The 55,798-nt window shown below is 69.3% G+C and carries 57 protein-coding genes (1 of these 57 cut by a window edge); 22 read left to right on the top strand and 35 right to left on the bottom strand.

The annotated features are described in order from the left end of the window. Window positions 1–12 carry the 5' end (the start) of a DUF3107 domain-containing protein gene (locus J3476_RS17990; RefSeq protein ID WP_207067758.1) on the bottom strand. The gene continues 249 nt to the left of window position 1, outside the view, so only the first 12 of its 261 coding nucleotides appear in the window; its start codon is at window positions 10–12; its stop codon lies beyond the left edge, outside the window. Window positions 13–247: 235 nt separating this feature from the next. On the opposite strand from J3476_RS17990, the gene J3476_RS17985 reads away from it, so the two are divergent. Further along, on the top strand, window positions 248–1,126 hold the full coding sequence (locus J3476_RS17985; RefSeq protein ID WP_207067757.1) for a hypothetical protein: 879 nt from the start codon (window positions 248–250) through the stop codon (window positions 1,124–1,126). Between the two features lies 1 nt (window position 1,127). Here J3476_RS17985 and J3476_RS17980 read toward each other — a convergent pair whose 3' ends face one another. Then, window positions 1,128–1,844 (bottom strand): ferritin-like fold-containing protein, encoded by a 717-nt coding sequence (locus J3476_RS17980; RefSeq protein WP_207067756.1) that lies wholly within the window; start codon window positions 1,842–1,844, stop codon window positions 1,128–1,130. A 250-nt stretch (window positions 1,845–2,094) separates the two neighbouring features. On the opposite strand from J3476_RS17980, the gene J3476_RS17975 reads away from it, so the two are divergent. Together J3476_RS17975 and J3476_RS17970 are read left to right on the top strand one after the other, a co-directional pair. Next, the gene (locus tag J3476_RS17975; protein ID WP_207067755.1) at window positions 2,095–3,615 is read left to right on the top strand and encodes a DEAD/DEAH box helicase; all 1,521 of its coding nucleotides are present in this window, start codon (window positions 2,095–2,097) and stop codon (window positions 3,613–3,615) included. Between the two features lie 20 nt (window positions 3,616–3,635). Further along, window positions 3,636–4,847, top strand: coding sequence for a PQQ-binding-like beta-propeller repeat protein (locus tag J3476_RS17970; protein ID WP_207067754.1), 1,212 nt, complete (start codon window positions 3,636–3,638; stop codon window positions 4,845–4,847). 73 nt (window positions 4,848–4,920) lie between these two features. Here J3476_RS17970 and J3476_RS17965 read toward each other — a convergent pair whose 3' ends face one another. Then, entirely contained in the window at window positions 4,921–5,724 is an 804-nt protein-coding gene (locus J3476_RS17965; protein WP_152516236.1) for a ParA family protein, read from the bottom strand. An 82-nt stretch (window positions 5,725–5,806) separates the two neighbouring features. Between J3476_RS17965 and J3476_RS17960 the strand changes: the two genes are divergently transcribed. From J3476_RS17960 to J3476_RS17950, 3 genes are read left to right on the top strand one after another with little or no spacing between them, the layout of a single operon-like run. Then, window positions 5,807–6,418 (top strand): acid phosphatase, encoded by a 612-nt coding sequence (locus J3476_RS17960; protein ID WP_207067753.1) that lies wholly within the window; start codon window positions 5,807–5,809, stop codon window positions 6,416–6,418. After that, complete coding sequence (locus J3476_RS17955) at window positions 6,415–7,515, top strand: isochorismate synthase MenF (RefSeq protein WP_207067752.1); 1,101 nt, start codon at window positions 6,415–6,417, stop codon at window positions 7,513–7,515. Before J3476_RS17960 ends, J3476_RS17955 begins: the two co-directional genes overlap by 4 nt. Further along, window positions 7,508–7,993, top strand: a complete 486-nt coding sequence (locus J3476_RS17950) for a GNAT family N-acetyltransferase (protein ID WP_207067751.1) — start codon at window positions 7,508–7,510, stop codon at window positions 7,991–7,993. The genes J3476_RS17955 and J3476_RS17950 overlap by 8 nt, the downstream gene beginning before the upstream one ends. Here J3476_RS17950 and J3476_RS17945 read toward each other — a convergent pair. Genes J3476_RS17945 through J3476_RS17935 form a run of 3 tightly spaced genes read right to left on the bottom strand, consistent with a single transcriptional unit; the run spans window position 7,942 to window position 9,002 of the window. Continuing rightward, entirely contained in the window at window positions 7,942–8,352 is a 411-nt protein-coding gene (locus tag J3476_RS17945; RefSeq protein ID WP_207067750.1) for a hypothetical protein, read from the bottom strand. The two genes, J3476_RS17950 and J3476_RS17945, sit on opposite strands and share 52 nt — an antisense overlap. Further along, window positions 8,352–8,795, bottom strand: coding sequence for a type II 3-dehydroquinate dehydratase (aroQ, locus tag J3476_RS17940; RefSeq protein ID WP_207067749.1), 444 nt, complete (start codon window positions 8,793–8,795; stop codon window positions 8,352–8,354). The genes J3476_RS17945 and aroQ overlap by 1 nt, the downstream gene beginning before the upstream one ends. A 57-nt stretch (window positions 8,796–8,852) precedes the next feature. Continuing rightward, complete coding sequence (locus J3476_RS17935) at window positions 8,853–9,002, bottom strand: metallothionein (RefSeq protein WP_207067748.1); 150 nt, start codon at window positions 9,000–9,002, stop codon at window positions 8,853–8,855. Window positions 9,003–9,129: 127 nt separating this feature from the next. On the opposite strand from J3476_RS17935, the gene J3476_RS17930 reads away from it, so the two are divergent. Next, on the top strand, window positions 9,130–10,086 hold the full coding sequence (locus tag J3476_RS17930; RefSeq protein ID WP_207067747.1) for a diacylglycerol kinase family protein: 957 nt from the start codon (window positions 9,130–9,132) through the stop codon (window positions 10,084–10,086). A gap of 289 nt (window positions 10,087–10,375) precedes the next feature. Further along, window positions 10,376–10,630 carry a transcriptional regulator WhiB1 gene (whiB1, locus tag J3476_RS17925; RefSeq protein ID WP_152516228.1) on the top strand — a complete coding sequence of 85 codons (255 nt, stop codon included), beginning with the start codon at window positions 10,376–10,378 and terminating at the stop codon, window positions 10,628–10,630. A gap of 121 nt (window positions 10,631–10,751) precedes the next feature. On the opposite strand, the gene J3476_RS17920 is transcribed toward whiB1, so the two are convergent. Continuing rightward, complete coding sequence (locus J3476_RS17920) at window positions 10,752–12,248, bottom strand: sensor histidine kinase (RefSeq protein WP_207067746.1); 1,497 nt, start codon at window positions 12,246–12,248, stop codon at window positions 10,752–10,754. 6 nt (window positions 12,249–12,254) lie between these two features. After that, window positions 12,255–12,470 (bottom strand): biotin/lipoyl-binding carrier protein, encoded by a 216-nt coding sequence (locus J3476_RS17915; protein ID WP_152516226.1) that lies wholly within the window; start codon window positions 12,468–12,470, stop codon window positions 12,255–12,257. A 145-nt stretch (window positions 12,471–12,615) separates the two neighbouring features. Between J3476_RS17915 and J3476_RS28190 the strand changes: the two genes are divergently transcribed. Beyond that, on the top strand, window positions 12,616–12,708 hold the full coding sequence (locus J3476_RS28190) for a 50S ribosomal protein bL37 (protein WP_003882799.1): 93 nt from the start codon (window positions 12,616–12,618) through the stop codon (window positions 12,706–12,708). 96 nt (window positions 12,709–12,804) lie between these two features. Here the strand turns inward: J3476_RS28190 and rsrA are convergent, their stop codons facing one another. Continuing rightward, window positions 12,805–13,140 (bottom strand): mycothiol system anti-sigma-R factor, encoded by a 336-nt coding sequence (gene rsrA, locus J3476_RS17910; protein WP_207067745.1) that lies wholly within the window; start codon window positions 13,138–13,140, stop codon window positions 12,805–12,807. After that, window positions 13,137–13,775: a sigma-70 family RNA polymerase sigma factor gene (locus tag J3476_RS17905; RefSeq protein ID WP_207067744.1), complete on the bottom strand. Its 639-nt coding sequence runs from the start codon at window positions 13,773–13,775 to the stop codon at window positions 13,137–13,139. Before J3476_RS17905 ends, rsrA begins: the two co-directional genes overlap by 4 nt. Before the next feature lie 273 nt (window positions 13,776–14,048). Here J3476_RS17905 and J3476_RS17900 point away from each other — a divergent pair, with 273 nt between their 5' ends. The 5 genes from J3476_RS17900 to J3476_RS17880 all read left to right on the top strand — a co-directional run bounded on the left by J3476_RS17900 (window position 14,049) and on the right by J3476_RS17880 (window position 18,276). After that, window positions 14,049–14,711 (top strand): hypothetical protein, encoded by a 663-nt coding sequence (locus J3476_RS17900; RefSeq protein WP_207067743.1) that lies wholly within the window; start codon window positions 14,049–14,051, stop codon window positions 14,709–14,711. Further along, window positions 14,708–15,652: a hypothetical protein gene (locus J3476_RS17895; protein ID WP_207067742.1), complete on the top strand. Its 945-nt coding sequence runs from the start codon at window positions 14,708–14,710 to the stop codon at window positions 15,650–15,652. The genes J3476_RS17900 and J3476_RS17895 overlap by 4 nt, the downstream gene beginning before the upstream one ends. A gap of 18 nt (window positions 15,653–15,670) precedes the next feature. Next, window positions 15,671–16,159: a YbaK/EbsC family protein gene (locus J3476_RS17890; protein ID WP_207067741.1), complete on the top strand. Its 489-nt coding sequence runs from the start codon at window positions 15,671–15,673 to the stop codon at window positions 16,157–16,159. A gap of 246 nt (window positions 16,160–16,405) precedes the next feature. Then, the gene (locus tag J3476_RS17885) at window positions 16,406–17,251 is read left to right on the top strand and encodes an NAD(P)-dependent oxidoreductase (protein ID WP_207067740.1); all 846 of its coding nucleotides are present in this window, start codon (window positions 16,406–16,408) and stop codon (window positions 17,249–17,251) included. 248 nt (window positions 17,252–17,499) lie between these two features. After that, complete coding sequence (locus J3476_RS17880) at window positions 17,500–18,276, top strand: class I SAM-dependent methyltransferase (protein ID WP_207067739.1); 777 nt, start codon at window positions 17,500–17,502, stop codon at window positions 18,274–18,276. Window positions 18,277–18,278: 2 nt separating this feature from the next. Here the strand turns inward: J3476_RS17880 and J3476_RS17875 are convergent, their stop codons facing one another. Beyond that, window positions 18,279–19,781, bottom strand: coding sequence for a methyltransferase (locus J3476_RS17875; RefSeq protein ID WP_207067738.1), 1,503 nt, complete (start codon window positions 19,779–19,781; stop codon window positions 18,279–18,281). Next, window positions 19,778–20,551: an SOS response-associated peptidase gene (locus tag J3476_RS17870; RefSeq protein WP_207067737.1), complete on the bottom strand. Its 774-nt coding sequence runs from the start codon at window positions 20,549–20,551 to the stop codon at window positions 19,778–19,780. Before J3476_RS17870 ends, J3476_RS17875 begins: the two co-directional genes overlap by 4 nt. 97 nt (window positions 20,552–20,648) lie before the next feature. Here J3476_RS17870 and aroA point away from each other — a divergent pair, with 97 nt between their 5' ends. From aroA to J3476_RS17855, 3 genes are all read left to right on the top strand, one after another. Further along, the gene (gene aroA / locus J3476_RS17865; RefSeq protein ID WP_286183287.1) at window positions 20,649–21,956 is read left to right on the top strand and encodes a 3-phosphoshikimate 1-carboxyvinyltransferase; all 1,308 of its coding nucleotides are present in this window, start codon (window positions 20,649–20,651) and stop codon (window positions 21,954–21,956) included. Next, a complete protein-coding gene (gene rsgA / locus J3476_RS17860) occupies window positions 21,953–22,933 on the top strand; it encodes a ribosome small subunit-dependent GTPase A (protein ID WP_207067736.1) in 981 nt (326 codons plus the stop codon). The genes aroA and rsgA overlap by 4 nt, the downstream gene beginning before the upstream one ends. 83 nt (window positions 22,934–23,016) lie before the next feature. Continuing rightward, the gene (locus J3476_RS17855) at window positions 23,017–23,865 is read left to right on the top strand and encodes an aldo/keto reductase (RefSeq protein WP_207067735.1); all 849 of its coding nucleotides are present in this window, start codon (window positions 23,017–23,019) and stop codon (window positions 23,863–23,865) included. A 104-nt stretch (window positions 23,866–23,969) separates the two neighbouring features. Here the strand turns inward: J3476_RS17855 and J3476_RS17850 are convergent, their stop codons facing one another. The 5 genes from J3476_RS17850 to J3476_RS17830 all read right to left on the bottom strand — a co-directional run bounded on the left by J3476_RS17850 (window position 23,970) and on the right by J3476_RS17830 (window position 29,353). Then, window positions 23,970–25,226, bottom strand: coding sequence for a fatty acid desaturase (locus tag J3476_RS17850; RefSeq protein ID WP_207067734.1), 1,257 nt, complete (start codon window positions 25,224–25,226; stop codon window positions 23,970–23,972). Window positions 25,227–25,295: 69 nt separating this feature from the next. Continuing rightward, window positions 25,296–26,450: a ferredoxin reductase gene (locus J3476_RS17845; RefSeq protein WP_207067733.1), complete on the bottom strand. Its 1,155-nt coding sequence runs from the start codon at window positions 26,448–26,450 to the stop codon at window positions 25,296–25,298. Window positions 26,451–26,518: 68 nt separating this feature from the next. Then, window positions 26,519–27,031: a hypothetical protein gene (locus J3476_RS17840; protein ID WP_207067777.1), complete on the bottom strand. Its 513-nt coding sequence runs from the start codon at window positions 27,029–27,031 to the stop codon at window positions 26,519–26,521. 47 nt (window positions 27,032–27,078) lie between these two features. Then, window positions 27,079–27,924, bottom strand: a complete 846-nt coding sequence (gene ppk2 / locus J3476_RS17835) for a polyphosphate kinase 2 (RefSeq protein WP_207067732.1) — start codon at window positions 27,922–27,924, stop codon at window positions 27,079–27,081. A 19-nt stretch (window positions 27,925–27,943) separates the two neighbouring features. Next, window positions 27,944–29,353 carry a wax ester/triacylglycerol synthase family O-acyltransferase gene (locus tag J3476_RS17830; RefSeq protein WP_207067731.1) on the bottom strand — a complete coding sequence of 470 codons (1,410 nt, stop codon included), beginning with the start codon at window positions 29,351–29,353 and terminating at the stop codon, window positions 27,944–27,946. A gap of 206 nt (window positions 29,354–29,559) precedes the next feature. On the opposite strand from J3476_RS17830, the gene J3476_RS17825 reads away from it, so the two are divergent. Beyond that, complete coding sequence (locus tag J3476_RS17825) at window positions 29,560–30,054, top strand: Rv3235 family protein (RefSeq protein WP_207067730.1); 495 nt, start codon at window positions 29,560–29,562, stop codon at window positions 30,052–30,054. A 108-nt stretch (window positions 30,055–30,162) separates the two neighbouring features. Here the strand turns inward: J3476_RS17825 and secA are convergent, their stop codons facing one another. The 8 genes from secA to J3476_RS17785 form a co-directional block, all read right to left on the bottom strand. Then, window positions 30,163–32,970: a preprotein translocase subunit SecA gene (gene secA / locus J3476_RS17820; RefSeq protein WP_207067729.1), complete on the bottom strand. Its 2,808-nt coding sequence runs from the start codon at window positions 32,968–32,970 to the stop codon at window positions 30,163–30,165. A gap of 123 nt (window positions 32,971–33,093) precedes the next feature. After that, window positions 33,094–33,741, bottom strand: a complete 648-nt coding sequence (gene hpf / locus J3476_RS17815) for a ribosome hibernation-promoting factor, HPF/YfiA family (protein ID WP_373889090.1) — start codon at window positions 33,739–33,741, stop codon at window positions 33,094–33,096. Window positions 33,742–34,060: 319 nt separating this feature from the next. Further along, window positions 34,061–34,789 carry a ComF family protein gene (locus J3476_RS17810; protein WP_207067727.1) on the bottom strand — a complete coding sequence of 243 codons (729 nt, stop codon included), beginning with the start codon at window positions 34,787–34,789 and terminating at the stop codon, window positions 34,061–34,063. A 294-nt stretch (window positions 34,790–35,083) separates the two neighbouring features. Further along, a complete protein-coding gene (locus J3476_RS17805) occupies window positions 35,084–35,923 on the bottom strand; it encodes a type IV toxin-antitoxin system AbiEi family antitoxin (protein WP_207067726.1) in 840 nt (279 codons plus the stop codon). 224 nt (window positions 35,924–36,147) lie between these two features. Continuing rightward, window positions 36,148–38,571, bottom strand: a complete 2,424-nt coding sequence (ptsP, locus tag J3476_RS17800) for a phosphoenolpyruvate--protein phosphotransferase (RefSeq protein WP_207067776.1) — start codon at window positions 38,569–38,571, stop codon at window positions 36,148–36,150. A 5-nt stretch (window positions 38,572–38,576) separates the two neighbouring features. Further along, on the bottom strand, window positions 38,577–39,197 hold the full coding sequence (gene dhaL, locus J3476_RS17795; protein ID WP_207067775.1) for a dihydroxyacetone kinase subunit DhaL: 621 nt from the start codon (window positions 39,195–39,197) through the stop codon (window positions 38,577–38,579). Window positions 39,198–39,212: 15 nt separating this feature from the next. Next, on the bottom strand, window positions 39,213–40,211 hold the full coding sequence (gene dhaK / locus J3476_RS17790) for a dihydroxyacetone kinase subunit DhaK (protein WP_207067725.1): 999 nt from the start codon (window positions 40,209–40,211) through the stop codon (window positions 39,213–39,215). A 17-nt stretch (window positions 40,212–40,228) separates the two neighbouring features. Next, window positions 40,229–40,990, bottom strand: a complete 762-nt coding sequence (locus J3476_RS17785) for an MIP/aquaporin family protein (RefSeq protein WP_207067724.1) — start codon at window positions 40,988–40,990, stop codon at window positions 40,229–40,231. Window positions 40,991–41,125: 135 nt separating this feature from the next. Between J3476_RS17785 and J3476_RS17780 the strand changes: the two genes are divergently transcribed. Beyond that, entirely contained in the window at window positions 41,126–41,866 is a 741-nt protein-coding gene (locus J3476_RS17780) for an IclR family transcriptional regulator (protein ID WP_207067723.1), read from the top strand. Between the two features lie 50 nt (window positions 41,867–41,916). Here J3476_RS17780 and J3476_RS17775 read toward each other — a convergent pair whose 3' ends face one another. The 5 genes from J3476_RS17775 to J3476_RS17755 all read right to left on the bottom strand — a co-directional run bounded on the left by J3476_RS17775 (window position 41,917) and on the right by J3476_RS17755 (window position 46,003). Beyond that, window positions 41,917–42,354 carry a ubiquinol-cytochrome c reductase iron-sulfur subunit gene (locus J3476_RS17775; protein ID WP_207067722.1) on the bottom strand — a complete coding sequence of 146 codons (438 nt, stop codon included), beginning with the start codon at window positions 42,352–42,354 and terminating at the stop codon, window positions 41,917–41,919. A 117-nt stretch (window positions 42,355–42,471) separates the two neighbouring features. Continuing rightward, entirely contained in the window at window positions 42,472–43,122 is a 651-nt protein-coding gene (locus J3476_RS17770; RefSeq protein ID WP_207067721.1) for a TetR/AcrR family transcriptional regulator, read from the bottom strand. A 120-nt stretch (window positions 43,123–43,242) separates the two neighbouring features. Then, the gene (dmpG, locus tag J3476_RS17765; protein ID WP_207067720.1) at window positions 43,243–44,256 is read right to left on the bottom strand and encodes a 4-hydroxy-2-oxovalerate aldolase; all 1,014 of its coding nucleotides are present in this window, start codon (window positions 44,254–44,256) and stop codon (window positions 43,243–43,245) included. Then, entirely contained in the window at window positions 44,253–45,206 is a 954-nt protein-coding gene (locus tag J3476_RS17760) for an acetaldehyde dehydrogenase (acetylating) (RefSeq protein WP_207067719.1), read from the bottom strand. The genes dmpG and J3476_RS17760 overlap by 4 nt, the downstream gene beginning before the upstream one ends. Before the next feature lie 17 nt (window positions 45,207–45,223). Then, window positions 45,224–46,003, bottom strand: a complete 780-nt coding sequence (locus J3476_RS17755; protein ID WP_207067718.1) for a 2-keto-4-pentenoate hydratase — start codon at window positions 46,001–46,003, stop codon at window positions 45,224–45,226. A gap of 207 nt (window positions 46,004–46,210) precedes the next feature. Between J3476_RS17755 and J3476_RS17750 the strand changes: the two genes are divergently transcribed. Genes J3476_RS17750 through J3476_RS17740 form a run of 3 tightly spaced genes read left to right on the top strand, consistent with a single transcriptional unit; the run spans window position 46,211 to window position 49,633 of the window. Beyond that, complete coding sequence (locus J3476_RS17750) at window positions 46,211–47,746, top strand: bifunctional 3-(3-hydroxy-phenyl)propionate/3-hydroxycinnamic acid hydroxylase (protein WP_207067774.1); 1,536 nt, start codon at window positions 46,211–46,213, stop codon at window positions 47,744–47,746. Between the two features lie 28 nt (window positions 47,747–47,774). After that, window positions 47,775–48,623: an alpha/beta fold hydrolase gene (locus tag J3476_RS17745; protein ID WP_207067717.1), complete on the top strand. Its 849-nt coding sequence runs from the start codon at window positions 47,775–47,777 to the stop codon at window positions 48,621–48,623. Then, a complete protein-coding gene (locus tag J3476_RS17740; RefSeq protein WP_207067716.1) occupies window positions 48,623–49,633 on the top strand; it encodes a VOC family protein in 1,011 nt (336 codons plus the stop codon). The genes J3476_RS17745 and J3476_RS17740 overlap by 1 nt, the downstream gene beginning before the upstream one ends. A gap of 56 nt (window positions 49,634–49,689) precedes the next feature. Here the strand turns inward: J3476_RS17740 and lpqB are convergent, their stop codons facing one another. From lpqB to J3476_RS17715, 5 genes are all read right to left on the bottom strand, one after another. Beyond that, complete coding sequence (gene lpqB, locus J3476_RS17735; protein ID WP_207067773.1) at window positions 49,690–51,432, bottom strand: MtrAB system accessory lipoprotein LpqB; 1,743 nt, start codon at window positions 51,430–51,432, stop codon at window positions 49,690–49,692. Window positions 51,433–51,449: 17 nt separating this feature from the next. Beyond that, a complete protein-coding gene (gene mtrB, locus J3476_RS17730) occupies window positions 51,450–53,105 on the bottom strand; it encodes an MtrAB system histidine kinase MtrB (RefSeq protein ID WP_207067715.1) in 1,656 nt (551 codons plus the stop codon). 61 nt (window positions 53,106–53,166) lie between these two features. After that, the gene (gene mtrA, locus J3476_RS17725; protein ID WP_152516202.1) at window positions 53,167–53,853 is read right to left on the bottom strand and encodes a two-component system response regulator MtrA; all 687 of its coding nucleotides are present in this window, start codon (window positions 53,851–53,853) and stop codon (window positions 53,167–53,169) included. Between the two features lie 291 nt (window positions 53,854–54,144). Beyond that, on the bottom strand, window positions 54,145–54,822 hold the full coding sequence (locus J3476_RS17720; RefSeq protein WP_207067714.1) for a hypothetical protein: 678 nt from the start codon (window positions 54,820–54,822) through the stop codon (window positions 54,145–54,147). Window positions 54,823–54,939: 117 nt separating this feature from the next. Beyond that, the gene (locus J3476_RS17715; protein WP_207067713.1) at window positions 54,940–55,569 is read right to left on the bottom strand and encodes a dTMP kinase; all 630 of its coding nucleotides are present in this window, start codon (window positions 55,567–55,569) and stop codon (window positions 54,940–54,942) included. Window positions 55,570–55,798 lie beyond the last annotated feature (229 nt).

Raw genomic sequence — 55,798 nt, 5'->3', positions numbered from 1 at the left:
CTTGACCTCCACGTGAGCACCCTTCTGTCGTCTGCTCGTGTCTCAGCAGGAAGGCTAATCGACGCCGGGCGGCGCGCGCCGCGCCGGGACCTTCGCGGTCAGCGAACACTGCTGCGACCGCCGCGACACGGGGGCTATCGAACCGAGTCCCGACCGTGACCGCGCGCGAGGCGCGTCAGCCTCATCCGTCACTTGAGCCTCGATAGCATCAGCCCCGGCACACGCACGAGACGACTGGGACAGCTGCATGAACAGGCCGTACACCGCACAATCGCCGTACTCTCTGACGCCCACGGAGCGGATCCGTTACCGCACCGGGACCGGCACACGGGACTTCGAGGACGTCGACGGGCCGTACGGCGCCGGCCCCGATGCGGACCGGGACACCGACGTGTACCCGCGCTATCTCGACGACGGATACGACCCCTACGCGCCCGAGGATTACGACCGTTACGACGACGGCTACCGGGACTACGACGACGGGGACGACGGGTACGACGGGTACGACCCAGACGACGACGAGATCGACGAGTCCCACATCGACCGCCGCTGGATGTGGATCGGCGGCGTCGCGGGCGCCGTGCTGTTCGTCGCGGTCATCGCCACCAGTCTCATCCTCAGCGGCGGCGACAGCGGGTCGGTCTCGGCGACCGTCACCTCGCAGCTGGCCACCTCGAGCGCCGCCCCGGCACCCAGCCAGGCACCGCGCGCGGCGGCACCGCCGACCCGGTCGCTGCCCGCCGAGACGATCACCACCGTGACGCCCAGCGTCGAGGCTCCCCCGGCGCCGTCGCCTGTGCCGGCCGCCCCGTCGCTGCTGCCGCCCCCGCAGGCCGCCCCGGCGCCGGCCGCTGCTCCCGGCACCATCACCTACCGGGTGACCGGCAACCGCGAGCTCATCGACCTGGTGACCGTCATCTACACCGACCAGCAGGGTGCGCTGCAAACCGAGTTGAACGTCGCGCTGCCCTGGTCGAAGACGGTGGTGCTGGACCCGGGTGTCACGTTGAGTTCGGTGACCGCCACCAGCGTGCGGGGTCAGCTCAACTGCAGCATCACCGACGCCGGCGGGAACCTGATCGCCTCGCAGAACAGCAACTCGATCATCACCAACTGCACCCGGTAGCTCAGGCCAGCCCGAGCTCGCGCATCCGGGCCTGGTGGGTGTTCTGCAGTTTGTCGAAGAAGTCCGTCATCTGTGACAGGCCACCCTCGGACATCACCAGGTCCACCAGCTCGTCGTGATCGGCCAGCACGTACTGGGCCTGCGTGATCGCCTCGCCGAGCAGGCGCCGCGACCACAACGCCAGCCGGTGCCGTTGCCGGTCGCTGGCGGTGACCGCGGCGCGGACCTCGCCGACGACGAACTGCGAGTGCCCGGTCTCCGAGAGCACCGAGCGGATCACGTCGCCGACCTCACCGGGCATCGACCCGGCGATCTCGAGGTAGAAATCAGCGGCCAACGCGTCCCCGACGTAGGTCTTGACCAGCGCCTCCAGCCACGTGCTCGGCGTGGTGAGCCGGTGGTAGTTCTCCAGCGCCGACGCGTAGCGCGTCATCGCCGGGACCACGTCGACCCCGCGGCGCTCCAGCGCGTCGCGCAGCACCTCGTAGTGGTTCATCTCGGCGGCCGCCATGCTGGCCATGTTGATGCGCCCCCGCAGGTTGGGGGCCATTCGCGCCTCGTCGGTCAGTCGGTAGAACGCCGCCACCTCCCCGTAGGCGAGCAACGCGAACAACTCGATGACACCGGGGTGCTCCGCGGTCGCCGTCGGGGCCTTCGACGCTTCCGTGGAGGCGCCCGTGGATCCGGTGGAGGCGGCCGCGGACGGGGTCGAAGTCATGGGCCAACTCTAACCGCCACGGCCCGGCTGGACCCAAGAGCGATGCGACCAGCTACCATGGGTGGCGGTGTCGGCGTGAACGTCGGCAGATCGAACCAGGTCAGGTCGGCGCATTTCGCGTAGACACCTTGGAAATGTGCGTGCACGACGGCGGCCCGCCCACTCAGTGCAGGGCCCGACGAAGTTCTCTTCTCTACTCGTGCGCGCGTGAACCGCATGAGGATTGAATCGAAAGGCTTCGTCTACCTCTATGACCCCTGTGACCACGCATCCCAACCCCTCCTTCGCCCAGCTCGGCGTCCGCGACGAGATCGTGCGCGCGCTCGCCGAGAGCGGCATCGAGCATCCCTTCGCCATCCAGGAGCTGACGTTGCCGCTGGCCCTGGCCGGCGACGACCTGATCGGCCAGGCCCGCACCGGTATGGGCAAGACCTTCGCGTTCGGCGTGCCCCTGCTGCACCGGATCTCCTCCGACGGCGACCGGCCGCTGACCGGAATCCCGCGCGCCCTGGTCGTCGTCCCGACCCGCGAGCTGTGCATCCAGGTCTACGAGGATCTCCTCGGCGCCTCGAAGTACCTGATGGCCGATGACACCCGCAAGCTGACGGTGACCGCCATCTACGGCGGGCGCCCCTACGAACCGCAGATCGAGGCGCTGCAGAAGGGCGTCGACGTCGTCGTCGGGACGCCGGGCCGGCTGCTCGACCTTGCCCAGCAGGGTCACCTGCAGCTGGGCGGGCTCTCGACCCTGGTCCTCGACGAGGCCGACGAGATGCTCGACCTGGGCTTCCTGCCCGACATCGAACGCATCCTCAAGCAGATCCCCGACAAGCGGCAGGCGATGCTGTTCTCGGCGACCATGCCGGATCCGATCATCACGCTGGCCCGCACGTTCATGAGTCAGCCGACGCACATCCGCGCCGAGGCCCCGCACTCGTCGGCCACCCACGACACCACCGAGCAGTTCGCGTACCGCGCCCACGCTCTGGACAAGGTCGAGATGGTCAGCCGCATCCTGCAGGCCGAGGGCCGCGGAGCGACAATGATCTTCACCCGCACCAAGCGGACCGCGCAGAAGGTGGCCGACGAGCTCGCCGAACGCGGGTTCAAGGTGGGGGCGGTCCACGGTGATCTGGGCCAGGGGGCCCGGGAGAAGGCGCTGAAGTCGTTCCGCACGGGCGAGGTGGACGTCCTCGTGGCCACGGACGTCGCGGCGCGCGGTATCGACATCGACGACATCACCCATGTCATCAACTTCCAGATCCCCGAGGACGAGCAGGCCTACGTGCACCGCATCGGCCGCACCGGACGAGCCGGCAAGACGGGCATCGCTGTCACGCTGGTCGACTGGGACGAGCTGCCGCGCTGGTCGATGATCGACAAGGCGCTCGGGCTGGACACCCCCGATCCGGCGGAGACCTACTCGAGCTCGCCGCATCTGTACGAGGAGCTCAACATCCCCGCCGAGGCCGGCGGCACGGTCGGCAAGGCGCGCAGCGCCAGCGGCACCCGCTCGGCGACGGGCACCCGCACCCAGTCGTCGCGGCGCAGCTCGGGCGAGAGCACCGAGGACAAGCCGGCCCGACGGAACCGCAGCCGGCGGCGCACCCGGGGCGGTAAGCCGGTGGGCAACCACCCCGAAGGCGGCGAGCAGAGCGCACCGAGTGCGGCCACCGGCGGTGACGGGGCCTCCCCCGAGCAGGGTGAGGCGCCGAGCTCGGGTCGCCGGCGCCGGCGTCGCCGCCCCAGCAAGGCTTCGGCCGCGAACTAGCCGGCACGAGACACCGCGCGATGGTCAAACCTGAGCGCCGCACGCGAGGCGACATCATCGCTGCGGTGGCGATCGCCGTCGTGATCGCCGTCGTCGCGGGCGTGGTGTGGTGGACCAGTGACGCCCGGGCGACCGAAAGCCGTCCGGCGGCCAGCCCGGTCCCGGCGCTGGAACCCGCGACCGCGGTACCGGATTCACTGACGCGACGCTGGGAGGCGCCCAGCGACGCGACCAGCCGGCCCGTCGTGGTCGGCGGGGCGGTGGTGACCGGCGACGGCCAGACGGTGCAGGGCCGTGATCCGGCCACCGGGGAGCCGCTGTGGAGCTACGCGCGTGATCTGCCGTTGTGCGGGGTCACCTGGGTCTACAACTACGCCGTCGCGGTCTATCCCGACGGGCGCGGATGCGGGCAGGTCAACACCATCGACGCCAAGACCGGCACCCGGGGCCCGGCCCGGTCGAGTTACGCCGACGATCACGTGACGCTGTCGGCCGACGGCACGACGGTGCTCTCGGCCGGCGACACCCGACTGGAGATGTGGCGGTCGGACATGGTGCGAATGCTCAGCTACGGGGCACTCGACGCACCCATCAAACCGGGGGTGCCCGCGTCGCCGCTGTGCCGGTTCGTTTCCGCGGCGGCGAGTTCGGCGGCGGTGTCGGTGCTGGAAACCTGCGCCAACCAGTCCGACCTGCGGCTGACGTTGCTGCGTCCGTCCGACGAGGAGGACACCCCGGAAGTCAAGTACGTCCAGCAGAAGGGCGTCAGCGACGGCACCGGGGCCCGCGTGGTGGCGGTGGCCGACACGCTGACCGCCGTGTACGTGCCCACCCCCAAACCGCGGGTGGACATCGTCGACGAGACCGGCGCGGTCACCGACAGCACCGTGGTCAGCGGTCCCCCGGTCGACGACGCCATCACCACCCGCACCGGGGATCTGATCACGTGGTGGACCGGTGACAGCGTGATGGTCTTCTCGGCCAACGACCTTCAGTACAAGTACACCGTGCAGGCGGTCGGACCGAATGCGCCGGTGGGTCCGGCGACGACGATGGCCGGCAAGTTGTTGGTGCCGGTCAGCAGCGGCTACGACGTGTTCGACGCGGCGACCGGGGCCGGCGAGAAGCACATTCCGCTGCAGCGGCCGCCCGCAGAGGGCCCGGTCGTACCGGGCGTTGCGGGGTCGACGGTGCTCGAGCAGCGCGGCGACGAGCTCGTCGCGCTCTCCTAGCTTTCTCCTCGCCCCTCTCCTGGCCCTCTCCTGGCCCTCTCCTGGCCGACGGACAGGCCATCGGGTGGCGCCGTCACACCTCCGGGGTGAAGGTGGGCAGTCCCTTGCCGTTCTTCCAGTGCTTGAGCAGCGCGGTCGCCAGTTCCCGGTAGGCCAGTGCGCCCTTGTTCTTGCGGCCCGTCAGCACCGACGAACCCGATGCGCTGGCTTCGGCGAAGCGCACCGTGCGCGGAATGGGCGGGGCGATGACCGGAAGCGAGTACCGGTCGGCGACGTCGAGCAGCACGTCACGGCTGTGCGTGGTGCGCGAGTCGTACAGCGTCGGCAGCGCACCCAGCAGCGTCAGGTCGGCATTGGTGATCTGCTGGACGTCGTTGATGGTGCGCAGGAACTGCCCGACGCCGCGGTGTGCCAGCGTCTCGCACTGCAGCGGCACGATCACGTCGTCGGCGGCGGTCAGCCCGTTGAGGGTCAACACCCCCAGCGACGGCGGACAGTCGATGATGACCACGTCGAAGGAGTCGGCGACCTTGGCCAGCGCACGTTTGAGCGCGTACTCACGGCCGGCCCGCATCAACAGCATGGCTTCAGCGCCGGCGAGATCGATGTTGGCCGGCAGCAACGTCATTCCCTCCGCGGTGCTGACCAGCGCCGCGTCCGGCTCGACGTCGCCGAGCAGCACCTCGTGCACCGACACCGCCAGCTTGTCGGGGTCCTGGCCCAGCGAGAAGGTCAGACATCCCTGCGGGTCGAGGTCGACGAGCAGCACCCGTTTGTCCAGCTCGACCATCGCCGCACCCAGCGACGCCACCGTCGTGGTTTTGGCGACCCCACCCTTTTGATTGGCGACAGCAAGTACCCGCGTCACGCTTCCCATCCTGTCATGATCCCTGCTGTACCCAATCTTGTTTGACCCGCACACCCCTGTGGCGGCACCGGGTGCGGCAGAATCGGTCGGTGTGGCCCTCACCGAGCACCGGCTGATCCTGCTCCGTCACGGCGAGACGGAGTGGTCGAAGACCGGCAAGCACACCAGCCGGACCGAGCTCGACCTGACCCCTCACGGCCGCGGGCAGGCCCAGGCCGCGGCCGACACGCTGAGCCAGATGGCGCTGCGGGATCCCTATGTGGTGTGCAGCCCGCGGGTGCGCGCCCAGACCACCGCCGAGTTGGCCGGCCTGACCATCGACGAGGTCAATCCACTGATCAGCGAATGGGATTACGGCGACTACGAGGGCACCACGACCGTCGAGATCCGCAAGGCGGTACCGAACTGGCTGGTGTGGACGCACGGTTGCCCGGGCGGGGAGACCTCGGCGCAGGTGTGTGAGCGCGCCGACAAGGCGATCGCGCTGGCGCTTGCGCACATGGAAACCCGCGACGTGGTGTTCGTCGGCCACGGGCACTTCTCCCGCGCCGTCATCACCCGATGGATCGAGCAGCCCGTCTACGAGGGCATTCGCTTCGCCATGCCGGCGGTCTCGATCGCCGTGTGCGGCTTCGAACACGGGGTACGCCAGTTGACCGCACTGGGCTTGACGGGCCATCCCGACCCGGCCACGTCGGCGTGACGCGCGAACCCACGTTCGTCCTGGCCGGCCCGGACGGCGCGCTCGTCGCCGACGGTGTGCACACCGCCTTCAGCCAGATCGGCGACGCCCGGGCCGCACTGGCCTCGCACAGCGCGTCGATCGTGGTGGGCGCATTGCCGTTCGATACGTCCAGACCGGCGGCGCTGATCCGGCCCCAATCGGTGCGTTTCAGCGACTCGATGCCGCAGTGGCCCCACCGTGAACTGCCGGCCGTGACAATCACCGAGCTGGTGCCCGAGGCCGAGGCGCACCGCGCCCGAATCGCCACCGCCCTCGAGCAGTTGCGCGACAGCGGCAATCCGCTGCACAAGGTCGTGCTGGCGCGGGCCCTGCAGCTCAGCGCCGACGGACCACTGGACGCCCGTAGCGTGCTCGATGCGCTGGCCACCGCCGACGCCCAGGCAACGAAGTATCTGGTCGACCTGTCCGCGGCCGGCGAGGGTTACTCGGGCACCGCGCTGGTGGGTGCCAGCCCCGAACTGCTGGTGGCCCGGCGTGGTGATCAGGTGCTGTGCCGGCCGTTCGCGGGTTCGGCCCCACGGCTGCCCGATCCGGGCGACGACGCGGCCAGCGGGGCCGCGCTGGCCGACTCGGCGAAGAACCGCCACGAACATCAACTGGTGGTCGACGCGCTGGCCGCCGCGCTGGATCCGCTGTGCACCGACCTGCAGATCGCGCCCGAGCCTCAGCTGTCCAAGACCGCCGCGGTCTGGCATCTGTACACGCCCATCTCGGGCCGTCTGCGGGAACGATCCACCACAGCTTTGGATCTGGCGGTGGCACTGCACCCGACGCCCGCGGTCGGCGGGTCTCCCACCGCGCCGGCCACCGCGCTGATCGAACAGCTCGAGGGCGACCGCGGGTTCTACGCCGGCGCTGTGGGCTGGTGTGACCGGCGCGGCGACGGCCGGTGGGTGGTCTCGATCCGGTGCGCGCAGCTGTCGGCCGACCGGCGTAGCGCCCTGGCACACTCCGGGGGCGGCATCGTCGCCGAATCGGACCCCGACGACGAACTCGCCGAGACCACAACGAAATTCCGAACCATTCTGAGCGCGCTGGGGGTGTCCGATGACTGAGACGATCCGCGCGGCACGGCCGGGTGACGAAGCCGAACTGACCGCGATGATCCACGAGCTGGCCGACTTCGAGCACGCCGCGGCCGAGTGCACGGTGACCGAAACGCAGCTGGGCTCGGCACTTTTCGGGCCGCAACCCACATTGCACGCACACCTCGTCGAGGTCGACGGGCAGGCCGCGGCCGCGGCGTTGTGGTTCTTGAACTTCTCCACGTGGGACGGGGTGCCCGGCATCTACCTCGAGGACCTGTTCGTGCGGCCACAGTTCCGCCGCCGCGGTCTGGCCCGCAAGCTGTTGGCCACGTTGGCGCGGACCTGTGTCGACAACGGCTACACGCGGCTGAGCTGGGCGGTGCTGGACTGGAACGTCAACGCGATCGCGCTGTACGACGGTGTGGGCGGCGCCCCGCAGAGCGAATGGATCACCTACCGGGTGTCCGGACCCCGCTTGTCGGCGTTGGCCGCCGAGTCCGGCTGAGCGAGCCATCCCAGCACGGCCGGGCTGAACAGCAGCCCCAGCACCGCGATCGCCACGACGCCGACCGCCACGGCGTAGCGCAGCTGACCCGAGGTGAAGACGTACCAGGCGACGCCGAGCAGCAGCAGGTTGGCGAACACGGCGATACCGCGGCCCCACCGGCGCCCGTTCCACAGCGCCCACCCGGCGGCCGCCACCGCGCCGCCCATCACCGCGAACCAGGCGGCGGTGCCGTAGCCGCTGATCGCGGCCTCGTGATGGCCCCCGGCTTCGCGCACGACGAGCACGACGGCCATCACCAGCCCCAGCGTTCCCTCGAACGCCGCGATCACCCCGGCGACCCGCAGCGCGCGCGGCATCACCGAGCGAGCCGCTCGACCAGGTACTGCACCGCCATCTCGTAGCCGAGCGGACCGGCGCCGGCCACCACCATCTCCGCGACCGCCGAGACATAGGAGTGGTGGCGGAACTGCTCGCGGGCGTGGATGTTGCTCAGATGCACCTCGGCCACCGGCAGCCCGACCGATCGCAACGCATCGGCGATCGCCACCGAGGTGTGGCTGTAGGCGGCGGGGTTGATGACGATGGCCGCACAGTCGCCTGCCGCGGCGTGGATGGCGTCGACGAGCACACCTTCGTGGTTGCTCTGCACGGTGCGGACCTGCAGCCCCGCCTGCCCGGCCACCTCGGCGACGCGGGATTCGATCTGAGCCAGGGTGGTGGTGCCGTACACCTCGGGCTGGCGGGTGCCCAGCAGGTTCAGGTTCGGCCCGTTGACGAGCAGCAGTCGACGTTCGGTCACCGTTGTACGGTACCGGCGCGGGCCGCGGTCAGGACCCGCGGCGGCCGAGCTCCTCGGCTACTCGCTGACCGGCACCATCTCCGTCCCGCAGGCGCACGTGTAGGACTGGTCGGAGCCCTCACAGTGGCATTCGGACTGGATCAGCACCCGGCACCCGCACCCGTCGTGCGCGCAGGTCAGTACGGTGCCCTCGGCAACCACGGCCATCTGTCACTCCGTTCACTCGGTCTCAGCGGACACATGCCATTGTGCTGATGTGTCGGCTGACCGGCCACCGAACGGCGGCATCGCCCGTTGGTCCCCCGGCCACCCGGCCCGGTTAGGCTGGCCCATCGTGCGTGCCGTGCTGATCGTGAACCCCAATGCGACCTCGACGACAGCGGCAGGCCGGGATCTTCTCGCCCATGCGCTGGAAAGCCGGGTCCAGCTCACCGTCGCCCACACCGATCACCGCGGCCACGCGATCGAGATCGCGCAGCAGGCCACCGCCGAAGCGGTCGACGTGCTGATCGTGCACGGCGGCGACGGCACGGTGAACGAGGTGGTCAACGGCATCCGCGGCGCCCTCGCCCCCGATGCGGGCGGCCCGGCGGTCGGGGTTGTGCCGGGCGGGTCGGCCAATGTGTTCGCCCGCGCCCTGGGCATCAGCCCCGACCCCATCGAGGCCACCAATCAGCTGGTCGACCTGCTCGGCGACTACCGGCGTGGACAGGCGTGGCGCCGGATCGGGCTGATGGACTGCGGCGAGCGCTGGGCGGTGTTCACCGCCGGGATGGGCGTGGACGGAGACGTGGTGGCCGCGGTGGAGGCCCAGCGGGCGAAGGGCCGCAAGGTCACCGCGTCGCGCTACATCCGCGTCGCGGTTCGCGAGATGCTGGCCAGCGCGCGGCGGGAGCCGCAGCTGACGGTCGAACGGCCGGACGCCGAGCCGATCTCGGGCGTGCACTTCGCGTTCGTGTCCAACTCCAGCCCATGGACCTACGCCAACAGCCGTCCGGTGTGGACGAACCCGGATACGACGTTCGAGACGGGGCTCGGCGTGTTCGCCATCACCAGCATGAACGTGTGGTCCAACTTGAGGCTGGTGCGTCAGATGCTGGCCCGTAAGCCGCGGCTGGCGGCCAAGCATCTGATCCGCGACGACGACCTGCCCTGGTTGAAGGTGACCAGTGACACCCCGGTGGCCTGTCAGATCGATGGGGATTTCGTCGGCGCGCGGGATTCGATGCGGTTCACCGCCGTCCCGGATGCGCTGGCGGTGGTCGCCCCGCCGGCCGCGCCGCCGAAGTAACACACAAAAACGCCGCCTGATCTGCACCGATGCCAATGTTGAGCTAGGTCACAGCGGGAATTCAGGGCACAGGTTGTTTAAGAGTAGTACAAACGTGTTAGCCATCCGGTAACGGGGCGGTGGCAGTAGCAGGCAGTGACATTGCCCACGTGTTAACGAACTGCTATTGACATCTGTTCAGCCTGTGAAAGCATCGGATGCAACAGCGCAGAAACATTTGGTGCGCTTGCGTTAACAGCCGAAGTAAAGCTCGTGCGTATTGCTGCGCACAAGACAAGGAGTATGACTCATGGATTGGCGCCACAAGGCGGTGTGTCGCGACGAGGATCCCGAACTGTTCTTCCCGGTCGGGAACAGCGGTCCGGCGCTCGCTCAGATCGCTGACGCGAAGCTCGTCTGCGCACGTTGCCCCGTCACCGCGGAGTGCCTGAGCTGGGCGTTGGAGTCCGGGCAGGACGCCGGCGTGTGGGGCGGCATGAGCGAGGACGAGCGTCGCGCGCTCAAGCGTCGCAATGCCCGGACGAAGGCTCGCACCGGGGTCTGATCGACTCCCCGGCACACACTCGAGCGACGGCCCCGACGAAAGTCGGGGCCGTAACTATGTGAAATGAATTACTGCGCGAATTGCACAGCAATTACGCAGAATTCCGTTGTTGCGCGCGTCACTATTGCGCGCTGCGCAACCGGCGGCCCAACGGCACCCGCAGCACGACATCGGTGCCGCCGCCGGAAGCCGCATGCATACCCAGCGAGCCGTCGAGTTCGGCCGCCACCAGGGTGCGCACGATCTGCAGACCGAGCCGGTCGGACTTCTCCAGGCTGAACCCCTCAGGCAGGCCCCGCCCGTCGTCGTTGACGACGACGTCGAGCCAGCGTGCGGAGCGTTCGGCGCGGATGGTCACGCATCCCTGCGGGGCGGCACTGTCGAAGGCGTGCTCGATGGCGTTCTGCACCAGCTCGGTGATGACCATGACCAGCGCGGTGGCGCGGTCGGCGTCCAGCACACCCAGCTCCCCCACCCGGTTGATCCGCACCGGGGCGTTGGAGATGTCAGGGGTCGCGACATCGTTCATGATCGGCAGGATCCGGTCGATGACCTCGTCGAGGTTGACCTCTTCGTCGACCGACATGGACAACGCGTCGTGCACGAGCGCGATCGACGACACCCGCCGAACCGACTCGATGAGCGCCTCTCGACCCTCCGGGTTGCTGGTGCGGCGGGCCTGCAGGCGCAGCAGCGCGGCCACGGTCTGCAGGTTGTTCTTGACGCGATGATGGATCTCGCGGATCGTCGCGTCCTTGGACAGCAGCGCGCGGTCGCGGCGTTTGACCTCGGTGACGTCGCGGATCAGCACCGCCGCGCCCACCCCGGCGCCGTGCACCACCAGCGGCAGCGTGCGCAGCAGCACCGCCGCCCCACCGGCGTCGACCTCCATGCGCATGCTCGAACCGCCGGTCAGCGAATCACGGACGTGGTTGGCCAACTCCTGGGCCTCGAACGGGTCGGAGATCAACGGTCTGGTGACGCTGACGAGGTTGTGGCCTTCCAGCTCGGCGGTCAACCCCATGCGGTGATACGCAGAGATCGCGTTCGGGCTGGCGAACGTGACCACGCCGGTCTCGTCGAGTCGGATGAAGCCGTCCCCGGCGCGCGGGCTGGACCGCGACATCGCCAGGTCACCCACGTTGGGGAAGGTGCCTTCCGACAGCATGTGCAGCAGATCGACCGCGCAGGCCCCGTACGCCGTCTCCAGCGGGCTGGCCTGACGCGGCGCCAGCGAGGTCTGGTGGGTCAGCGCCGCCACCACGTCGCTCTGGTAGCGCACCGGCACCGCCTCGACCCGAATGCCCGGGGTGCCGTCGCCGCCCTGCACGGCGGAGGCGCCGATGGTGCCCGAGTCGAACGCCGCGGCCACGATCGGGAGGTCCTCAGGCTCGGCCAGCGTGCCCACCGAGTCGGCCAGCAGCACCGTCGGCGCGGTGTTCGGCCGCACCTGCGCCACGCAGACCAGCAGGCCGTCGTCGCGGCGAACCCACATCAGGTAGTCGGCGAACGACAGGTCGGCCAGCAGCTGCCACTCGCCGACGACGGCGTGCAGGTGATCGACCGCGTTTCCGGGCAGCACGGTGTGCTCGGCGAGCAGGTCACCGAGGGTCGACATGCAGCGCTAGCTGATGACCGCGATCAGGTCGCCGGCCTGGATCACGTCACCGACCGCGACGCTGACCTTGCTGATGGTGCCGGCGACCTCGGCGAGCACCGGGATCTCCATCTTCATCGACTCCAGCAGCACCAAGGTGTCGCCTTCACCGATCTGATCGCCCTCGCTGACCACGACCTCGAGCACACTGGCCACGATCTCGGCGCGAACATCCTCGGCCATCTTCACCCCACTCACTCACCGCTGTGCCTGAACGCGTCTATCGAACCACACGACAGGGTGGACAGAGCATCAACCGGCACGTGAGACAATCGCAGACAACGCCCGATCGACGGGCACCCACGACAGAGCCATTCGGAGGTACATCATGGCCAAGCGAGGCCGGAAGAAGCGCGACCGCAAGCACAGCAAGGCCAACCACGGCAAGCGCCCCAACGCCGGTTCGAAGTCAGTGCGCTGACTCCACCAGCAACAACACCGCCCGGTCCTCGTGAGAGGCCGGGCGGTTGTCGTTGGGGCGACGTGCTTGTCGTTGCGGGGGCGGCTGCTGCGGCGCTCAGCCCCGGCGGATGATCGTGGTGCGGCTGATCTCGAGCCGCAACCGCTCGCGCAGGCTGTCGGGGGCGCGCTCCCCGCTGCACTTGATGGCGATCAGCTTCTTCACCCGCTCCTCGATGCCGTAATAGCGCAGACAGGTGGGACATTCCTCGAGGTGCTGGCGCAGCCGGTCGCGGGTCTCGACGGTGCACTCGCCGTCGAGCAGCGTCCACACCTCGGCGATCACGGCGGCGCACTCGGGATGCTCGGGATCCACGGGCCCCACCGGCGGGGTCCAGCGGTCCTGCGGATCAGGCTGGTCGGCGCCGCCAGTCGGGTTCTCGGTGCCGCTCATGACGAAACCTCCTCCGGAGCGTCCTGGCCGCGGAGGAAGCCCCTGTCGCGGGCCACACCGCCCAACAACTCGCGAAGTTGACGCCTGCCGCGGTGCAACCGCGACATCACCGTTCCGATCGGCGTGTCCATGATCTCGGCGATCTCCTTGTAGGGGAAGCCCTCGACGTCGGCGTAGTAGACCGCCATCCGGAAGTCTTCCGGAAGTGCCTGCAGGGCTTCTTTGATCTCGTTGTCGGGCAGCAGCTCCAGCGCCTCGACCTCGGCCGAGCGCAACCCGGTCGAGGAGTGCTCGGCGTTGGCCGCCAGTTGCCAGTCGGTGATCTCCTCGGTCGGATACTCCGACGGCTGGCGCTGCTTCTTGCGGTAACTGTTGATGTAGGTGTTGGTCAGGATCCGGTACAACCACGCCTTGAGGTTGGTTCCTTCCCGGAACGACCGGAACCCCGAGTACGCCTTGACCATCGTTTCCTGCAGCAGGTCCTCGGCGTCGGCGGGGTTGCGGGTCATCCGCAGCGCGCCGCCGTAGAGCTGGTCGAGCATCGGGATCGCGTCACGTTCGAAGCGCGCGGTCAACTCGGCGTCGGTCTCTTCGTGCCCGATCTGGCCGTCCGACTGTGCATCGGTGTCGGTCATCGTGGGGAACACCGTCCCTTCTGTAGCGGCGCCACCAGACAGCTCCGGCGTGTCCACCGGACGCTCCAGGGCCTTCATGGGCAATGCAGTCAACACTGGCACCGGAAAATCCCCTTCCGCCGATCCTAGAGGTTGACACCGACTACAGGCCGTGGCCGGCTCAGCGACCTGCCACTGCTGTGGTCAACAACAGCGCCGCCGCGCGCGGTGTTCCCCACCGTCTGGCCGTACTGCCGCCGGTGACCCCGCCGGTCGGGAATACTCACTGTCTCGATGGACGTGTCAACCACCCTCGTCGTCGGCGCGCTGACGCTGCTGGTGCTCGCCACGGCTCTGGCGTGGTGGCTGCGCCGCCGCGCGTCCTTCCACTCCGCGCTGCAGCAGCGCGGGTGGCGGGTCGAGACGCATGGTGAGGACACCGTCGTCCTCCCCGTCGCCGGGGACTGGACGCTGACCATGACGCGGTCGTTCGCCGGGCAGATGTCGCCGCCGAGCACCCACATCGTCACCAGCACCTGGGCGTGCCCCACCCCGGCCACGCTCGGTCCGGTGCTGGTCGCCGGCCCCTCCCCACCCGGGGAGCTCCGCGAGCTGGCCACCGGTCTGATCAGCACGCTGCCCGCGCCGCTGACCGAATGGCTGGGCCTGGACCGGTTCAGCGGCGGACGCCCGCTGCGGGCGCTGCCGGCGATGGACCAGCGGCTGTTGGTGTTCGCCACCGACGGCATCGGCCCCACCGGGACCATGCGCAACGTGGCCGACGCGATCGGCGACTGGTGCGGCCGGTTCGACGCCGAGCGGGAGCAGCCGGTGCTGACCGTCGACCGGACCGGGATCTCGGTGCGGGTGCGCACCGATGTGTTGCGCTCGGTCGAGATGGCCGACGCGTTCGTCAACCTGGGCCTGCGCTGCCGGGGCTCCCTCGGCCGGGCGTGAGCCTGGTCCTGGCCACCTCGGTGGTCGGCGCCGCCGCGGTGCTGGCGTGGCGCTGGCGCGGCCGAACCATCCCGTTGTGCGTGCTGGCAGTGGCCACGGTTCCGGCGCTGTTCCTGGTCGTCGTCATCACCGGGGAGGTGGCGGCCGACCTGGCGCTACGAGCCGCGACGATCACGGTGGCCACCGTGGTGTTGTCGGTGCTGACCGCGCTGCTGTGGACCAAGGGTCTCCCGCAGCTGGTCAGCAGGAGCGACCGCAGCGGCGTCGCCGTGGTGTGCGCGGCGCTGTCGGCCATGTATGTCGCGGTCGCGGTGTTCCTCCTGGTGGCTGCTGACGACACCGCCAGCGTCGCCGACGCCGAGATCCTGGTGGATCGCGACCAGTTCGTCGCCTCGCGCGACGCACCGGCGCGTCAGGCCGGGGTGTTGCTGCAGGGGACCCTGCGAGGCCCGACGGGATCGCCGGTGGTGGCAACGCATGGGTGCGTCACGGTCGGGACGCATCGCCTTCTGCTGCCGGGTGGCCGGTTTCCCGACCGCTATCTGGTCGACTTCCCCGGCGGACCGCCCGTCGTGGTGGCGGGCATCTCGTCGGGCAGCCAGGCCTGGGGGTGGCCGGCGGGCGGCACCGGCAACTGTGTCCTGCGCACCGGCGATCGGGTGGTGGTGTGGGGACACCTGCGCGGCGGGATGGGCGGCGGCGCGACGTCCTACACCGGGCTGGCCGACGTGCGGATCGTCGCCGCCGGGGATGCGGACACGTTTCTGGACCGCTTCCGGCCCGCCGCCGAGCGCACCGGGCGCATGGTGGTCGTGCTGGCCGGGGTCAACGGTGCGCTGGCCGTGGCGGTCGCTGTGGCCGGTGTGCACACCTGCCGCCGGCTCACCCGCACCGGCACCGACGACCCTCCTCGGATCACCTGGCGCAGCGGACCGCGCTGACCGGATTACGCTGGGCCGGTGGCGCGCGCAGCGACCCCCGCCATTGCCGCTCTGGTGGCGGCTGGGGCACCTCATGCGGTGGTGCAGTACCCGCACGACCCCCGCGCCGAGTCGTTCGGTGACGAGGCGGTCGCCGCCCTCGCCGAGCGGGAAGCCGTCCAGCCCGGGCAGATCTTCAAGACCCTGGTCGTCGCGATGCCCAGCGGCCTTGGCGTCGCGGTGGTGCCGGTCCCGTCGAAGCTGTCGCTCAAGGCGGCGGCCGCCGCGCTCGGCGCACCGAAGGCGACCATGGCCGACCCGGCCGCAGCGCAGCGCTCCTCCGGTTACGTCGTCGGAGGGATCTCGCCGCTGGGCCAGCGCAAGCCGTTACCCACGGTCGTCGACTCCTCGGCGCTGCAGTGGGACCGGGTGTTGTGCAGTGCCGGCAAGCGTGGGTGGGACGTGAGCCTGTCCCCGCAGGACCTGGTGCGGCTGACGAACGCGGTGACAGCCGACATCTGCGCCTGACCGACGCGCCGAGCGGACGCACGGCAGTTCGGACGCGCCGAGCGCACGGGAAGGACGGACGCGCCGAGCGCACGGGCAGGACGGACGCGCCGGACGGACGCACGACAGTTCGGACGCGCCGAGCGCACGCGCCGGACGGACGCGCGACAGTTCGGACGCGCGACAGTACGGAATATGACGAGAAACGGGCGAAATCCGTCAGAAACCGTACGTTCGGCGCGGAGGCGGTGGCATTAGGGTGGGCCCATGTCGCTTGCCGGAAAAACGATGTTCATCTCTGGTGCCAGCCGCGGAATCGGGCTGGCGATCGCCAAGCGGGTCGCCGCCGACGGCGCCAACATCGCACTGGTCGCCAAGACCGCCGAACCGCACCCCAAGCTGCCCGGCACCATCTACACCGCGGCCAAGGAGATCGAGGAGGTCGGCGGTCAGGCGTTGCCGATCGTCGGCGACGTCCGCGACGGGGACTCGGTGGCCGCTGCGGTCGCCAAGACCGTCGAGCAGTTCGGCGGCATCGACATGTGTGTCAACAACGCCTCGGCGATCAACCTGGGTTCCATCGAGGACGTGCCGCTCAAACGATTCGACCTGATGAACGGCATCCAGGTGCGCGGCACCTACGCGGTGTCGCAGGCCTGCCTGCCTCACATGAAGGGCCGCGACAACCCGCACGTCCTGACGTTGTCGCCGCCGGTGCTGCTGGAGTCCAAATGGCTGCGGCCGACGCCCTACATGATGGCAAAGTTCGGAATGACGTTGTGCGCGTTGGGTATCGCCGAAGAGATGCGGGATGCGGGCATCGCGTCCAACACGCTGTGGCCGCGCACCATGGTGGCGACCGCGGCGGTGCAGAACCTGCTCGGCGGCGACGAGTCGATGGCCCGCTCGCGCAAGCCGGAGGTGTACTCCGACGCCGCCTACGTCGTGCTCAACAAGCCGGCCAGCTACACCGGCCACACGCTGCTGTGCGAGGACGTGCTGCTCGAATCCGGTGTCACCGACCTGTCGGCCTACGACTGCGTGCCGGGTTCCGATCTCGGCGTCGACTTCTGGGTCGACGCCGCCAACCCGCCGGGTTACACCGCCCCGTAACGCTGTCGCGAATTGGGGCACCCCTGCTCGCGAACGTGCATTCTCGGCAGCGCCGGGCGCCGGTCGCCACCGGCTGCGTTCGGCGACTGGCCGCCACCGGCAGTGCCGGGCGCCTGGTCGCCACCGGCTGCGCTTGGCGACTGACCGCCACCGGCAGTGCCGGGCGCCTGGTCGGCCCGAAGCGCTGACCCCGTCCGGCCGCCGACGGAGCGCACTTTTGCGACCGCCGCCGTGGCAGGGTGGTGGCTGTGACAACGCCGAGCCTCTGGTCCGCCGGCCGCTACGACGCGGTCGGGGAGCGCATCGCGCACATCGCCGGGCAGCTCTGTGACGCCGTGGAGCGCAGACATCCGTTGCGCGGTTCCGACGTGGTCGACCTCGGGTGCGGCACCGGCAGCGCAGCGCTGGTCGCCTCGGCACGCGGGGCGCGCGTCACCGGCGTGGACCTCACGCCGGAGCTGCTCACGATCGCCCGGGGCCGCGAAGGCGCGGACGCGGTCACGTGGCGATGCGCCGACGCGTCGGCCACCGGCCTGCCCGACCGCGGCTTCGACGCGGCCATGTCGAACATGGGCATCATCTTCGTCGAGCCGGGCAGCCAGGTTCCTGAACTCGCACGGATCGTGAAACCCGAAGGTGTGCTGGCTTTTTCGGCGTGGGTCCGCGACAGTGACAACCCGCTGTTCGACCCGGTGGTGGCGGTGCTCGGTCCGCCGGCGGCCGCGTCGTTCTCCCCGGAGCAGTGGGGAGACGCCGACACGGTCACCGACCGGTTGGCGCCGCATTTCGACGACATCGAGCTGCACCGGGGGCTGCACCGCTGGCAGTTCGATTCGATGGCGGCGGCGCTGCGGTTCCTGCAGGAGGAATCACCGGTGCACGTGGCGACGTTCCGGCGGGCCGCCGACCAGCGCGACCGGCTGGCGGCGGCTTTCGAGGCGGCGTTGCAGCCGCATGTCGACAACGGGGGCGCGGTGACTTTCGGCGCGCCGTACGTCGTCGTCAGCGCGACTCGGCGCAGCTGAACTCAGTTCGCCTGGTACAGGATTCCGCGGCCGATCGCCTCGCGCACCACCGGCAGCGCGGCGTCGGCCAGGGCGGCGTCGTCGACGCCGTGGGTGGCGGCCAGCAGCTCGATCAGCATGCCCAGCGGGACCTCCCCGCGACAGCCCGCCAGCAGCGCCCGCGACACCTCGTCCACGCCCAGCACCGCTCCCGGTCCGCCGGGGCGACGCACCGCGGCCCCGACGACCTGCCAGCCGTCGGGGCCGGGCAGGGACTGTTCCTCCAGGAACACCGGTGCGGTCGACAACCGGGCCGCCAGCAGCTGCTCGTCGGTGGTGTCGTGCAGGTACTCGCGGCGGGCGAAGAACGCCGCCACCTCCGGACCGGTCAGCGCCTCCCCTGCCCCGGTGATCTCTTCGAGCACCTGGTCGGGCGCCCGACGTTCGCCGCGGCGGGGCGCGCGGACGGTGATCATGCCCATGCCGACCCCGGCGATGCGGTGTTCGTCGAACCAGTCCAGCCACTGCCCGCCGCGGCGGGCGGCATCCTCGGGCAGCTCGCCGGCGTCGGAGGTCCACAGCGACACATAGCTGACGGGGTCGGCGAACTCGCGTTGCACCACCCAGGCGTGCAGCCCGGTCCCGGCCAGCCACCCCGCGACGCGGTCGCGCCAGTCCTGGCCGTCGACCACCATCCAGTTCGCCATGATCTGCGCGGTGCCGCCCGGTTCCAGATAATCACCGACCTGTTCGATCATCGTGCGACACAACATGTCTCCGGCCATACCGGAGTCGCGGTACTGGTAGTCCAGCGACCCGGTCCCCACCACGAACGGCGGATTCGACACGATCAGGTCGAACCGTTCGCCGGCCACCGCGTCGAAGAGGCTGCCGCGGCGCAGATCCCAGGACATCGCGTTCAGCCGTGCGGTCGCCGCGGCCAGCGCGAGGGCACGGGCGTTGGTGTCGGTCGCGACGATTGCGTCGCAGTGGCTGTCGAGGTGCAGCGCCTGGATGCCGCAGCCGGTGCCCAGATCCAGTGCCCGCCCGACCGGCTCCCGGATGACCGCGTGGGCCAGCGACACCGACGCTCCCCCGATTCCGAGGACATGGTCGGCGTGCACGGGGCCGGGGCGTTGGCCGGCGTCGAGGTCTGACACCACGAGGAAGTCGGTGGCACCGTCGCTGTGCGGGCGGATGTCCAGCGCGGCACGCACGCCGCCGCGCGCGGTGATTTCCAGCGCCCCGGAGGCGACCAGCGCGTCGACCCCTGCGGTGGGCAGCGCGCCCGCCACCCGGTCGCGGTTCTCCTCGGTGCCCAGCAGCAGCAACCGCACCAGGACGGCGAGCTGGCGCTGGTTTTCGGGTGCCCGTTCGGTGACGCGCAGCGCCGACCAGGACAACCCGCGGCTGAAGGCGCCGGCGTCGGCGCCGAGCAGTTCGGCGACCCCGTCGGTGGTGTAGGCGGCTGCGCGCAGGTCGGTGGCCAGCGCGTCGACGACCGCCGGAGTGTGCAGCGGGGTCAAAACAGTTCGGCCTGTTCGGCGTCGCGTCCCGGGTGGGCTTCGGCCGGTTCGATGAGTTCGGGCCCGTTGTTGCGGACGCTGTTGACCAGCGTGGACACCTCGCGGATCTGCACCCGGTCGAGGTCGCCGTGCCCGCGAAGCAGCCCCTCGTCGATCGGCGCGTCGGGATCCAGCCAGCGGTCCCAGTCGGCCGCGCTGATGCTCAACGGCATCCGGTCGTGGATGTCGGCCAGCGGCCCCGCCGCGTCGGTGGTGATGATCGTGCAGCTCAGCAGCGGTTTGCTGTCCTTGGGGGCGCCCTTGGGCCGCCACGTGGTCCACAGTCCGGCCATGAACAGCGGCTCACCGTCACCGGCGTACATGAAGTACGGCGTCTTGCTGCCCTTGGCGCCTTTCCACTCGTACCAGCCGTCCATCGGCACCAGGCACCGCTTGGCCTTGGCCGAGCTGCGGAACGCCGGCGAGGTGGTCACCTTGTCCGAGCGGGCGTTGATCAGAAGCGGACCGGAGGTGTCCGGCGCACCGTCGTCGGCGGTCTTGGCCCACGGCGGCACCAGGCCCCAGCGCATCAGCCGCACCCGCCGCGTGGCGTCGTCGTCGGGCTCGCCGTGCCGCTTGACCACGGTGGCCACGGTCGTCGTCGGGGCCACGTTGTAGTTGGGCCCCGAGTTGGTGGGGCTGGGCGCGTCGGCCGCAGTGCTCTCGTCGATCGCCTTGATCTTCTCGGCCAGCAGCGCCGGATCGGTCGTCACCGCAAATCGCCCGCACATGGCTTCCATGGTTCCAGACATCGCGATTTCGGCGCGAACATCGTCGCTGAGGGTGCCTGCGCACGCCGAAATCACCGACAGGCAAGAATGGACCATCGTGAGCACCTGGCCGGCCCCGTCGATCGCCACACCCGTGCACGCCACCGTGACCGTGCCCGGCTCGAAATCGCAGACCAACCGGGCGTTGATCCTGGCTGCGCTGGCCGCCGACCACGGCCCGTCCACGCTGTGCGGCGCATTGCGCAGCCGCGACACCGACCTGATGATCGGCGCCCTGCAGGCTCTGGGCTTCACCGTCGAACCTTCCGACACCGACGGCACCGAGTTGACGGTCAGCGGCACACTGGCGCCGCCGGGGAACCGGATCGACTGCGGGCTCGCCGGCACGGTGCTGAGGTTCGTGCCTCCAGTGGCCGCGCTGAGCACCGAGAGCGTGGTGTTCGACGGCGACGAGCAAGCCCGCTCCCGACCGATCGCGCCGCTGCTGGACGGGCTGCGCGCTCTGGGGGTGCACATCGACGGCGACGGGCTGCCGTTCACCGTGCAAGGCAGCGGTGCGGTGCCCGGCGGCACCGTGGAGATCGACGCCTCGGGTTCGTCGCAGTTCGTGTCGGGGTTGCTGCTGTCGGGGGCGGCGTTCACCGACGGGTTGACGATCGTGCACACCGGGAAGGCGGTTCCGTCGGCACCGCATGTCGCGATGACGGTGTCGATGCTGCGCGACGCCGGCGTGGACGTCGACGATTCGCGTCCCAACCGCTGGCGGGTCGCGCCGGGACGGATCACCGCCCGGGAGTGGGTCATCGAGCCCGACCTGTCGAACTCGGTGCCGTTCCTGGCCGCGGCCGTGGTCAGCGGCGGCAGCGTGCGCATCACCGGCTGGCCGCCGCACAGCACCCAGCCGGCCGGCACCATCCTGTCCATCCTGGAGAGCCTGGGCGCGGTGGTGCGGCGTGGCGACACCTTCCTGGAGGTGCAGGGCTCGGCCAGCTACACCGGCATCGACGTCGACCTGCACGACGTCGGCGAGCTGGCCCCGTCGGTGGCGGCGCTGGCTGCGCTGGCCACCCCGGGGTCGGTGTCGCGGCTTCGCGGGATCGCCCACCTGCGAGGGCACGAGACCGACCGGCTCAGCGCGCTGTGCGCCGAGATCACCGGGCTGGGCGGAGACTGCGAGGAGACCCCGGACGGGTTGACCATCACCGCGGCGCAGCTGCACGGTGGGGTGTGGCGGTCCTACGCCGATCACCGGATGGCCACGGCCGGCGCGATCATCGGGCTGCGGGTGCCGGGGGTCGAGGTGGAGGACATCGCCACCACGGCCAAGACGCTGCCCGACTTTCCCGCGTTGTGGGCCGGCATGCTCGCCGGGCAGGCCAGTGATGCGGTGGTCCATCCGTCTTGAGCCGACGCGAGTACGACGAGTCCGATGTCCGGGTGCGCCCCGGCCGGGGCTCGCGGCCGCGGACCAAGACCCGCCCCGAGCACGCCGACGCCGAGGAGGCGATGGTGGTGACGGTGGACCGGGGCCGCTGGGGTTGTGTGCTGGGCGGCGACCCAGCCCGGCGGGTGACGGCGATGCGGGCCCGCGAGCTCGGCCGCACCCCGATCGTCGTCGGCGACGAGGTCGACGTCGTCGGTGACCTGTCCGGTCGCCCCGACACGCTGGCGCGGATCGTGCGGCGCGGGGATCGGCGCACGCTGCTGCGCCGTACCGCCGACGACAACGACCCCACCGAGCGGGTCGTCGTCGCCAACGCCGACCAGCTGCTGATCGTCACCGCGCTGGCCGACCCGCCGCCGCGCACCGGTTTGGTCGAGCGCACGCTGATCGCCGCCTACGCCGGCGGCCTCGTGCCGATCCTGTGTCTGACCAAGACGGATCTGGCTCCTCCGGGGCCGTTCGCCGAGTTGTTCGCCGAGCTGGACCTGACCATCGTCACCGCCGGGCGCGATGACGCGCTGGCGGAGGTCGAGTCCCTGCTGACCGACAAGGTGACCGTGTTGCTGGGTCATTCCGGGGTGGGCAAATCCACCTTGGTCAACCGGCTCGTACCCGAGGCGGAGCGCGCCACCGGCGCGGTCACCGAGATCGGCCGCGGACGGCACACCTCCACACAGTCGGTGGCGCTGCCGCTGGCGTCCGGCGGCTGGGTGATCGACACCCCGGGGATCCGGTCGTTCGGGTTGGCCCACATCGAGCCCGATGATGTGGTGTTGGCGTTCTCCGATCTGGCCGAGGCGATCGACGACTGCCCACGCGGCTGCGGACACCTGGGGCCGCCGGCCGATCCCGAGTGCGCTCTCGACGAGCTGACCGGAGCCGCGGCGGATCGGGTGCGGGCGGCACGCCGACTGCTGGCCGCGATGCGGGAAGGGTGAGCCCGACGGTGTCGTTACGGGTGCTGGGGGCGAGGTTTCCGCACGGTGTGCACGGGGCACGCTGTCAGGCGAAAGGAGCACAAGTGAGCACAGTTCCCACCATTGACCTCAACGACGGCAACACGATTCCGCAGCTGGGATTCGGCGTCTTCCAGATCCCGCCCGATGACACGGCCGAGGCGGTCAAGACCGCGCTGGACATCGGCTACCGCCACATCGACACCGCCGAGATGTACCAGAACGAGAAGGGCGTCGGTGACGGAATCCGCAACGCCGGCATCGACCGTTCCGAGGTGTTCATCACCTCCAAGCTCAACAACGGCTTCCACAAGCCCGACGATGCGCGGCGCGCGTTCGACGACACGTTGTCGGCGCTGGGCTTCGAGTATGTCGACCTATTCCTGATCCACTGGCCGCTGCCGACGCTGTACGGCGGCGACTACGTTTCGACGTGGAAGACGTTGGAGGAGTTCAAGAAAGACGGCCGGGCCCGCAGCATCGGGGTGTCGAACTTCCAAATCGAGCACCTCAAGCGGCTGGCGCAGGAGACCGAGACGGTGCCCGCGGTCAACCAGATCGAGGTCCACCCGTACTTCGCCAACAACGAGGTCCGCGTGTACGGCCAGCAGCACGGCATCGAAACCGAGGCGTGGTCGCCCATCGCGCAGGGCAAGGTGCTCGACGATCCGGTGATCACCCGCATCGCCGAGGCGGCCGGCAAGTCACCGGCGCAGGTGGTGTTGCGCTGGCACATCCAGCGCGGCGACATCGTGTTCCCGAAATCGGTGACGCCGCAGCGCATCAAGGACAACTTCGCGCTGTTCGACTTCGAGCTCGGCCAAGACGACGTCGACGCGATCACCACGCTGGATCAGGGTGAGTCGGGCCGCACCGGGCCGAACCCGGACACATTCGACTACGTGCCGGACTGACAGACAGCTGACAGAAACGTTGAAACTGCGGTGAGGGCGGGGATCTTCGAGAAGACCCCGCCCTCATCGCAGTCTGAACGATCAGGCCGCTGCTGGATGGACGATCAGGCGGCCAGTTCCGGTCGCTGCTCGGCAGCTTTCTCGGCGCGCTTGGCACGTCGGCGGGCCCGCACCGCGGCGATCGCCGACTTCAGCCCCGTGCGCTGAGCGGGCTCCAGCTCGGCGAACATCCGCTCGCTGCGCGTCTCGGGCGCATCGTCGGCGGTGTCACGCAGGAACCGGTCCGGCAGCGAGAGCTTGGCGATGGTGCGCCACGACTTGCCGTACTGCACAGCGAAGTTGCCGGTCGTGTAGGGCAGGTCGTACTTGTCGCAGAGTTCGCGCACTCGCAGGGAGATCTCGTAGTACCGGTTGCTCGGCAGATCCGGGAACAGGTGATGCTCGATCTGGTGGCACAGGTTGCCGCTCATGAAGCGCAGCACCGGGCCGTTCTCGAAGTTGGCGCTGCCCAGCATCTGCCGCAGGTACCACTCGCCGCGGGTCTCACCGACCATGTCGGTCTTGGTGAACTTCTCCGCGCCGTCGGGAAAGTGCCCGCAGAAGATCACCGCGTTGGCCCACACGTTGCGGATGACGTTGGCCACCGCGTTGGCCTTGAGCGTGGACTTGTACGTGGCGCCCGGTGACATCGACGTGATGGCCGGATAGGCGACGTAATCCTTGAACAGCTGGTTGCCGGCCTTCACGCCGAACTCACGGACGCGCAACATCGTGGCCTTGCGGTCGTCGCGGCCCTTGAAGATCTTGCCGAGCTCCAGGTGCTGCAACCCGACTCCCCATTCGAAGGCCACCGCCAGCAGCGTGTTGAAGAACAAGTTGCTGAGGTTGAACGGCCTCCACCTCTGATCGCGGGTGACCCGGATGACGCCGTAGCCCACGTCGTCGTCCATGCCGAGGATGTTCGTGTACTTGTGGTGCATGAAGTTGTGGGTGAAGCGCCAGTGCTTGGACGCGCCACTCATGTCCCATTCCCAGGTGGAGGAATGGACTTCGGGATCGTTCATCCAGTCCCACTGGCCGTGCATGACGTTGTGGCCGATCTCCATGTTCTCGATGATCTTGGCCACGCCCAGCGTCGTCGCACCGGCCCACCAGAACGACCGCTTGGAGCTACCTGCCAGCAGGAGCCGGCCGGTGACCTCCAACGCGCGTTGGGCCGCGATGGTGCGGCGGATGTAGCGCGCGTCCCGCGCGCCGCGGGATTCTTCGACGTCCTGTCGGATCGCATCCAGTTCGCGCGCGAGGTTCTCGACGTCCGCATCGGTCAGATGCGCGAACTCGGGTACATCGGTGATCGCCATCTTCAGCCCTCCTTTCGCGTACCTACGCTATCGTAACCTACGACTCCGTAGGTTACTCACTAGTAAAGTTTACACATCCAGTGTGCAATCCCCCGACGCCGCGGACACACAGGTCTGTATGCGGCTGCCGGGTTCATGCTCGACACCTGTCCGAAGGTCCCGCACGTGCCCGTCCAGCAGCCCGACGACGCAGGACTGGCAGATGCCCATCCGGCAGCCGAACGGCATCTGGATGCCGGCCGCCTCGCCGGCGTCCATCAGCGACGTCGCACCGTCGACGGTGGCCATCTTGCCCGCCCGGGCGAACTCGACGGTGCCGCCACTGCCGTGCGCGGCAGTACGCACCGCGGCGAACCGCTCCAGGTGCAGGCGTTCGGGGATGCCCGCCGCCTTCCACGTTCGATCGGCGCTTTCCAGCATCGCCTCGGGTCCGCATGCCCAGGTCTGGCGCTCCCGCCAGTCGGGAACGACCTCGTCGAGCCGGGCCAGGTCCACCCGGCCCTCCGTCCGGGTAGCCCGCACCGTCAGTCGGTAATCCTCGTGGGCGTGGGCGAGTTCGGCCAATTCCCCGGCGAACAGCACGTCGGCTGCGGTCGGTGCGGAATGCACATGGCTCACGTCGCCGAGCTGGTCGCGGCGGACCAGGGTGCGCAGCATCGACATCACCGGGGTGATCCCCGAGCCCGCGGTCAGGAACAGGATCTTCGCCGGCGCCGGATCCGGCAGCACGAAATTGCCCTGCGGCGCAGCCAGTCTCACGATGGTGCCGGGTTCGACGCCGCCGACCAGATGCGTGGACAAAAAGCCCTCGGGCATGGCCTTGACGGTGATGGTGATGGTGCGCGCGCCCCTGCTCCCCGACTGCCGGTCGACCGGCACGCTGGTCAGCGAGTAGGACCGCCAGCGCCACCGGCCCTCGACCAGAAGACCGATACCGATGTACTGGCCTGCCTGGTAGTCGAACGAGAAGCCCCAGCCGGGCTTGATCACCAACGTGGCCGAGTCGACGGTCTCCCGACGCACCTCGAGCACCCTGCCGCGCAGCTCACGCGCTGACCACAGCGGGTTGGCCAGCTTCAGGTAGTCGTCGGGCAACAGAGGGGTGGTGATGCGGCCGGCGACGGTGCGCAGCAGATGCCAGCCTGGGCGTTCCTTCGCGCCGGCGACGGTGGGTCGCACCGTGTCGGCAACCCGGGCCGCGGTCTTGATCGTGCTCTTGGCCATGGAGGCTCCTGCAGGGTCGCTGTTGCTTAACCTACGGTACCGTAACTTACGGCTCCGTAGCCAGCCTGTCACAGCAGCTCGAGCAGGAATGGCAGCTCCTGGGGCGCGTACCACGCCAGGTCGTGGTCCTGAGCGTCTCCGACGGTCAACTCGGCGTCCTCGTTTCCCAGATCCGCCGCGTCGATCACCTCGACGGCGGCCTTGACGGCCGGCTCGGCGCCGGCGTTGTCGACGTAGGCCGCGATCACATTCGTCAGTGGAATCGGCCCCCGCACGCGCACCACCGCGTCGTCGAGGTCGGGGCGCAGCGTGACGTCGTCGGCATCAGCTTCCACCACCGCGCGCCGGGTGGGCATGGTGCCGGCGGGGCCGGCCGCATCAGCGGTCCCGGCCGAGTCCGCGGTGTCGTGCGAGTCGTCGGCCAACAGCCGCAGGGACGCCAGCGCGGCGTCACGCAGCGCCACGTCGGCCAGTTCGTCCTCGTCACCGTGCGCGTACGCCTCCCGCAGCGTCGGGGTCACCGCGAACGCCGTCCCGCTCACGGGCTGCACCGACTCGTCGGCGACCAGTCGCTGCAACATGGCCAGGGTCACCGGGACATAGACACGCACGACGCCGAGGGTAGCCGCTATTCGGGATCGCCGATCAACGCTGCAGCGTGGTCGGGAACATAGGTCGACAGTTCCCGGGCGGGCCTGCGGTAGTTCCCGACGATCGGCCGGTCGGGCAGGTCCACCGTGGGCAGGTCGACCTCGTGGTAGTCGATCGTGGACAGCAGATGGGCGATCATGTTCAGCCGCGCATTGCGCTTGATGTCGGACTCGACGATGAACCAGGGGCTCATCGGGGTGTCGGTGTGCACCATCATCTCGTCCTTGGCCCGGGAGTACTCCTCCCAGCGGTAGATGGACTCCAGGTCCATCGGCGACAACTTCCACTGCCGCACCGGATCATTGAGCCGGGACCGGAACCGCCGCAGCTGTTCGTCGTCGGAGACCGAGAACCAGTACTTGCGCAGCAGCACCCCGTCGTCGATGAGCATCTGCTCGAAAATCGGTGTCTGGCGCAGGAAGAGCATGTGCTCGGCCGGGGTGCAGAACTCCATCACCTTCTCGACACCGGCCCGGTTGTACCAGGACCGGTCGAACAGCACGATCTCCCCGCGCGCGGGCAGATGCTCGATGTAGCGCTGGTAATACCATTGCCCCCGTTCACGATCCGACGGTGCGGGCAGCGCCGCGATGCGGGCGACCCGGGGGCTGAGGTACTCGGTGATCCGTTTGATGGTTCCGCCTTTGCCGGCGGCGTCGCGGCCCTCGAACACGACGACGACGCGGGCACCGGTGGCGCGCACCCATTCCTGCAACTTCACCAGCTCGGTCTGCAGCCGGAACAACTCGGCGGCGTAGACCTTCTTGGGAATCTTGGCCTTCTTGTGCTTGCCGCTCTCGGCCGTGGTTTTGGTGGTGCCCACCGCCGAATTCTAGGCGCGGTTACTTCGCGGCCTCGACCAATTCGTCGAGCGATTCGCGCAGCAGGCTGGGCAGCATGTCGACATCGGCCATCGCGTCGCGGTCGGCGTTGATCCCGAAGTAGAGCGTGCCGTTGTACGACGTCACGCCGATCGCGAGCGCCTGGTTGTGCAGCAGCGGCGGCACCGCGTAGGTCTCCAACAGTTTGGTGCCGGCGACGTACATCTGCTTCTGCGCGCCGGGCACGTTGGTGATCAGCAGGTTGAACAGCCGCGCCGAGAAGCTGGTCGCGACGCGGATGCCCATCGCGTGCAGCGTGGGCGGCGCGAAGCCCGACAGCGTGACGATGGTGCGGGCGTCGACCAGGCTGGTGGCCGTCGGATGCGATTCGGTGGCGTGGGCGATCTGGGACAGCCGCACCACCGGGTTGGCCTCGCCGACGGGCAGGTCCACCAGGAACGGCGCCACCTCGCTGATCGCCTGCCCCGGACCGGTCGACTCGATCTCGGCGTCGGGATACACCGACATCGGCGCCATGGCGCGCACGGTGGTCGACGTCGTCACGGGCTCGCCGCGCGACAGCAACCAGTTGCGCAGCGCTCCGGCCACCATGGCCAGGACCACGTCGTTGATGTCGCAGTCGTAGCGGGCGCGGATGGCGCGGAACTCCTCGAGGCTGCCCGACGCCACCGAGAACCGCCGGTTGCGCGACACCCGGGTGTTCAGCGGGCTGTTGGGCGCGTTGCCGCGCGCCACGATGCGTGCCACCTCGGCCATCCGCCGGCCGAGGTCGAGCATCTGCGTGCTGCTGGTGACGGTCTCGGTCACCGCGGTGCGCACCGCCGCAGCCTGGGCGGTGGGCCGGGTGATCCACTCGCCCAGCGCCCCGAACAGCAGCTGCCGGTCACTGGGCTCGCGGCCGGGGATCCAGATGTCCTCCCCGAACTCGGGCGGCTTCTGGGTGCGGTCGGCGATGACGTGGTCGATCTCCAACGCCGTCATCCCGTTGACCAGCGCCTGATGCGACTTGGTGTAGATCGCGACCCGGTTCTTGGCCAGGCCCTCGACCAGGTACATCTCCCACAGCGGGCGCGACCTGTCCAGCGGTCGCGACCCCAACCGCGCCACCAGGTCGTGCAGCTGGGCGTCGCTGCCCGGCGACGGCAGGGCAGAGCGGCGGATGTGGTAGGTGATGTCGAAGTCGCGGTCGTCGACCCAGACCGGGCGGGCCAGGCCCAGCGTCACCTCGCGCACCTTCTGCCGGTACCGCGGGACCTGCGGAAGCCGCTGCTCGACGGTGGCCAGCAGCGTCTCGTAGCTCAACCCGTTGCGGGGCTTGCGCAGGATCTGCAGCGACCCCACATACATCGGGGTCGACGAGTTCTCCAGCCGGTAGAAGGATGCGTCCGACGCCGACAGCCTGGTCACCATTGCGGCGGCCGCCTCCCCTCGATCACCCCTCGGTCAAGACCCTGCCACGGTAACGGCAGTTCCTGCGTGCGCGCACAATCGGGTGCTCAATAGGTGCGCAGGGGTGTCCGTGGACCGTGCGAACATGAGGTGGTCTGCCACTCTCCAGCAGGCGTTCACCGCGGGACGCACCGTCCCGCGTCCGTCTCGGCCGCTGGAGTATCCGCATGTCCGCATCCCCCGCCCCCGTCTCCCCCGTCGAATCTCAGTGGAGTACCGCTCCGGTCATCGACTACGAACCCGCGCCGCAGCCACTGAGTGCGCACCGGCCGTCGTGCACGGCACCGTCGACGCACCGCTTGTCGAGCCGGCGGCGGGCGCAGCCCCTCGAGCCGCGACCGCCGAAGTCGGCGGTGGTGTTCGCCGAGACGGCGCTGCGGCAGCTCGTCGAGGTGATCGATCGGCGGCGGCCGGTGGCGCAACTGAAACCGCTGATGACCCCGGTGCTCGTCGAACAGGTCATCGCCCGCGCCGCGGTCACACCACCGGGCAGTGCGACGCTGCGCCGGGTGCGGGTGCGATGCGTGGACACCGGCGAGGCCGAGGTGACCTCCGCCGAGGTGTTCGCCACGTTCCTGCGGCGCGGCAGGGTGCACGCCGTCGCCGGCCGCATCGAGGCGCACCGTGGCAGCTGGCGCTTCTGCGCACTGCAGATCGGCTAGCTCCCGTTCAGACCGCTAGCTCCCGTTCAGACTGCGCCGATCTCGTTCAGACTGCGTCCAGCGCGGGGTGCACTCGAACTTCTCCGCTCGGAGCGCAGTCTCAACGTCCTAGCGGCGGCGGCTGCCCTTGGCGTGACGGCCCTGCTGGCGGGCGGCCTCGCGCCGCTCACGGCGGCTGCCACCCCCGGCGGGCTTCCCGTCACCGGAGCCGGAGCGCTTGATCTCCACGCCGCCGTCCTCCGACGGGCCCGAGTAGGTCAGCGGCCGGGACTGGTCGTCGATCCCCTTGGCGCGCAACTGCGTACGCTCCTTGGTGGCCACCCCGCCCTGCTGCTCGGCGGCGGCCGCCGCGGACTTGGCGAACTCGGCCAGCCCGGACGGCGCAGCCACCGGCGCCACGGTCGGCGTCGGCGCGGCCTCGACCTGGACGTTGAACAGGAAGCCGACCGACTCCTCCTTCATGCCCTCGAGCATGCCGACGAACATGTCGTATCCCTCGCGGGCGTACTCCACCTCGGGCCGCTGCTGGGCCAGCCCGCGCAGGCCGATGCCTTCGCGCAGGTAGTCCATCTCGTAGAGGTGCTCGCGCCACTTGCGGTCGAGCACGTTGAGCAGCACGTTGCGCTCGAGCTGTCGCATCGCGCCCTCACCGGCGACGCCCTCGATCTCGCTCTCCCGCTCGGCGTAGGCCCGCTCGGCGTCGGCGATCAGCGCGTCGAGCAGCTCGTTACGGGTCAGCTCACCGGGCTCGCCCACGGCGTCGGAGTCGAGCAGGTCGTGGTGGTCGATGCCGACCGGGTAGAGCGCCTTGAGCCCTTCCCACAGCTTCTCCAGGTCCCAGTCTTCGGAGTAGCCCTCGGCGGTGGCGCCGTCGACGTAGGCGGTGATGACGTCGACGAGCATCTTGTGGGCCTGCTCGGCGAGGTTCTCGCCTTCCAGGATGCGGCGGCGCTCGGCGTAGATCACCTTGCGCTGCTGGTTCATCACCTCGTCGTACTTGAGGACTTCCTTGCGGATGTCGAAGTTCTGCTGCTCGACCTGCGTCTGGGCGCTCTTGATGGCGCGCGAGACCATCTTGGCCTCGATCGGAACGTCGTCGGGCAGGTTCAACCGGGTCAGCAGCGTCTCGAGCGTGGCGCCGTTGAAGCGGCGCATGAGCTCGTCGGCCAGCGACAGATAGAACCGCGACTCGCCGGGGTCACCCTGACGGCCGGAGCGGCCGCGCAGCTGGTTGTCGATGCGGCGGGACTCATGGCGTTCGGTGCCGAGCACGTACAGCCCGCCGGCGGCGCGCACGTCTTTGGCTTCGGCGGCCACCTCTTCTTTGACGTGGGGCAGCTCTTCGTGCCAGGCGGCCTCGTACTCGTCGGCGGTCTCGATCGGGTCGAGACCGCGCTGACGCAGCCGACGGTCCAGCAGGAAGTCGACGTTGCCGCCGAGCACCACGTCGGTGCCACGACCGGCCATGTTGGTCGCGACGGTGACCGCGCCGAGCCGGCCGGCCTCGGCGATGATGCCGGCCTCCTGCTCGTGGTACTTCGCGTTGAGAACATTGTGCGGGATGCGCCGCTTCTGGAACTGGCGCGACAGGAACTCCGAGCGCTCCACGCTGGTGGTGCCGATCAGGACCGGCTGCCCCTTCTCATAGCGTTCGGAGACGTCGTCGACGACCGCGATGAACTTGGCTTCCTCGGTCTTGTAGATCAGGTCGGACTGGTCGGCGCGGACCATCGGCCGGTTGGTGGGGATCGGGACGACGCCGAGTTTGTAGATCTCGTGCAGCTCGGCGGCCTCGGTCTCGGCGGTGCCGGTCATGCCGGCGAGCTTGTCGTAGAGGCGGAAGTAGTTCTGCAGCGTGATCGTGGCGACGGTCTGGTTCTCGGCCTTGATCTCGACGTGCTCTTTGGCCTCGATCGCCTGGTGCAGGCCCTCGTTGTAGCGGCGGCCCATCAGCACGCGGCCGGTGAAGTCGTCGACGATCAGCACGTCGCCGTTGCGCACGATGTAGTGCTTGTCGCGCTCGAACAGCTCCTTGGCCTTGATGGCGTTGTTGAGGTAGCTGATCAGCGGCGAGTTGGCGGCCTCGTAGAGGTTGTCGATGCCGAGCTGGTCCTCGACGAACTCCACGCCGAGTTCGTGCACGCCCACGACGCGCTTCTTGATGTCGACCTCGTAGTGGACGTCTTTTTCCATCAGCGGAGCCAGCCGCGCGAACTCGGTGTACCAGTTCGAGCCGCCGTCGGCGGGCCCGGAGATGATCAGCGGCGTGCGGGCCTCGTCGATGAGGATCGAGTCGACCTCGTCGACGATGGCGAAGTGGTGGCCGCGCTGGACGCAGTCCTCGAGGCGCAACGCCATGTTGTCGCGTAGGTAGTCGAAGCCGAACTCGTTGTTGGTGCCGTAGGTGATGTCGGCGGCGTAGGCGGCGCGCCGCTGCTCCGGCGACATCTGCGACAGGATGACGCCGACGTCCAGGCCGAGGAAGCGGTGTACTCGGCCCATCCACTCCGCGTCACGTTTGGCCAGGTAGTCGTTGACGGTGACGATGTGCACGCCCTTACCGGAGAGCGCGTTGAGGTAGGCCGGCAGCACCGCGGTCAGGGTCTTGCCCTCACCGGTCTTCATCTCGGCGACGTTGCCGAAGTGCAGCGCCGCCCCACCCATGATCTGGACGTCGAAGTGCTTCTGGTTGAGCACCCGCCAGGCCGCCTCGCGGGCCACCGCGAACGCCTCGGGCAGCAGGTCGTCGACGTCTTCGCCGTCGGCGATGCGGTCCTTGAACACAACGGTCTTGTTGCGCAGTTCGGCGTCGGAGAGCTTCTCGACGTCGTCGGACAGGGTGTTGACGTAGTCAGCCACCCCCTTGAGGCGCTTGACCATGCGGCCTTCGCCGAGACGGAGCAACTTCGAGAGCACGCTGTTAACCCTTTTTCCTCGATGGATTCGTCACCGGTGGACGGACACCATCGTACGGGTGGATCCGGCGCGCAAACCGACACCTGGGGTGCGGTTGCGCGCCGGATCGGGCCGCGGCGGTCCTCAGGCCAGCCGGATCAACCCGTAGTCGTAGGCGTGGCGGCGGTAGACCACGCATGGACGGTCGCTTTCCTTGTCGTGGAACAGGAAGAAGTCGTGGCCGACGAGTTCCATCTCGTAGAGCGCGTCGTCGACGGTCATCGGTGCGGCCGGGTGCTCTTTGACGCGCACGATCTGGCCGGGTTCGTGGTCGTCGACGACGTCGCTGCGCTGCCCGTCGACGCTCTCGGTGGAGGGCATGGCGAACGCGGCGTCGAGGTGGTCGAGCGCGGTCGCTTCGTGCAGCGACACCGGCCGCTTGTCGCCGTAGTGGATCTTGCGCCGGTCCTTGCTTTTGCGCAGCCGGGATTCGAGTTTGCTGTAGGCGGCTTCGAGGGCGGCGTAGAAACTGTCGGCGCAGGCTTCGCCGCGCACCACCGGGCCGCGCCCGCGAGCGGTGATCTCGATGTGCTGACAGTTCTTGCGTTGCCGGCGATTCTTCTCGTGGTAGAGCTCGACATCGAAGAGGTAGATGGTGCGGTCGAATCGTTCCAGGCGGGACAGCTTGTCGGTCACGTGCTGACGGAAGTGGTCAGGCACCTCGACGTTGCGCCCCGTCACGACGACGTCGGCGTTACCGGAGGATTCGGACGGCTCGCCGTCCATGACCATTGCGCTGTCGGTGTCCACGGAAAAACTTGACATGCTTGGCAACTCGATTCTCTCTCGCTTACGCACGCCTGCTGCGTGCCCGGCTGGGAAGAAATCGCGCCGACGGGGCATATGTGGTCGCGCCGCTCGCCGGTGCAAGGTGTCGAGGACTCACCTCCTACCGCTGGCGCGATACCGGCGCGTCACCTACAGGAGCGCCGCCGTGAGTTGTTCACGGTTCGTTGGTGCCGACGGTAGTCCGAGTTCACGTGTTCGTGCCACTAATTCGGCAGACGTGTTTTCAGTTCTTCATGCCGGGTTGATCTCGGGGTAATCGCGGCTAGGCGTTCGCCAGCGCGAGCACGGCGACCACGTGGGCTCCGCCGGTTTGCAGGACATGGACGGATTCGGCCGCCGTGGCGCCGGTGGTGACGATGTCGTCGACCAGCAGCACGGGCCCGTCGACGGCTCCGATGCGGCGGACCCGGCCGGCGATGTTGCGCTGACGTCCGGCGCTGGACAGGCCCACCGAGTCGCGGGTGAATGCCTTGAGGCGCAGTGCCGCGACGACGCTCAGGCCGGTGCCGGTGCCGGCGACGGAGCTCAGGTCGGGGCTGGCGACGGCGCTCAGGTCGGGACTCGCGACGGCATCCGGGTCTGTGCCGGCGACGGCGCCCGGATCGCTGCCGGCCACGGCGAGTTGGGCGATCCGGGTGACGGGGTCACCACCGCGCTTGCGGGCCGACGAATGCTTGGTGGGGGCTGGTACCACCGTGAGGGGGCGTTCGAGGATTCCCCAGGTCAGCAGATGCACCAGACCGTCGTGCAGCGCATGGGCGAGCGGTCGGATCAGGTCGGTGCGGCCGTGCTCCTTGACCGCGACGATCGCCTTGCGGCGTGGTCCGGCGTAGCGCCCGAGCGACAGCACGGGTACGCCGGGATCGATCCGGGGCGTGACGAGATGGGGTTCGTCGGGCTGGACGGTCAGCGCGCGCTCGCACTCCGCGCACCACGGCGTCGCGGGGGCGCCGCACCCGCCGCATTGCAGCGGCAGCATCAGATCGAGCATCTGTCCTCCCTCCTGGCGCCTTCGGCGCCGGCCGCCTCCTCCGCCTTCGCGTCGGAAGAGCCCCGGGTGGCCCCACGTGCCCGCGGCAGAGCCCCGGGCGCCTTCCGCGCCGGCCGCCTCCGCCTTCGCGTCGGCAGTGCCCCGGGTGCCCGCGGCGTTCGGCTCGGCAGAGCCCCGGGTGGCCCCGCGCTCGCCTCACCCTCACCACGTCCCCCCGCCGAGCGTGAATCCTCTGCGGTCCCCTCGCCGAGAGTGAATCCTCTGCGATATCCGGGCCGACTTTTCGCACAGAGTTCACGCTCGGCGTTGCCACGCCGTCCTCACCCTCGCCACGATCCCGCCGTCGGTGTCCGCAGAGGTCACCCGGATGTCGTCCCAGCCACGTTCGGTGACAGCGTCGTGGCGACGAATCCCCTTGTTGAACTCCCGGGGCGTCCTGCGGTGGTGGTCACCTTCGTAATCGACCGCGATCAACCTGTCCCGCCAGCCCATATCGAGCTCGGCGATCAGACCGCCGTAGTCGTCGTAGACCGGGATCTGAGTCTCCGGGCGCGGGAAGCCGGCTCGGATCAACAGCAGCCGGATGCGGGTCTCCTGGGGCGATTCAGCCCCTGCGTCGACCAGGTCGAGCGCCTCGCGGGCACGACGGATGCCGCGACGCCCCCTGTGGCGTTCGGCGAGCATCTCGACGTCGGCGAGCTTGAGCTTGGTGGCGCGGGCCAACGCGTCGACGGCGGCGACGGCTCGGCCCAGCGGATACCGGCACGCGATGTCCAGGGCGGTGCGGGCGGGCGTCGTGACCCGAACCCCTCGGACCACCTCGAGCTCGTCGTCGGCGACGCTGGCGGACCAGACGGTGACCCCGCGCGGCGCATGTCTGTTGCTCCACAGAACTTCGGCGGGACGGCGGGCGTCGACCCACTTCGCGCCGTGAAGCGAGGCGGCGGACTGACCTGCGACGACGCCTGCGCGCCCCGTCCACAGCCAGCCGGCTTTGGCGCGGGTGATCGCGGTGATCTCGGCGTCGGCCGCCAGATACACCCCGGGCAGGAGCGTGCGGTAGCGGCTGCGGAGTGCATACGGTGTCAGCCGGCCTGACCGGACCGCCTCACTGCCGATGAAGGGCTCCCCCATGCCGCGAGTGTGCTCGCGACAACCGACATGCCGCCGATTGTGAAACCTGTGCGAAAAGACGGACCGGAAATCGCAACCAGTTCACGCTCGGCGACAACCGAGCACCTCCCGCACCCATGCACCCCGCCGCCAACCACGGCGACTACCCGAACACCTCCCGCACCCATCGCCGCACCCAGCCGACAACCCGACCACCTCCCGCACCCATCGCCGCACCCAGCCGACTACCCGAGCAGCTCCCGCACCCCATCGGCGGAGTCCGCGGCCACCGCACGCACGGCCAACTCCTGGGCCGACGCCCGGTCGACGGCCCGCACCGCCTCCTTGACCGCGGGCACCGCGGGCGGGGTGACCGACAGCGCGTCGACGCCCAGCCCGATCAGCAGCCCGGCGGCACGTTCGTCGGCGGCGAACTCCCCACACACCGACACCGACGCCCGTCCCTGCGCGCCCGCGCACGTGGCGCGGATCAGGGCAAGCAACCCCGGGTCGTAGGAGTCACCGATCGTGGCCACCGCGTCGTTGCCGCGGTCGGCGGCCAACGCGTACTGGGTCAGGTCGTTGGTGCCGATCGACATGAAGTCGACGTGGGGCGCCAGCGCCGCGGACTTCAGCGCGGCGGCAGGAACTTCGATCATGATCCCGACCTGGAGACCGGCGGGAGCGGGTCCGGCCTTCGCGACGGCGTCGTCGAACAACTGGCGCGCGGCGAGCAACTCGTCGAGCGTGCTGACCATCGGGAACATCACGCTGACGGGGGTGTGCTGGGCCACCAGCGCCATCGCCAACAACTGGTCGGACAACAGCTGCGGGTGCTGCAACGACATTCGGATGCCCCGGACGCCCAGGAACGGGTTGAGCTCGGCCGGCCCGGGCGCGAACTCCAGCGGCTTGTCCCCCCCGACGTCGAGGGTGCGCAGGGTGACCCGCCGGCCGTCGAGAGCTTCGGCGATTTTGCGATAGACGGCCACCTGTTCGTCGACGCTGGGTGCGTCAGGCCGGCCGAGGAACAGAAATTCGGTCCGGACCAGACCGGCGAAGTCGGCGCCGTGCGCGGCGGCGGCCCGCGCGTCGTCGACCGAGCCGATGTTGGCGCCGACGCCGACGGTGACGCCGTCGGTGGTGACGGCAGGCCGGTCCGACCGGGCGTGGGCAGCGCGGCGGCGGTCCTCGAGCACATGCACCTGCTCGAGGAACCGGGCGCGGACGTCGGCGGGCGGGTCGACCAGGTACTCACCGCGGGTGCCGTCGACGGCGACGGTGGCGCCCTCGGCGACCGTCAACACGTCGGGTCCTGCACCGACAATCGTGGGAATGTTCTTGGCGCGCAGCAGGATCACATTGTGGGCGTGGGGACTGCCGTAGGCCATCAGCACCGCGACCACCTGGGCTGGGTCCAGGGCGGCCGCTTCTCCGGGGGTCAGGTCGTCGGCGATCAGGACGCCGCTGCCCGCCGTTCCCGGCGCGACGCCGAGCATCGCCCGCAACACCTGGTCACCGACGGCGGTGACGTCGGCGGCGCGGGCCTGCAGGTACGGGTCGGTCAGGGCGGCGAACCTGCCCGCCAGTGCGCTGACCGCGGCCGACCAACCGGCGGCGGCCGACGAGCCGTCGTCGATGCGGGTGCGGGCGGCGTCGAGCAGTTCGGCGTCGTCGAGCAGCAGGAGGTGGGCGTCGAAGATCCCTGCCTCGGCCTCCCCGACGTCGCGGGCGGTGTGGGCGCGCTGAGCGCTGATGTCGCGACGGACGGTGGCGATCGCCTTGCCGAGCCGTCGCCACTCGGTTGCGGGGTCGGCGGCGGGTTCGTCGGGCACCTCGATGGGGCTCTGCCGGGCCGACCGGGCCGGACCGATGCCCAGCCCTGCCACCGCGCCGATGGGTTGCCGGGCCACGGGCGCACTTGCCACAGCAGTGGCCGATTCGGCGGATTCGTCGAAATTGCGGGCGGCCAGCGCCAGCACATGCTCGAGCGTCTCGGCGGCCCGGCTACCCGATACCCGCAGCTCGACGGTGTCGCCCTTTCTGACGCCCAACGTGGCGATCTTGGAAAGGCTTGTGGCGTCGACCCATTCGGAGTCGGTGCGCACATTTCGCAGGAGTACGCGGGTGTCGCGGTGACGGACCTCCTGTACCAGCCGGGCAGCGGGGCGGGCGTGCAGGCCGTGCGGGTTCTCGACGGTGAAAGTGCCGACCAGGCCGTCGTCGACCGGAGTGCCCGCCGCGCCCGCGTCGGCGACCTCACCCAGCTGTCCGGCCTTGCCGGCCAATGCCCCGCCGGCCTCGGCGACGACCTCGTCGATCGTGGCCCCTCCGGCAGCGGCCACCGCGGCCACCACCAGACCCTCGACCAGCGGCGCCGGGCACAGCACCACCCGATCGCGGACGTCGTCGTCAATCAGCTCCAGAGCGAGTTCGGCCGACAGCACGGCGCTGCCCAGGTCCATCAGCACCACCACGCCGGCACCCTGCTCGGCGGAGGTGATGGCGTCGACGATCTGCGAGGCATCGGTGCCGAAGGTGGTTTCGTCGAGGCCTGCGGCGACGGCGATGCGAAGTTGCTTGCCGTGCACCATCTCCTGGGCCAGCGCGACCGCGGCGCGAGCCAGCGCTCGGCTGTGGGAAACGACGACCAGTCCGACGGGCGCCATCGCGGTCACGCCCCGAATGCCGTTGCCGCCGCGCCGATCAGCATCGCCGACGAGGCCGCGCCCGGGTCGATGTGCCCGACGCTGCGCTGACCGAGGTAGGAGGCGCGACCCTTGCGTGCGACCATCGCTTCGGTGGCGTCGCGCCCGGCCACCGCGGCCGCCTCGGCGGCGACCAGCGCAGCCGCCAGACCGGATCCTGCTGCCAGTTCGGCATCGAGGGTGTCCAGCGCGGGAGCCAGTGCGTCGAACATGGTCTTGTCGCCGGCCTCGGCGCGCCCGCGCTGCACCACCCCGTCCACCCCGGCGCGCAGCGCCTTGGCGAAGTCGGTCGCGCTCGCGCCGTCTGCCAGCGCGGTGGCCATCCGCAGGAAGAACGTCCCATACAGCGGACCGCTGGCTCCGCCGACCGAACTCACCAGCGTCATCCCGACTTTCTTGGCGAGCGCGGCGGGGTCCGGCGCGGGGGTCTCGTCGAGCGCCGCGACGACGGCGCTCATGCCGCGTTCCATGTTGGTGCCGTGGTCGGCGTCGCCGATGGCCGCGTCGAGATCGGTGAGATAGCCGGCGTTTTCGCCGATCACGCGCGCATACTCCCGGATCCAGTCGGTCAGAGTGGTGACGTCGATGTCCGCCTGAGTCATTCAGCAGCCCTTCCGCAGTGCCGGTGTGTTCACCGGGTGGTCCCACAACCTCAGCAGGTCGTCGTCGGCACGCAGCAGCGTCACCGAACATCCGGCCATGTCCAGGCTGGTGATGAACGGGCCGACCAGCGAGCGGGCGATCTGCACGCCCGACTTCTCCAGGATGGCAGCCACTTCGGCGTACATCACGTAGAGCTCGAGCAGCGGCGTGGCGCCCATGCCGTTGACGAACACGATGGCGCCGTCCGGGCCGGCGAAGTCGAGGTCGGCGAGGATCGGTTCGCAGATCAGTTCGGCGACTTCACGGGCGGGCCGGATCGGCATGCGTTCGCGGCCCGGTTCGCCGTGGATTCCGATGCCCACTTCCATTTCCGAGTCGGATAATTCGAACGTGGGGTGTCCGACGGCGGGCACGATGCACGAGGTGAGCGCCACGCCCATGCTGCGGGAGGCGGCGTTGACGCGACGCGCGACGTCGGCCACATCGGCCAGCGGGCGGCCCTGGTCGGCGGCGGCGCCGGCCAGCTTCTCCACCAGTACCGTAGCGCCGACTCCGCGTCGCCCGGCGGTGAAGGTGCTGTCCTGCACGGCGACGTCGTCGTCGACGATCACCGACTCCACCGGGATGTCCTCGGCCATGGCCAGTTCCGCGGCCATCTCGAAGTTCATCACGTCACCGGTGTAGTTCTTGACGATGTGCACCACGCCGGCGCCGCCGTTGACGCCGCGGGTTGCTTCGAGCATCTGGTCGGGTACTGGTGAGGTGAAAACCTCACCGGCACAGGCGGCGTCGAGCATTCCGGGGCCGACGAAGCCGCCGTGCAGCGGTTCGTGCCCGGAGCCGCCACCGGAGATCAGGCCCACCTTTCCCGAAACGGGGGCGTCGCCGCGGTAGACGATGCGGTGGGCGTGGTCGACGCGCAGTTCGGGGTGGGCGATGGCGATTCCGCGCAGGGCCTCGGCGACGACGTCGGCCGGGTCGTTGATCAGCTTCTTCATGGTGTGGCTCCTCGAGGTCAGGCGGGGGTGGGTGTGGCGGCGGGTTCGGGCACTGCTGCCGGTGCAGTGTCGGCGCGGGTGCGGGAAATTGCGACGTAGGCCAGGGCAGCAAGCACGCCGGCGAGCAGTTCGGCGCTGAGGTAGACGGGCAGCTGGTTCCACTGCACGGTGCCGCCGGCGAGCTGCTGCACCAGCATCGGGCCGAGGGTGCGGGCCGGATTGATCGACGCACCGGTGGTGGGCGCCACGGGGATGATCGCGGCGAACACCACGAGGCCGATCGCGACGCCCGCGAACCCGACCGAGGCCTTGCGGTGGATCACGCCGAACACGGTGAACACAAGAATGAACGTACCGATGAACTCGGCGAAGAAGGCCTGAGCTGGGCTGATTTCGGGAGCGTAGGTGGCGACGCCGAGGCCGGCGTCACGCGCAGCCAGACCCAGCACGCCGATGATCGCCGCGGCGCCGGCGATGGCGCCGACCACCTGGGCGGTGAGGTAGGCGGGCACCCGCGACCAGGGGAACTTGCCCGTGACGGCGAGGCCCACCGTGACGGCCGGGTTGATGTGGTTGCCGCTGATGTGGCCCAGCGCGTAGACGGTCGCCACCACCACGGTGGCGAACGCGAAGGAGATCATGCCCAGGTCGGCCATCGTGAACGGGGCGTCGCCGTTGACGATGATCGTCGCCGGCACCGACCCCACTCCGATGAACACCAGGAAGGCGGTACCGAGCGCTTCGGCGGCCAGTTTCTGGGTGAGGGATGGCTCGTCCATGCTTGCTCTCCGTTGAGTCTGAACTGAGTGCTGCTCGACTATCTCGTATGTCATTCGACATTATCGAATGTGATCTGGACCATACGCCTATGCTTCGGTGGACACAAGGGTGGTTGTGGGAGGGGTGGCGCGCTGATGATCCAGGCGGTGGACCGCGCGTTGCGCATCCTGGCCGTTCTCGGCGGCGGTCGCCGGATGAGCCTCGGCGAGATCTCCGCCGCCATCGACCTGGCTCCATCCACCGTGCACGGCCTGGTGCGCACGTTGTTGGCCCACGGCATGGTCCAGCAGGAAGCCGACTCCGGCCGTTACCGGTTGGGCCCGGCGACGCTGCGACTCGGCAACGTCTACCTCGACACGCTGGAACTGCGATCGCGGGTGGCGATCTGGGCCGAGGGACTGGCCCGGCGCACCGGCTGCGCGGTGCGCACCGCGGTGCTGCTGCGCGATGAGGTGGTGGTGGTGGCCCACGAGCCCCGGCCTGACGGGACCCGTCAGATGCCGGAGGTCGGCATCGTCATTCCCGCCCATGCCAGCGCACTGGGGAAGGCGTTGCTGGCGTTCTCCCCCGAAGCGCTGACCGGGCCGTTGCGCAGCATGACCGGTGACACCATCACCGACCCGGCGACGTTGGCCGAGCAGCTGGTCGAGGTCCGTGCCACCGGCATCGCCAGCGAAGTCGAGGAAGCGATTCTCGGGGAATGCGCTCTGGCGGCAACGGTTTTCGACACCACCGAACAGCCGGCCGGCGCGATCAGCCTGGTGGTGCCCGCCGGCCGCTGGCCGCTGCCGACCGAGGCGGTCGACGCGTTGCGGGACACCGCACGCACCGTGTCGCGCGAGCTGGGCGCCCCGGTGTGGCCGCCCAGGACGTGACGGGCACCCGTGGCGTTCGCACCCGTGTCAGCCGCGCACGTGACGCGCCGTCAGGTCAGGACGATCGAATTCCCCTGCACCTCGACCGACACCGGAGTGAGCGGCCGGGCTGCCGGCCCGTTGACCACCTGGCCGTCGAGACTGAACTTGCTGCCGTGACATGGACAGTTGATGGTGCCGTCGGCGACCTGGTTGATCAGACAGCCCGAATGCGTGCAGACCGCCGAAAAGGCCTGGTAATCCCCTGCGACGGGCTGGGTCACGACGACATCGCCGACGATCACCCCGGACCCGACGGGAACGTCGGCGGTCGAGGTGAGCGCCTCCGGCGCGGCCGAGGCATCACCACCCGGGCTGGCGTCCGCCCCGGCGTCGGGGTCGGGCGCGGAGTCTCCGCTCGAGCAGGCCGCCAGCGTCACCGCCGCGGCCCCCGCGCCGAAGCCGGCGAGCACGGTTTTGCGCGGAATCTGCACGTCGTGGATGTCCATCACTGACCTTTCGGTGGGCTGGCCGCCGATGGGCTGTACCGCGCGGCAGGACCAGTGTCGGCCAGGCAGACCCGTCTTCGCACGCGCAATCGGCAACGACGGTCCCGCGGTATCGCCCTACGACTGTCCCGCGGACGTCACCAACGTGTGGGCGACTTCGAAGACCACGCGGGCATGCAGCTCGAAAAGCCTGATCAGGTCCACCGAGTCCCCGCCGACCTCCCTGGCGATGAACAGCCCGTCGGCGCCCGCGATCGCGTAGGTGGCGATCAGCTGTGTCTGCTCCTCGTCGAGCTCGGGCGCCAACTCGCGGACGATGCCTTCGAAGCGGCGCGAGGCGTCCGCGCGGACCTGCAGGAACATCTCTCGTGCGCGCGGCTCGACCGGCCGGTGTTCCAGCGCCAGCATCAGCCCCAGACGCAGGAAGTCCGGCGCGTCCAGCAGAGCGTTGGCCACCTGCGGCCCCAGCTCCCGCACCCGCCCGGTGATCTCTTCGCCACCGGGCAGGTCCAGTGCGGCCAGCCAGCGCGCGAAGCTGCGCTCGATGACGGCCGCGATCAAGTCGTCCTTGTCGGCGAAATGCCAGTAGATCGAGGTGGGCGGCAGCCCGCTCTTCTTGCTCACCAGTGAGATCGTGGTGCCGTCGTAACCCCGCTCGGCGGCGACTTCGGTCGCGGCGTCGAGGATGCGTTCGCGCGATTGCTCGCCGTTGACGCGGGTTCGGCGTGCGCGCTTGGCGGACGGCTTCTCCGGGTGAGTGTCGGTCACGCGGTCTCCTCGCCGATGCTGCCGATCAGTGGTTCTCGGCTCACTGTAGAGATCACTACATTAATGGACCTGACGGACGGCCGATCGCTGTGACTCGCCCGACTGCCGTGCGACGCGCACTCACACGGGCGCGTCGGTGAGCTCCAGGGCGATCTCGACGAGGATGTCTTCTTGGCCGCCGACGAGCCCCCGGCGACCCGCCTCCTCGAGCAGCGTTCGGGCGTCGACGCCGAAGCGCTCCGCGGCCGCCTCGGCGTGGCGCAGGAAGCTCGAGTACACCCCGGCGTAACCCAGGGTGAGCGTCTCGCGGTCGACGCGGACCGGGCGTTCCTGCAGCGGCCGAACCAGGTCGTCGGCGGCGTCTTCGAGGGCATGCAGGTCGCACCCGTGTTGCCAGCCCATCCGGGTCGCGGCGGCGACGAAGACCTCCAGCGGAGCGTTTCCGGCACCGGCACCCATGCCGGCGAGAGAGGCGTCCACTCGCCGAGCTCCACGCTCGACCGCCACGATGGAGTTGGCCACGCCCAATGACAGATTGTGATGTGCATGGATGCCGATTTCTGTTGCGCCGTCGAGGGTTTGACGGACCGCGTCGACCCGCTCGGCGACGTCGCGCATCGTCATGGCGCCGCCGGAGTCCACGACATAGACGCAGCCGGCGCCGTAACGCTCCATCAATCGAGCCTGCTCGGCGAGGTGAACCGGGCTCGTCATGTGGCTCATCATCAGGAAACCGACAGTGTCCATGTCCATCTCGCGTGCGGCAGCGAGGTGGCGGGCCGAGATGTCGGCCTCGGTGCAGTGCGTCGCGACGCGGGCCACGGTGGCGCCCGCGCGGTGCGCCGCGGCGAGGTCACGGATCGTCGCGATGCCCGGCAGCACGAGCGTCGCGACCTTCGCGCTGCGCACCACGCCCGCGACGGCTTCGATCCACTCGAGATCGGTGTGCGCGCCGAAGCCATAGATGCAACTGGAGCCGGCCAGCCCGTCGCCGTGCGCGACTTCGATGGAGTCGACGCCCGCCGCGTCCAGCGCCGCTGCGATCGCGGTGGCCTGCCGCAGGCTGTACTGATGGCGCACCGCGTGCATCCCGTCACGCAGCGTGACGTCGCTGACGTAGAGCCGCTCGGTCATGTCGCGGCTCTGATCGTCGTCGTCGAATGTTCGGCCAGGCGTTCGGCGGTGGCGAGCGCGGCCGACGTCATGATGTCGAGGTTGCCCGCGTACGCCGGCAGGTGGTGCGCGGCCCCGGTCACCTGAAGCATCGCGGTGATGCGGGTGCCGGTGAACTTCCCCGTCTCCGGTATGCACAAAGGGGCGTCGACGTCGAACGTTTCGAACTGCACCGCCTGCCTGAGCTCGTACCCGGGCACGTACTGCCTGACCCGCCCCACCATCGCCTCGACGGCCGCTGTGATGGCCGCGTGATCACACTCGCCGTCCACCAGGCAGTAGACCGTGTTGCGCATCAGGACCGGCGGGTCGGCCGGGTTCAGGATGATGACCGTCTTGCTCCGCTGTGCTCCTCCGACCTCTCGCAGTGCGGTGGCTGTGGTTTCGATGAACTCGTCGAGGTTGGCCCGGGTGCCCGGACCGGCGGACTTCGCCGAGATCGACGACACGATCTCGGCGTACGACACCGGCGCCGCCTCACTGACCGCGGCGACGATCGGGATTGTGGCCTGACCACCGCAGGTCACCATGTTCAGGTTGGGCGCGTCGATGTGCGCGTCGAGATTGACCACCGGCACGCAGAACGGTCCGACCGCCGCGGGCGTGAGATCGAGGACACGGACACCCCTGTCGCGCAGCCTGTTCCAGTGGTGGACATGCGCCGACGCCGAGGTGGCGTCGAACACCAGCCGGATGTCGTTGAACTCCGGCATGGCCAGCAGCCCGTCGACGCCCGCCGACGACGTCGCCACACCCAGGCGCTTCGCCCGGGCAAGGCCATCCGAACCGGGGTCGATGCCGACCATCGCCGCCATCTCCAGCGGCCCGTCCGTGCGGAGCACCTTGATCATCAGGTCGGTGCCGATGTTGCCCGACCCGATGATGGCCACCGGATACTTCTGTGTGCTCATGGCATCGCTGTCGTCCCTCACTCGAAAGCCACCGTGACGGTGCCGAGTCCGCTGAGGTGCGCCGACGCGCGGTCGCCGCTGACCACGAACGCGGCGGTGGTGTACGAGCCAGACATCACGAACTGGCCGGCGTCGATGGCAATGTCGTAAGCGGCGAGGGCATTGGCCAGCCACGCGACAGCCTCGGCCGGATCCCCCATGACAGCGGCGCCCTCGCCAGTGTCCACTGTCGAGTCGTTGACCATCAGCGTGGCGGTGGTATCGGGCAGCCGGGGCGCCTCGGCGATCGGGACCCATTCCCCCAGCACCACTGCGCCCGAGCTGGCGTTGTCAGCGATGGTGTCCGCGAGGGTGATTCGCCAGTCGGCGATACGGCTGTCCACGATCTCGAGTGCGGGGGCGACCGCCTCGGCGGCGGCCATCACGTCGGCGGCGCTCACCCCCGGCCCCCGTAGCGGCACCCCGATCCGGAACGCCACCTCGGGCTCCACGCGCGGTGCGCACAGCGTGCCGGTCGGCACCGCCGCGCCGTCGGCGAGCACCATGTCGTCGAGGACGTAACCGAAGTCCGGCTCGTCGACGCCGAGCAACTGCTGCATCGGGGCGGACGTCAGCCCGATCTTGTGGCCGCACTGCACCGCACCTCTGTGCAGATGGCGCGCCAGGTTCAGCCGCTGGATGGCATAGGCGTCGCCGACCGTGAGACCCGGAAACGACTGGGTCAGCGGCGAGACCGGGCGGGCGAGACGGTGGGCGTCGAAGAGGAGCTCCGCGGCCCGCGTCAGTTGATCGCTCATCGGTGGTCCTGCCCGTGGGCAGGAAGCCGGGTGCCGACGTCGAGGACCCTGCCGCGGGTCGGCCGTGTCCGATTCTCGGTGTCCGAGCCGGTGTCGGTCTTGATCATGCTTCCTCCGAAAAGTGTTGACGATCACGCCCGGAGTAACTTAATGCATCGATCGCTACATTAACAAGCCCGAACGAAGGTGGCGGTCGTGACTCATCCGATGAAGTACGACGTGGCGATCGTCGGCTACGGCCCGGTCGGCGTGACCGCCGCCAACCTGCTGGGCCAGCTGGGCCTCAACGTGCTCGTGGTCGAACGCGACCCCGACATCTATGCGCGGGCGCGCGCCATCTCCACCGACGAAGAGGTACTCCGCATCTGGCAGCAGGTGGGATTGGCCGACCGTCTCAACGCCGACATGCTGCCCGGTTGCGGCGCGAGCTTCGTCGACGCCCAGGGGGTCCCGTTCGTCAAGCTGCTTCCGGCTCCGCGGGGCAACGGACATCCGCCGCAGCAGTTCATCTATCAGCCCGCGCTGGAGAAAGTGCTGCGCGCCGGCGTCGACCGTTTCCCGAACGTCTCGGTCCTGCTCGAGCACGAGTGCCTGCGCGTGGTCCAGAAGCCCGACCATGCCGAGCTGATGCTCGCCGACCTCACGGTCGACAAGTTCCGGCGCGTGCGGGCCTCCTACGTCATCGCCGCCGACGGCGGGTCCAGCGCCATCCGCGCACAACTGGGCGTCGGGTTCAGTGGCCGGACGTACGCCGAGCGCTGGATCGTCATCGACACCAAGGTGATCGAAGAATGGCCGGGCCACGATCGGCTGCGGTTCCACTGCAACCCCGAGCGGCCCACGGTCGACTGCCCGACTCCGCTCGGCCACCACCGCTGGGAGTTCCCGGTCCGCGACGAGGAAGACGAACGCGACCTGCTCGACGAGGCCGAGATCTGGAAAGTGCTGCGCGGACAGGGAATCAGCGAGAAGAACGTCGCGATCCTCGGTTTCGCGTGCTACAGCCACCATGTCCGATTCGCCGACCGGTGGCGGGTCGGCCGGGTCTTTCTGGCCGGTGACGCCGCCCACGCCATGCCGCCCTGGATCGGCCAGGGCATGTGCGCCGGCGTCCGGGACGTGGCCAACCTGTGCTGGAAACTCGGCGCGGTGCTGCAGAATCAGCTGCCCGAATCGGTCCTGGACTCCTACCCGGCCGAGCGGCTCCCGCACGTCAGAGAAGTCACCAACCGCGCGGTGAAGACCGGCAAGATCATCATCCAGCGCAACCGCTTCCGGGCCGCGGCACGCAACCACATCTTCCGCACCGCCAGCAGATTCCCCTACTTCCTGGACTGGCTGCGGGAGCATCGGTGGCTGCCCGATGCCCGGTGCACCGACGGTCTGGTGGCCAACAGCGGAAACGGTGCCGAAGGGTGGCTGATTCCGCAGCCGTGGGTGGTCGACGAGAAGAACGACACCGTCCGCCTCGACGACGTCACCGGTGGCCGCTGGACCGTCCTGTACACCGGTTCGCCGGCGGATTCGCGGGACTGGCGATCCGTCGGTGTCCCGACCCTCAGAGTCACCCCGGCCGGCACGGCGCCCGCTCCGGACAGCATCGTCGACACCGACGGGTCGCTGATCCGCTGGCTGGAGAAGAAGCGGGCCACTGCCGTTGCGGTGCGTCCGGACGGGTTCGTCTACGCCGGTGCCTCGCCTGATCAGCCCCTACCCCCTCCCCCCGCCGGATTCCGGGCCTGAATCCCGGCACGTCGTCAAGGAAACGCACATGACCAGCAGCACCATGACCGAGCGCACGGTTCGGGTGAACGGCAAGCAGATCTACCTCGCCGAGAAGGGCAGCGGCACCCCGGTGGTTCTCCTGCACGGCGGCGGCCCGGGGGCATCGGGGGTGTCGAACTACTCCCGCAACATCGATGCCTTGGCCGAACACTTTCGCGTGATCGTGCCCGACATGCCGGGCTACGGACGTTCCACGAAGGGCGTCGATCGTCGCGATCCGTTCGGCTACCTCGCCGACCACATTCGCGGAATGCTCGACGAAATCGGAGTCGGGCGCGCGCACCTGGTGGGCAATTCCTACGGCGGGGCGTGCGCCTTGCGGCTCGCGCTGGACACCCCCCACCGGGTGGACAGGCTGGTGTTGATGGGTCCGGGCGGGGTCGGCACCACTCGCGGGCTGCCGACCGATGGCTTGAAGAGCCTGCTCGCCTACTACGGAGGCGACGGTCCGAGCATGGACAAACTGCGAGCCTTCATCCGCAACCATCTCGTCTACGACGGTGATTCGGTGCCCGAGTCGCTGATCGAAACCCGTTATCGCGCTTCGATCGACCCCGAGGTCGTCGCCAATCCGCCGCTGCAGCGTCCCGCAGATCTGCGCACGTTGTGGCGGATGGACTTCAGCCGCGACCGCCGGCTACGCACGCTGGCCACACCGACACTGATCCTCTGGGGCCGCGACGACAAGGTCAACAAGCCCGGCGGCGCAACGCTGCTCGGCACGCGGATGCCCAACGCAGACGTGCTGGTCACCGCCAACACCGGCCACTGGGTCCAGTGGGAGCGGGCCGATCTGTTCAACGCGGTGACGACCGCCTTCCTGAAAGAACAGTGATGTCTTCCCACCCGTCTTCGGTGTTCGGCAACGTCCACCTTGGATACATCGTCATAGAGACACAGAAGTTCGACGACTGGAAGCGGTTTGCCCGCGACGCGATCGGCATGCACGTCGATGAGCTGGACGCTGACGCCATGCGGTTTCGACTCGACGCCAACGAGTGCCGAGTGTTGCTGCGCCGAGGACCGGCTGAAGATGTCGTCGCGCTGGGTTGGCAGCTCGACGACCACGGCACCTTCGACGAGATCGCGCGCCGCGTACTCGACCATGGGGTGCCGGGCACGGAGGGCCCGGACGACGAGGCCAAGCAGCGCGGTGTCGAGCAGTTCCTGTGTTTCCCGGGGCCCAACGGTCTGACTCAGGAGGTCTACACCACTGCCCGGACCGGCCTCCTGCCCCTCGACATCCCCGGCAGCGGCTTCGTCACCGGTGCGGGCGGATTGGGTCACGTGGCACTGACCACCAAGAAACCACACCTCGTACGGGGCTACTACAGCCACGTGTTCGACGCGCGGTTGTCGGACTACATCGACGAGACCATCAACGGCTTGAAGTTCAAGATCCGGTTCCTGCGGGTCAACGAACGCCACCACTCGGTGGCCATCGCATCGGTGAACAGGCTGCCCCTCAACCCGATTCGCACCCGGGTGCAACACGTCAATGTCCAGGTCTCGACGCTCGACGACATGCTCACCTCCTATCAGCGGGTCACGCAGCTCGGCTTTCCCATGGCGTTGTCGGTGGGACAACACACCAACGACAAGGAATTGTCGTACTACGCGATGACGCCGTCGGGGTTCGAGTGGGAGGTCGGCTGGAATCCCATCGTCGTCGACGAATCCACGTGGGAGCCCACCACGCACCAGGGCATCAGCATCTGGGGCCACACGCCCGAGGGTCAGACCATCGTCGACAGACTCCACCAGTTCGCCGTTGCTGCACGGTCACTGGGGCACCGCGAGGATGACGTCGCTCAGCTCGCCGCGCCCGGTATCGCCGACGACTGACCGTGGGGTCTGCGAAACCTCCCGGCTGAAACGCCGGTGGTGGCTCACCGCGGGTGTCAGCCCGGCAGCACCGGCTTGGCACCCGCAACCATCAACGGGCGCACCTCCACCCAGCTCGGATCGCCGTCCTCGGCGGATGCGCCGGACAGCTGCAGCACCCCGCGCCCGTCGGACACGTAGACCGTCGACGGGTTGGCCGCCACCGTCGTCACCGGCATCAGCAGGTTGCGGCTCGACGCATCGGAGTTCACTCCGTCGAGGTTGACGTAGGACACCGGATGCTGCGGGTCGGTGCGGCTGACGACGATGTCGTCGCCGGTGCGCCACGCGAGTGAGACTGCGGTGTTGCCCAGGCCGTAACCCAGCCGGCGCGGGAAGGTCAACGCGTATCCGCCGCCCTCGGTCTGCTCCACTCCGGCCAGGATCACGCGGCCGTCGATCACCATCGCCGCACGGGTGCCGTCCCGGGAGAGCTGCAGCTCGGCGATCGCACCGGGGAAGCGCGCCGTCACGGCGGTGGAGTCGACCGGGATGCGGGCGGGCTGGCCGGAGGCGTCCTGCACCGCGCGCACGACGTTCAGTCCGTCGACGACGACCCAGATCGACTCGTCGAGTGACCAGCTCGGCCGGCTCAGGCTGCGTCCGTCCATCACCTGGGCAGCACTGCCGCCCATCGGCCCGACCCACAGCGACGACGCCATGTCGGGGGCCCCGGGACGTTGCACGACCACCGAGGCGACCTCCTGGCCCGACCGCGACAGCGCCGCCGCCACCTGGCCCGGGGTCTGCCCGAACGCGCCGGGAACCCGTGGGGCGCTGTTCTCGTCGAGTGACACCAGCGAGCCGCCGACCAGGGCGTGCAGCCCGGCCGCGGCGCCGTCGGCCGCGCCGGGGTCGGTGGCGGCGACGTCGGCGGTGGTCCATCCGTCGGCGAAACGGTCGTCGAGCGCGGCGCCGTCGGCGTTGATGACGTAGGGCCCGTTGATGCCGGCCCGCGACAGGGTCCAGATGATCTGTGCGGCCAGCAGTTGGCGGCTGTGCGGGTCGGTGGTGGACAGGTTCTCCAGGTCGATCCGCGCGCCGCCGTAGCCGCGTCCGACACCGGTCTTGCCGCCGTCGGCGCGGGTCACCGGACCGCTCAGCTTCAGCGGCTCGTCGAGCAGGTTGCGCACGGTCCTGGCCATCTCCGGTCGCGGACCGGCGATCAGCTTGCTGACCAGTTCGGTGGCCAGTTGGTCGGGTTCGGAGACCGCCACATAGCGCGGGTCGGGCACCACGGTCTTTCCGGTCGGGTCGACGAAGTAGAGGGTGTTGCGCTTGTAGGTCTCCTGGAACTGCTGCCAGTCCAGGAACACCCCGTTGGGCAGGGTGTCGATGCGCCAGCCGTCGGAGGTCTTGATCAGCTCGATGGGGCCGGGATCGGGCAGCGCCCCCTCGCCGGTTTCGAACACCCCCATGTCCGAGAGGGAGCCGAGGATATCGGCGCGCATCGTCACCGAGACCTTCTCGGGCTCACGGGTTTCGACGAACACGACGTTGTCGATCAGCAGTGCGCTGCCGGCGTCGTCCCAGCCGCTGGAGGCCGATTCGGTGAGGAACTGCCGCGCAGCCAGATGCCGGTTCGCGGGATCGGCGGTGGCCTTGAGGAATTCGCGCAGCAGGATGTCGGGGTCCATGCCCGGGGTGGGTTTGGGCAGGCTGGGCGGGGCGGGACGGCCCACGGTGCCGATGGCCTGCGGGGAGGACGAACTGGGCACTCCGGCGCAGCCGGCCACCACCACTGTCAGGATGGCGAGCAAAGCAACGACGGCGCGGGTCACACGCTCTCCCCGGCGGGTTCGCGTTCGCGCGCGGGACGCCGTGCGGCAGCCGGCTTTTCGATCGGTTTCACCGGGAGCGGGCTGCTGGTGACCTTGTGGCCTCGCACCAACGGCAGCGTGAGCCGGAAGCAGGCACCCTTGCCCGGTTCACCCCACGCTTCGAGCCGGCCCTGGTGCAGCCGCGCATCCTCGATGCTGATGGCCAGCCCCAGGCCGGTACCGCCGGAGCGGCGCACGCGGGACGGGTCGGAGCGCCAGAACCGGCTGAACACCAGCTTCTCCTCGCCGGGGCGCAACCCGACGCCGTAGTCACGGACGGTGACGGCCACGGTGTCGTCGTCGGCGGCCATCCGGATGCGCACCGGTTTGCGTTCGGCGTGGTCGATGGCATTGGCGATGAGGTTGCGCAGGATCCGTTCGACGCGGCGCGGGTCGACCTCGGCGATGATCCCCTCAGGCGGCATGTCGACGATCAGGTCGACGCCGGCGTCCTCGGCGAGGTGGCCGACGTTGTCGAGGGCGCTCTTGACGGTGGAGCGCAGGTCGATGGCCTCGACGGCCAGTTCGGCGACGCCGGCGTCGTGGCGGGATATCTCGAGCAGGTCGCTCAGTAGTCCTTCGAACCGGTCGAGCTCGTCGACCATCAGCTCGATGGACCGGCGCAGCGAGGGCTCGAGCTCCTCCGCGTGGTCGTGGATCAGGTCGGCGGCCATCCGCACCGTGGTCAGCGGGGTGCGCAGTTCGTGACTGACGTCGGAGGTGAATCGGCGCTGCAGGTTGCCGAACTCCTCGAGCTGGGTGATCTGGCGGTGCAGGCTTTCGGCCATGTCGTTGAACGACACCGCCAGCCGGGCCATGTCGTCCTCACCGCGCACCGGCATCCGCTCGGTCAGGTGGCCTTCGGCGAACCGTTCGGCGATGCGCGACGCGGAGCGCACCGGCAACACGATCTGACGGGCCACCAGTAGCGCGATCGCGGCGAGCAACCCCAGCAGCACCACGCCGCCGGTCGCCATGGTGCCGCGCACCAGCGTGATCGTGGACTCTTCGTTGTTCAGTGGGAAGATCAGGTACAGCTCGAGATTCGTCACCGATGACGTCGCGGGGGTCGGGCTGCCCACGATCAGGGCGGGCCCGGAGAAGCTGTCGGTGTGCACCGTGGCGTACTGGTAGCTGACCTGGCCGGCTTTGACGAAGTCGCGCAGCGTGTTGGGGATCTGGTCGATCGGGCCTGCGGCGGTGGCTGCGCGCGGGCCGTCCCCGGCGACGATGAGCACCGCGTCGTACGCGCCGGCCAGTCCCGCGCCGGCGTCGGCCTTGCGATCGATGAGGGTGTTGCGCGCCAACTGCAGGCTGCTGTCGAGCGAACGGGTCTCTTCGCCGCCGACGATGCCGCTGACGGTGGTGCGGGCCCGCTCGATCTCCTCGGTGGCCGCGCCGACCTTGACTTCGAGGATGCGGTCGGTGATCTGGCTGGTCAGCACGAAGCCGAGCACCAGGATGACGGCCAACGACAGACCGAGCGTCAGCGACACCACCCGTAGTTGCAGCGAGCGGCGCCAGGCCAGGCCGATCGCGCGGCCCAGCGCGCCGAGCCCGCGGACCAGCGGTGCCGACCGCCGGTGGATGCGCCGGCGCGAACCGAAGATCACGCTGACCGCCGCGGAGGCACGGCCCCGGGCGGTCCGATCACGGCGACCGCGGGCGGTCCGATCACGGAGGTCCGGCCTTGTATCCCACTCCTCGAACCGTGAGCACAACCTGCGGGTTTTCCGGGTCCTTCTCGACCTTGGCCCGCAACCTCTGGACGTGCACGTTCACCAAACGGGTGTCGGCGGGGTGCCGATAACCCCACACCTGTTCGAGAAGCACATCTCGAGTAAACACCTGGCGCGGTTTCCGCGCCAACGCCACCAGCAGGTCGAACTCCAGCGGGGTCAGCGCGATCTGTTCACCCTGGCGGGTCACCTTGTGCGCCGGCACGTCGATGTCGATGTCGGCGATGGAGAGCATCTCGGCGGGCTCGTCCTCGTTGCGCCGCAGCCGGGCGCGCACCCGGGCCACCAGTTCCTTGGGCTTGAACGGCTTCATCACGTAGTCGTCGGCGCCCGACTCGAGCCCGAGCACCACGTCGACGGTGTCGGTCTTGGCGGTCAGCATCACGATCGGCACACCGGAATCGGCCCGCAGCACGCGGCACACGTCGATGCCGTTCATGCCGGGCAGCATCAGATCCAGCAGCACCAGGTCGGGGCGCAGTTCACGCACCGCCGTCAGCGCCTGGGTCCCGTCTCCGATGACCGCAGTGTCGAAACCCTCGCCGCGCAGCACGATGGTGAGCATCTCGGCGAGCGAAGGGTCGTCGTCGACGACCAGGATCCTTTGCCTCATGGTGTCCATGGTGTCACCAGTTCGCGATAATCCTCGGATACCACACGGCGCGTTGTCCGGGTTCACCGGCATTCGGTTCGTATTTGCCTCGCACCTGCCGGCAGCATCGCATGGCGAGCCGTGCGCGCGGGCCTCATGGCACAGCGAGCCCCGCATGCCGGAAGCATCGCCCACACAGCCGAGCGCGGCGGGACGAGCGCGCAGCCGCGCATGCCGGAAGCATCGCTCACGCAGCCGAACGCGACCCAGGTACCGCGCGCAGCCGGGCGTGACGGCACCGCCGCGCTCGGTCCGGGCGGCTCAGTTCAGGGCGGCCTGGATGACGTCGCGCTGCTGGCGCAGGGTCTGGATCACCTCGAACCCGATCTGGCGCACGCTGGCCAGCACCGGGCTGGCGGCCGGCGGCGTCGCCGGCGACTCCGCGCCGGGGGCGAGCACCCACCCCAGCGAACGATTCGCCGCCAACGCGGAGTAGGCAAGCCGACTCTCGGCGTCCTCGCCATCGTCAGCCAGTGCGAGCACCAGGTCGCTGCGGGAGAACTCGGCGCCGTCGGCGTCCTTGATGACGGGGTTGGTCCACCAGTGCTCGAACGGGATCCGTGAGCCCCGGTCGATGTGCTCACCGCTTCGGGTGCGGATCGGCGCCGGCGGGTACAGGGCCAGCTTCGGCACGAATTCGCCGCCGCGCTGCAGGCCGCTGCGCACCTTCATCAACGTCAGGCAGGCCGCCGAGCTGGCGGTTTTCGGGTTGGGCACACCACCGGTGTCCACCCAGGTCAATACGTCACGCAAGCCGATCTCGGTCAGCAGCGCCCGCGACGTGTCCCCCTCGTGGACGAGTTTGCGGACGTGCACTGCCAGGACCTGCGCCTCGATGTAGCGGCCCTGGTCGAATCGTTCCCCCGCCGACGCCAGTGCCAGCGCGTAGTCGTCCAGCGCCGCCAGCAGCGTGGTGTGCGACCGAGTCGTCAAAGTCATGGCTCCCCCGTGTGCCCGTGAATCGACCGTTGCGCAGAAGTCTGCGCAACTCCCCAGGATCCGCAGCGTACGCGGCCGGGCGCGATCGCGCGTGGCGTCCGTCAGACTGCCAGCAAATCAGCAGGAGAGCCGTGCGGCGAGCTCGTCGGAGTCCACGTCGGTCGGCACCACGGCCCAGGGTCCACCCCAGTTCGCCGCGGCCAACTCGGTGTACACCGCCGCGGTGCGGCGTTGCAGACCGTCGTCGCGTTCGTAGGCGTCGCGGGCCCGGTCGGCTTCCTCGGCGGCCCGGTTGACGGCGCGCTGGGCGGCCAGCTCGGTGGGCACGTCCAGCAGCAGTTGCCAATCCGGGACGGGCAGGCGCAGCCGACCGTATTCGAGGTCGTGCACCCAGGACACCACTTCGCCGCCGGCGTGCTGGTGCAGGCGGGCAGCGCTGTACGCGGCGTTCGAGCCGACGTAGCGGTCGAGGATGACGACGGAGTAGGCCGCCATGAGGTGCCCGATCTGCTCGCGCGCGCCGGCCCGGTCCATCGCGAAGAGCACGGCCATTGCGTACACCGAGTCGGCGAGGTCTCCGTGGCGGCCGTGCAGCGCTTCGGCGGCCAGATCGGCCGGTACCGACTCTCCGTACCGCGGGAAGGCCAGGGTCGCCACGGATCGGCCGGCTCCTTCGAACGCGCCGCGCAGTCCGTTGGTCAACGTCCGCTTGCCTGCGCCGTCGACGCCCTCGATGACGATGAGCACGCCGCCAACCCTAGGGCAGGTGCTGCGAGCAACGTTTGCCTATCCGAACTCGAGGCCCGATAGTTGTGCAAGTGCGGGGAGGTGCCGCCACTGGCAAAGTGGCTGAATTCGCGGTAGTGGCCGGGGTCGGGGCAGCGGTCGTGTTCGGTTGGGGATGCGGCGTCGCATCGGCTGACGACGCTTCGGAGTCCTCGGCCTCGGGATCCACAGAGTCGGCGGGGTCGTCGGC

This window comes from Mycobacterium sp. PO1, assembly GCF_017312405.1.
Classification (GTDB): Bacteria; Actinomycetota; Actinomycetes; order Mycobacteriales; family Mycobacteriaceae; genus Mycobacterium.
The sequence above is the reverse complement of the archived record's forward strand: the minus strand, read 5'-3'. Positions and strand labels throughout refer to the sequence as shown.

Excerpts from the sequence above, each read along its gene's own strand:
- J3476_RS17985 (WP_207067757.1), top strand. The coding sequence starts at position 248 with ATGAACAGGCCGTACACCGCACAATCGCCGTACTCTCTGACGCCCACG.
- J3476_RS17980 (WP_207067756.1), bottom strand. The coding sequence starts at position 1,844 with ATGACTTCGACCCCGTCCGCGGCCGCCTCCACCGGATCCACGGGCGCC.
- J3476_RS17975 (WP_207067755.1), top strand. The coding sequence starts at position 2,095 with ATGACCCCTGTGACCACGCATCCCAACCCCTCCTTCGCCCAGCTCGGC.
- J3476_RS17970 (WP_207067754.1), top strand. The coding sequence starts at position 3,636 with ATGGTCAAACCTGAGCGCCGCACGCGAGGCGACATCATCGCTGCGGTG.
- J3476_RS17965 (WP_152516236.1), bottom strand. The coding sequence starts at position 5,724 with ATGGGAAGCGTGACGCGGGTACTTGCTGTCGCCAATCAAAAGGGTGGG.
- J3476_RS17950 (WP_207067751.1), top strand. The coding sequence starts at position 7,508 with ATGACTGAGACGATCCGCGCGGCACGGCCGGGTGACGAAGCCGAACTG.
- J3476_RS17945 (WP_207067750.1), bottom strand. The coding sequence starts at position 8,352 with ATGCCGCGCGCGCTGCGGGTCGCCGGGGTGATCGCGGCGTTCGAGGGA.
- J3476_RS17935 (WP_207067748.1), bottom strand. The coding sequence starts at position 9,002 with ATGGCCGTGGTTGCCGAGGGCACCGTACTGACCTGCGCGCACGACGGG.
- whiB1 (WP_152516228.1), top strand. The coding sequence starts at position 10,376 with ATGGATTGGCGCCACAAGGCGGTGTGTCGCGACGAGGATCCCGAACTG.
- J3476_RS17920 (WP_207067746.1), bottom strand. The coding sequence starts at position 12,248 with ATGTCGACCCTCGGTGACCTGCTCGCCGAGCACACCGTGCTGCCCGGA.
- J3476_RS17915 (WP_152516226.1), bottom strand. The coding sequence starts at position 12,470 with ATGGCCGAGGATGTTCGCGCCGAGATCGTGGCCAGTGTGCTCGAGGTC.
- J3476_RS28190 (WP_003882799.1), top strand. The coding sequence starts at position 12,616 with ATGGCCAAGCGAGGCCGGAAGAAGCGCGACCGCAAGCACAGCAAGGCC.
- rsrA (WP_207067745.1), bottom strand. The coding sequence starts at position 13,140 with ATGAGCGGCACCGAGAACCCGACTGGCGGCGCCGACCAGCCTGATCCG.
- J3476_RS17905 (WP_207067744.1), bottom strand. The coding sequence starts at position 13,775 with ATGACCGACACCGATGCACAGTCGGACGGCCAGATCGGGCACGAAGAG.
- J3476_RS17900 (WP_207067743.1), top strand. The coding sequence starts at position 14,049 with ATGGACGTGTCAACCACCCTCGTCGTCGGCGCGCTGACGCTGCTGGTG.
- J3476_RS17885 (WP_207067740.1), top strand. The coding sequence starts at position 16,406 with ATGTCGCTTGCCGGAAAAACGATGTTCATCTCTGGTGCCAGCCGCGGA.
- J3476_RS17870 (WP_207067737.1), bottom strand. The coding sequence starts at position 20,551 with ATGTGCGGGCGATTTGCGGTGACGACCGATCCGGCGCTGCTGGCCGAG.
- J3476_RS17850 (WP_207067734.1), bottom strand. The coding sequence starts at position 25,226 with ATGGCGATCACCGATGTACCCGAGTTCGCGCATCTGACCGATGCGGAC.
- J3476_RS17845 (WP_207067733.1), bottom strand. The coding sequence starts at position 26,450 with ATGGCCAAGAGCACGATCAAGACCGCGGCCCGGGTTGCCGACACGGTG.
- J3476_RS17840 (WP_207067777.1), bottom strand. The coding sequence starts at position 27,031 with ATGTTGCAGCGACTGGTCGCCGACGAGTCGGTGCAGCCCGTGAGCGGG.
- J3476_RS17830 (WP_207067731.1), bottom strand. The coding sequence starts at position 29,353 with ATGGTGACCAGGCTGTCGGCGTCGGACGCATCCTTCTACCGGCTGGAG.
- J3476_RS17825 (WP_207067730.1), top strand. The coding sequence starts at position 29,560 with ATGTCCGCATCCCCCGCCCCCGTCTCCCCCGTCGAATCTCAGTGGAGT.
- hpf (WP_373889090.1), bottom strand. The coding sequence starts at position 33,741 with ATGGTCATGGACGGCGAGCCGTCCGAATCCTCCGGTAACGCCGACGTC.
- J3476_RS17810 (WP_207067727.1), bottom strand. The coding sequence starts at position 34,789 with ATGCTCGATCTGATGCTGCCGCTGCAATGCGGCGGGTGCGGCGCCCCC.
- J3476_RS17805 (WP_207067726.1), bottom strand. The coding sequence starts at position 35,923 with ATGGGGGAGCCCTTCATCGGCAGTGAGGCGGTCCGGTCAGGCCGGCTG.
- ptsP (WP_207067776.1), bottom strand. The coding sequence starts at position 38,571 with ATGGCGCCCGTCGGACTGGTCGTCGTTTCCCACAGCCGAGCGCTGGCT.
- dhaK (WP_207067725.1), bottom strand. The coding sequence starts at position 40,211 with ATGAAGAAGCTGATCAACGACCCGGCCGACGTCGTCGCCGAGGCCCTG.
- J3476_RS17785 (WP_207067724.1), bottom strand. The coding sequence starts at position 40,990 with ATGGACGAGCCATCCCTCACCCAGAAACTGGCCGCCGAAGCGCTCGGT.
- J3476_RS17780 (WP_207067723.1), top strand. The coding sequence starts at position 41,126 with ATGATCCAGGCGGTGGACCGCGCGTTGCGCATCCTGGCCGTTCTCGGC.
- J3476_RS17775 (WP_207067722.1), bottom strand. The coding sequence starts at position 42,354 with ATGGACATCCACGACGTGCAGATTCCGCGCAAAACCGTGCTCGCCGGC.
- dmpG (WP_207067720.1), bottom strand. The coding sequence starts at position 44,256 with ATGACCGAGCGGCTCTACGTCAGCGACGTCACGCTGCGTGACGGGATG.
- J3476_RS17760 (WP_207067719.1), bottom strand. The coding sequence starts at position 45,206 with ATGAGCACACAGAAGTATCCGGTGGCCATCATCGGGTCGGGCAACATC.
- J3476_RS17755 (WP_207067718.1), bottom strand. The coding sequence starts at position 46,003 with ATGAGCGATCAACTGACGCGGGCCGCGGAGCTCCTCTTCGACGCCCAC.
- J3476_RS17750 (WP_207067774.1), top strand. The coding sequence starts at position 46,211 with ATGAAGTACGACGTGGCGATCGTCGGCTACGGCCCGGTCGGCGTGACC.
- J3476_RS17745 (WP_207067717.1), top strand. The coding sequence starts at position 47,775 with ATGACCAGCAGCACCATGACCGAGCGCACGGTTCGGGTGAACGGCAAG.
- J3476_RS17740 (WP_207067716.1), top strand. The coding sequence starts at position 48,623 with ATGTCTTCCCACCCGTCTTCGGTGTTCGGCAACGTCCACCTTGGATAC.
- mtrA (WP_152516202.1), bottom strand. The coding sequence starts at position 53,853 with ATGGACACCATGAGGCAAAGGATCCTGGTCGTCGACGACGACCCTTCG.
- J3476_RS17720 (WP_207067714.1), bottom strand. The coding sequence starts at position 54,822 with ATGACTTTGACGACTCGGTCGCACACCACGCTGCTGGCGGCGCTGGAC.